This window comes from Streptomyces sp. SudanB5_2050 (assembly GCF_964272335.1).
GTDB classification, from domain to species: domain Bacteria; phylum Actinomycetota; class Actinomycetes; order Streptomycetales; family Streptomycetaceae; genus Streptomyces; species Streptomyces rochei.
Genome location: NZ_OZ186760.1, coordinates 4,250,652 through 4,308,322, shown reverse-complemented (window position 1 = coordinate 4,308,322; position 57,671 = coordinate 4,250,652). Strand labels below are relative to the sequence as shown.

The following is a 57,671-nucleotide window of genomic DNA, read 5'->3' as shown; positions in this document are numbered from 1 at the left end:
ACCGGATCTGGGTCGCCCACGGCTGGTCCTGGCTCCAGGACTGGGTGCGCGAGGGACGCTTCCGCCCCGAGTTCCTGGCCGGCGGCACCGTCACCGGGCGCTGGGTGACCAACGGCGGGGGCGGCCTCCAGATCCCCAAGGTGATCCGGCGGGCGGTCGTCGCCGATCCGGGCTGGGTCCTGGTCGTGGCCGACGCCGACCAGATGGAGCCGCGCGTGCTGGCGGCGATCTCCCGGGACCCCGGCCTGATGGAGGTGGCCGGCCGGGAGACCGACCTCTACCAGTCCGTCTCCGACCGTGCCTTCTCCGGTGACCGCGCCCAGGCCAAGCTCGCCGTGCTCGGCGCGGTGTACGGGCAGACCTCCGGCGACGGCCTGAAGAACCTCGCCGCGCTCAGACGCCGCTTCCCCCGAGCGGTGGCGTACGTCGACGACGCGGCCCGCGCCGGCGAGGAGGGACGGCTGGTGCGGACCTGGCTGGGGCGCACCTGTCCGCCGGCCGCCGGGGCGTCCGACGAGCCCGCCGAGGAGGCCGGCATCCCCCAGGAGGAGCTGCCGGACGCCCCCGGGTCGCAGTCGCAGTCGCGGTCGCAGGAGTGGGTGCCCGGATACGCCTCCACCAACGCCCGGGCCCGGGGCCGCTTCGCCCGCAACTTCGTGGTCCAGGGCAGCGCCGCCGACTGGGCCCTGCTGATGCTCGCCGCGCTGCGGCGGGCGTGCGCCGACAAGGCGGCGGAGCTGGTGTTCTTCCAGCACGACGAGGTGATCGTGCACTGCCCCCGGCAGGAGGCGGACGCCGTGGTCGCGGCGATCCGGGAGGCCGCGGAGCTGGCGGGGCGGCTCACGTTCGGCCCGACGCCGGTGCGGTTTCCGTTCACCACGGCGGTGGTGGAGTGCTACGCGGACGCCAAGTGAGCGAGCGGGGGGGACGGGAGGAGGAAGCGGGGTCAAGGGCTGCGGCGAGCGCGGGACGGGAGGAGGAAACGGGACCAAGGGCTGCAAGGAGCTGGGGGAAGGGCCCGGGAGACGGCCGGGGGCTCAGCTCCGCGGCGCCTCGGCCAGCAGTTCCCGCAGCTCCGCCACCACCGACCGCGCGTCCGTCCCGTCCAGCGCGGCCAGCGCCGACCGCCACCGTTCGTACGCCTCCCGGCCCTGCCCCCGCTCCCGCAGCAGCAGCCCCTGCTGGTGGCGGGCGAGGCCACCGGTGTAGCGGTCGGCGCGGGCGTCCGCCCGGCGCAGCAGTTCCTCGCACTCCTCCACGGCCCGTTCCACCCCGCCCAGCGTGCGCAGGGCCCGGACGAGGCCGAGCCGGCTCTGGGACTCGCCGTGCCAGTCGCCGTGACCGCCGAGGATGCGCAGGCTCTCCTCGAAGTGGCCCACGGCGGCCGCGGGTTCGCCGAGGGTGAGGTGCGCGTAGCCGATGTTGCAGTGCGCCGAGTGCCGCACGATCACGTCACCGATCTCGTCCCCGATGGCCAGCGAGCGCCGGTGCTGCTCGATGGCGGCGCGCGGGTCGGTGTGCTCGTAGAGGTTGCCGAGGTGCTGGTGGGTGATCGCCTCGCCCCAGGGGTCGTTCAGCTGCTGGGAGTAGGCGAGGCTCTGACGCAGCGCCTCGGCCGACTCCTCGAGCCTGCCGAGGTTCTCCAGGAGCAACCCGCGGTTGTTCAGGCAGCGGCGGATGCGGGGGACGGCGCCGAGCTTCCGCCAGACCGCGAGCGAACGGTCGTTGAGGGCCAGCGCCTCGCCCAGCCGGCGGAACATGAAGTGCCCGCCCGCCAGGTCGCCCAGCGCGTACGCCTCGGCGGCCGCGTCACCGTGCCGCTCCGCGAGGGCGAGGGCGGCCTTGCCCATCACCTCCATCTCGGCGACCCGGCCGCTGCGCTGGGCGTAGGGGAAGAGGAGACGGAGGAGGACGGCGAGGTGGCGGGTGCACCCCTCGTCGCCGGCGCAGTGGCGCTCGGTGAGCGCGATCACGTTCTCCAGTTCCAGGTCGCCCCAGGCGAAGGCGTCCTCGGGGCGTGTGAAGGGCGGGACGGAGGCGACCTCCGCGGCGTGCCCGGGCGGCTGCGCGGCGGTGGGGCGGCGGCGGTCGTCCTGGTCGATGCCGGGTTCGACGATCGCGGTGAGGACGCGCTCGGCGACGGCGGCGTACCAGCGCACGGCGGTCCGCGCCACGCCGTGCGCGTCGACGTCACCGCGCGCGATCTCCCGGGCGAACTCGCGCACCAGGTCGTGGGGGGCGTAGCGGCCGTACGCGGTCTCCTCCAGCAGGGCCACGTCCACGAGGCGGTCGAGGGCGGCCTCGGCGCGGCGCTCGTCGGTACCGAGCAGGCGGGCCAGGAGCGGGACGCCGTACGCGGGCAGGTCGAGGGCCCCGATGCGGCGCAGGGCGAGGGCCGCGTCCCGGTCGGCCTCGCGGTCGGAGGCGGCGAGAGCGTCGTGGGCGACGGCCAGCGGGCGGCGCACGCTCAGGTCGTCGTACTCGAGGTGGTTCAGCCGCCCCTCGGTGGCAGCCAGTTGACCGGCGAGCACATCGGGGGTGAGGGCACGGCGGGCGGCCAGCCGGGCGGCAACCACGCGCAGGGCCAGGGGCAGGCGGCCGGTCAGCTCGACGAGGGGGTGGTCGGCGTCCAGCCCGTCCAGACCGTCGGGGGCGCGGGAGGCACCCGGTGTGCCGGGGGCGCCGGTCGGGGCGGCGTGGCCGCTCGTGCCGTCGCGTCCGGAGGCCGCGCGCAGCAGTGCCGCGCTCTCCGCGCCGGTCAGCGGGGTGAGCGGGAAGCGGCGGGCCCCGTCGAGGGCGGCGAGCGGGGACCGGCTGGTGACGATCACCGCGCAGCCGGCACCGGCCGGCAGCAGCGGACGCACCTGCGCGGCGTTCTCCGCGTCGTCCAGGAGCAGCAGCGTGCGCGTCGGCGCGAGCAACGACCTCAGCAGCGCGGCCGCCGCGTCGGGCCGTTCGGGGATGAGACGCGGTTCGGCACCGACGTCGCGCAGCAGGGCGGTGAGTGCCTGTTCCGGGGTCAGCGGGGGCATGCCCGGGGTGGCGCCGTGCAGGTTGAGGTAGAGCTGGCCGTCGGGGAAACGTTCCTTCACCCGGTGTGCGACGTGGAGCGCGAGGGCGCTCTTGCCGACGCCCGCCATCCCGCTGACGACGGCGACACTCGGCTGCGGGCCGGGGGTGAGTGCCCGGGCCAGGGCGTCGCGCACGACGGTACGGCCGGTGAAGTAGGGCGGCGAGGGCGGAAGTTGGGCGGGACGGGGCGGCGCCACGGGGCGGACCGGCGTCGACTCCGGTCCCGATTCCGTTCCCGATTCCGGTTCCGACCCCGGTTCCGGCTCGGGGCGGGAGTCCGAGGCGGTCGCCGCCGGGAGGGCGCCGGTCTCCGGAGGGGTTCCGGTCTCCGGGTCGCGTCCGAGGGCGCCCCCGTTCTCCGGCTCCGGCGGGAGGCCGGTGACGTCACCGCGCCCGGCCGCGGCACCACGGGACGCCGCGTCGTCCTCACGTACGGCGTCGTCGACACCCACGGCTCCGCCGGCTGGGGCCGCCCGGTCCGCGGTCCCCCGCGAACCGCCCCGTTCGGGAGCGGCGGACGCCCCCGCTCCCCGCAACACCTCGACGTGCGCCTCCCGCACGGCGGGGCCCGGTTCGATGCCGAGTTCCTCGGCGAGGCGGGCGCGCAGGTCGCGGTGGACGGCCAGCGCCTCGGCCCGCCGCCCGGTGCGGTGCAGCGCCAGCATCAGCTGACGGTGGTACGCCTCCCGCAGCGGGTACTCGGCCGCCAGCGCCGCGAGTTCCGGTACGAGGCTCTCCACCCGTGCGCCGCCCAGCGCCAGTTCGGCGTCGTGGCACCACTCGGTGAGCAGCAGCCGCGTCTCCTCCAGCCGTTGGGCGAACGCGTACCCGCCCACCCCGTCCGGCAGCCCGGCCAGCGGCGCCCCACGCCACAGCGCCAGCCCGTCCGAGGCCGCGCCGACGACCCGGGCCCAGTCACCGGCGGCGTACGCGACACGCGCCGCGGCCGCCCGGGCCTCGAAGAGGTGCACGTCCACCTCGCCCTCCGCGACCCGCAGGAGGTACCCGGACGGCACGGTGCGCAGCCGGTCGGGCTCACCGATCAGCCGGCGCAGCCGGGTGACGTGATTGTGCAGCGAGGCCCGCGCGGACGGGGGCGGGGACCCGTCCCACAACGCGTCCCGCAAGGCACCGACGGAGACCGGCCGCCCCGCCTCCAGCAGCAGCGCGGCGAGCAGGGCGCGCGTCTTCGGACTCGCAACGGCAACGGCCTCGGACCGGGCGTCGTACAGAACCGGTGGTCCCAGCAACCCGAACCGCAGGCGGTCTCGCTCCACTCCGCCCAACCACCTTCCGCACGGCGGCCCTCCAACGGAAAACCGTTGGCCTCATGTTAGCGATCCGTTGGCCGGAGCTGATGTGATCACAACATCGGATCTGGCCCGGGGGTGCGCGCGTGCAACGCGTTGCTCGGGGGAGTGTCGCCGCCGCGGCCGGGTCCGGGGACGTGTGGAGCCCCGTTCGTCAGAGGTGAGCGAACGGGGCTCTCGTCCTGTCCGGGACCGCGTGCTCCCTCAGATGACGGGTGGCCGTCCCAGCCGCGTGAGCCGCCCCACCGTGCGCCAGCGCATCGGCCGCCGCTCCCCCGCCGGTCTGCGCACACCCTCCAGGAATCCGCCGAACCAGGCCCGCAGCCCGCCGAGCGAGCGGTTGCGCGCCAGCGTCAGCAGCACCCACACGCCCAGGTGGACGGGGATCAACGGCAGCGGCAGCCGGCGCCGGGCCAGCCAGACGCGGTTGCGGGCGTTGACCCGGAAGTAGACGGCGTGCCGGGCGGGCGAGGTCTTCGGGTGCTGGAGCAGCAGTTCGGGCGCGTAGAGGATGCGCCAGCCGGCGTCGGCCGCCCGCCAGGCCAGGTCGGTCTCCTCGTGGGCGAAGAAGAACTCCGCGGGCCAGTCGCCGACCTCGTCGAGCATCGCCGACCGCAGGGCGTGCCCGCCGCCGAGGAAGCCGGTGACGTACCCGCCCCGCAGGGGATCGGAGGCGCCGACCCGGGGGACGTGGCGTTGCTGGGTCTCGCCGTTCTCGTCGGCGATGCGGAAGCCGACGATGCCGAGCCGGTCGTCGGCCGCGAAGAGTTCACCGACGCGGCGCAGCACGTCGGTGTCCACGAGGAGGCCGTCGTCGTCCAGTTCCACCACCACATCGGTGTCGCCGAACTCCCGCAGCCGGGCGAGCGCCACGTTCCGGCCGCCGGGGCAGCCGAGGTTCTCGTCGGTCTCGACCGTGGTGACCTCGCCGGGCAGCGACAGCCGTTCGGCGAACTCGGGCAGCGGACAGCCGTTGCCGACGATCACGATGCGGGCGGGCGGCGCGTCCTGCCGGGCCACGGACGTCAGCAGGGCGTCGATCTCGGCGGGCCGGTTGCCCATGGTCACCACGGCGACCGCGATCCGCGGCACGGCACCGCCCGCGAGCCTCCCGGACCCCGCCGGGACGCCGGCCCCTTCCGCCGCGCTGTCGCCCATACCCTGCCCGTCCCTCCCGACCCGAGGCCCGACCCTGTGCCCGCGCGATGCTAGCCGTTCAGGTCCCGGACACCCGCGCTACGACGCACCGGCGCCCGGAGGAAGCGAACAAAAAGAACCGCAGATCAGAAACCTGACCTGCGGTTCATCGTGGAGCCGCCTTCGGGATTCGAACCCGAGACCTACGCATTACGAGTGCGTTGCTCTGGCCATCTGAGCTAAGGCGGCGTGCCGTGTGCACCATGGTGCGATCAGCGACGTCGGTAAGTCTACACAGTTTCCGGGGGTGCTTCGTACCGGCCCCACGGGCCCGGGTCCCGGGGCCGGTACGAGCGCTTCCGGGTGGTCAGGAGCAGCGTGTGCCGTCCTCGGGGGCCGTGCCCCGCAGCAGGTAGGTGTTGATCGCGGAGTCGATGCAGGCGCTGCCCCGGCCGTAGGCGGTGTGGCCGTCGCCCTCGTAGGTGAGGAGGCGGCCGGAGGAGAGCTGGCCGGCCAGGGCCTCGGCCCAGCGGTAGGGGGTGGCCGGGTCGCGGGTGGTGCCGACCACGACGATCGGGGTGGCCCCGGCGGCCTCGATGCGGTGCGGCTCGCCCGTGGGCTCCACCGGCCAGTAGGCGCAGTTCAGGGAGGACCAGGCCAGCCCCTCGCCGAAGACCGGGGACGCCTTCTCGAACTCGGGGAGCGCCTCGCGCACCTCGTCCGGGGTGGAGAAGGCGGCCGGGAGGTCGAGGCAGTTCACGGAGGCGTTGGCGAACATCAGGTTGCTGTAGACGCCGTCGGCCTCGCGCTCGTAGTAGCTGTCGGAGAGCACCAGCAGACCGGCGCCGTCCTTCTCCTTCATCGCCGAGGTCAGGGACTCGCGCAGCTGCTGCCAGGCGCCCTCGTCGTACATCGCGGCGATCACGCCGGTGGTGGCGAGGGATTCGGTGAGCCTGCGGCCGTCGGCGTCCCCGGTGGGGATCGGCTCGGCGTCCAGGTCGTCGAAGAACGCCTTGAGGTTCTTGCCGACCTGGTCGGGGGTGGTGTTCTTGTCGCCGAGGGGGCAGTCGGGCTGTTTCACGCAGTCCTTGGCGAAGGACTGGAAGGCCGTCTCGAAGCCGGCCGTCTGCTCCAGGTTCAGGCGGCGCGCGGGCAGGGAGGGGTCCATCGCGCCGTCCAGGACCAGGCGGCCCGCCCGGTCCGGGAACAGGCCGGCGTAGGTCGCCCCGAGGAACGTGCCGTACGAGGCGCCGACGTAGGTCAGCTTCTCGTCGCCGAGCACCGCCCGCAGGATGTCCATGTCCCGGGCCGCCTCGACGGTCGACACGTGCCGCAGCAGCTTCGGCGCGTCCGCCCCGCAGCCCTCGGCGAACTTCTGGTACGCCCCGACCAGCTCGTCCGTCTCGCCCTGGTCGTCCGGCGTGACGTCCGTCTGCGTGTACGCGTCCATCTCGCGGCCGTCGAGGCACTCGATGGGCTCACTGCGGGCGACACCCCGAGGGTCGACCGCCACCATGTCGTACCGGGCGCGGACCTCCTCCGGGTAGCCGATGCCCGCGTACTGCTGGAGGTAGCCGATCGCCGAGCCTCCCGGGCCGCCCGGGTTCACCAGCAGGGAGCCCAGCCGTTTGCCCGGGCCGGTGGCCTTCTTCCGGGCCACGGCGAGGCGGACGTCCCCCTCGGAGGGCTTCGCGTAGTCGAGCGGGGCCTTCATGGTGGCGCACTGGAAGCCCGGGACCCCGCAGTCGCGCCACTTCAGCTTCTGCTCGTAGTACGGCGTCAGCGCGGAAGGCGTGGCCTGCGGCAGCGCGGCCAGCGCGGTCCGCGCCGCCTTCGTCGCCCCCGCGGCCTCGGCCGCCGCCGGGCCGGCGGACGTCGACGCGCCACCGGCCGAGCAGGCGGTGGCGAGCAGCGCGGCGGCGAGCAGCGTGGCTCCGGTACGGGTCCTGCCGATGCGGGTCCTGCGGTGGGTGCGCCTAGTGTGCATTCAGCGAGCGTAACTCTCCGCGACCGCGTGGGCGCTCAGCGTGCTGGACGTGCCACGTACGAGTTACCTCGTCAACGGGCTCAGCCCGCTCGCAGCGCCATCGTCATGGCCTCCACCGCCAGCAGCGGCGGCACATTGCGGTCCAGGGCCTCGCCGCAGGCCGCGATCGCCTCGATGCGGCGGAGCGTGGCCTCCGGGGTGCCGGCTCGGGCGACGCGCTCCAGGGTGTCCTCGGCATCGGCGTTGGCGATCGCCACGCGGGAGCCGAGCTGGAGGGCGAGGACGTCGCGGTAGAAGGAGGTGAGGTCGCCGAGGGCGAGGTCGAGGCTGTCGCGCTGGGTGCGGGTGCGGCGGCGCTTCTGGTTGTCCTCCAGCTCCTTGACCACGCCCGCCGTGCCGCGTGGCAGCCGGCCGCCCTGGGCGGCGCCGAGGGCCGCCTTCAGCTCCTCGGTCTCCTTGGTGTCCATCTCCTCGGCGAGCTGCTTGGCGTCCGCTGCCGCGGCGTCCACCAGCTCCTGGGCCGCCTTGAGCGCGCCGCCGATGTCCTCGACCCGCAGCGGCAGCTTCAGCACGGCGGCCCGGCGCTCGCGGGCGGCGGGGTCGGTGGCCAGGCGCCGGGCGCGGTCGACGTGGCCCTGGGTGGCCCGGGCCGCCGCCGCGGCGACGGCCGGCTCGATGCCCTCCCGGCGTACGAGCATGTCGGCCACGGCTTCCACCGAGGGCGTGCGCAGATTGAGGTGGCGGCAGCGGGAGCGGATGGTGGGCAGCACGTCCTCGATGGACGGGGCGCACAGCAGCCACACCGTCCGGGGGGCGGGCTCCTCGACCGCCTTGAGGACGGCGTTGGCGGATTTCTCGTTCAGCCGCTCGGCGTCCTCGACGAGGATGATCTGCCAGCGGCCGTTCGCCGGTGAGGTGAAGGACTTGCGGACGGTGTCCCGCATGTCGCCGACGCGGATCTCCGCGCCCACGGCGGTCACCGTGCTGACGTCCGCGTGGGTGCCGACGAGGGCGGTGTGGCAACCGTCGCAGAAGCCGCAGCCGGGGGCCCCGCCGAGCGCCCGGTCCGGACTCACGCACTGGAGGGCGGCGGCGAAGGCCCGCGCGGTCTGCGTCACTCCGGAGCCGGGGGGCCCGGTGAACAGCCAGGCGTGCGTCATGCTCGACGCCTCGGGCAGCGGTCCGTCGGCCGCGGCGGCAGTGACGAAGGCGTCGGCGTCCCGGGCCGCGGCGGCGAGCTGCTCGCTCACCTTCTCCTGCCCGACGAGGTCGTCCCACACGGTCATGGGTCACGCCGTCCTTCCGTCACACTCCGCGGTCGTACCGCGCCGCACGCACGTCCCGCACGTCGCGGCGCGTCATCCATTGTGCGGGGCGGCACCGACAACGGGCGCCGGGCCGGACCGGACACCGTCGTCGGCCAGGCGCCGGACCGGACCGGACACCGTCGTCGGCCAGGCGCCGGACCGGACCGGACACCGTCGTCGGCGGGCGCCGGACCGGACCGGGCACCCTGTGGTCGGCGGGCGCCGGCCGGACCACGGCGGCTCAGCGCCGCCTTCGGCCGCTCCTGCCCCGGCGGCCCCCGTCGCCGTCCTGCCCGTCGTCCCCATCCGGCCCGCCCCGGCCGTCGTGGCCGCGGCCGCCCGCGTCGGGCTCGTCGCCCTCACGCGGGCCGAGCAGCTCGTCGGCCAGCGTCGGCAGGTCGTCCAGCGGGGTCTCCTCGGCCCAGTCGGAGCGCCGCCGGCGGGGCGGTGCCTGGTCCGGGTCGATCCGGGGCAGTTCCCGGGTGCGGTCCTGGGGCTCCGCGGACCGGTCGGAGCGGTCGGAGCGGGCGGCGGGCTCCTCCTTGCGGAAGTAGTCCGACGGCACCCGGTCGGCGGGGTCCTCCGCGCGCACGGGCGGCAGCACGGCCGTCTCGTCGGCGGCCCCGGGCGGGACGGGCGGCAGGACCGCCGTCTCGTCCTCGGCCGGCGGCTGCACCGCCGGGAGGACCGCCGTCTCGTCCGCCGCGCCGGCCGGGGCCGGCGGCCTGGGCAGCTCGGCCGTGATCTCGGACTCGGACTCCCCGCTGTCCCCGACCCCGGCGCCGGCACCGGCCTCGTCCCCGCCGGTGGTGCCCGGCCGGTCCTCCGTGTCCCGCACCGGGCGCAGTACCGCCGTGTCCTCCACCGGGCCACCGGACGCGTTCGTCGGGGTCACGATCGGGGTCGGGACGGTCGCCGCGTCCGAGGGGCGCGGTGCGGCCGGTGCCGGACGGGGCGCGTCCGCCGCGGCCGGCGCCGTAGGCTTCGGCCCGGTCGCCGCCGCTGCCGCCGCCTGCTCCGCCGCCCGGCGCGCCTCCTCCGCCCGCAGCAGGGCCTCCTCGGCCTTGCGCTGCTTCTCCAGGCGCCGGGCCTCGGCCTCGGCGCGCAGCCGCTCCTCCTCCTCGGCCTGCTTGCGCCGCCGCTCCTCCTCGGCCCGGCGACGCGCCTCCTCCTCGGCCCGCGCCTTCTCCTCGGCGAGGAGCCGGGCCCGCTCCTCCTCGGCCTTGCGGCGTGCTTCCTCGGCCCGCTGCCTGGCCTCCTCGGCCTGCCGCTCGGCCTCGCGCCGCTGGGCCTCCTCCAGCTCGCGCCGCTTGCGCTCCTCCTCCTCGGCGCGCAGCCGCTCCAACTGCTCGAGGCGCTCGCGCTCCAGGCGCTCCTCCTCGGCCTTGCGCGCGGCCTCCTCCTCGGCCCTGCGCCGCGCTTCCTCCTCGGCCTTGCGGCGCGCCTCCTCCCGGGCCTCGATCTCGGCCTCGGACAGCGGCAGCACCTGGTCGAGCCGGCGGCGTACGACGGTGGTGACGGCCTCGGGTTCCTGGCCGGCGTCCACGACGAGGTAGCGGCCGGGGTCGGCGGCGGCCAGCGCGAGGAACCCGGAGCGCACGCGCGCGTGGAACTCGGCGGGCTCCGACTCCAGACGGTCCGGCGCCTCGGTGAACCGCTCGCGCGCGGCCTCCGGCAGGACGTCCAGCAGGACGGTCAGGTGCGGCACCAGCCCGTTGGTCGCCCAGCGGTTGATACGGGCGATCTCGGTCGGCGACAGGTCGCGCCCGGCGCCCTGGTAGGCGACCGAGGAGTCGATGTAGCGGTCGGAGATGACCACGGCGCCGCGCTCCAGGGCGGGCCGGACCACGGTGTCGACGTGCTCCGCGCGGTCGGCCGCGTACAGCAGCGCCTCCGCGCGGTGCGACAGGCCCGCGCTCGACACGTCGAGCAGGATGGAGCGCAGGCGCTTGCCCACCGGGGTCGCCCCCGGCTCGCGGGTCAGCACGACCTCGTGCCCCTTGCCCCTGATCCACTCGGCGAGGGCCTCGGCCTGGGTGGACTTGCCGGCGCCGTCGCCGCCCTCCAGGGCGATGAAGAAGCCGTTCGCCGCGGGCGTCGGCACCGGGTCGTCGCCGCCGAGCAGCGCGTCCCTCAGGTCCTGCCGCAGCGGCACCCCGGAGCGGTCGTCGACCTTGGCCAGCACCAGCGCGGCCACCGGCAGCAGCAGCGCGCCGGCCAGCATCAGGGTGAAGGCGGCGCCGCCGTGCGCGAAGACGAACTTGCCGTTCTCCAGCCGGTGCGGCCCGATCGCCGCCGCGATCACCGGAGCGACGACCGCGCCGAGCGCCACGCACACCCGGACCACGGCGTGCAGATGCTCCGTGGTCCGCGCCCGGCGGCCGTCCTCGGTCTCGTGGTCGAGCAGCGTGTGCCCGGTGTTGGCGGCCACACCCGCGGCCACGCCGGTCAGCGTCAGGAGCAGCAGGACGGTGGTGTCGTCCGGGACGAGGCCGGCGGCCAGCAGGGCGAGGCCGGCGGAGGCGATCGCCAGCGCCAGCAGCCGCCTGCGTGACAGCGACGGCAGCAGCGCGGGGGCCGTGCGGATGCCGACGACGACGCCGCCGGTCAGCGCGCCGACCATCAGCCCGTACAGCACCGGGCCGCCGCCGAGGTCCTTGGCGTGCAGCACCGCCACGGCGACCGCGGCGGCCACCACCGCGGCGACCGCGGCGCAGGCGAGGACCAGCAGGGGCAGGGCGCCGGTGCGGCCCTTGTCGACGCCCGTGCCGCTCTTCGGGCGGCGCATGCCCTCCAGCGGCGACCGCGCGCGCGGGGTGCGCACCGACGGCAGCTCCAGGAAGGTCACCACGGACAGCGACGCGGCGAACAGCCCGGCCGCCACGTACGAGGCGAGCGCCGCCTGGTGCTCGGCGAACCAGTCCACGCCGGCGCCCAGCAGGTTGTTGAGCAGGCCCGCGATCACCAGGGCGGCGCCGGCGAGCGGGACCGCCACGAAGCCCGTGCGCAGCGACAGGCGGCGCAGCGTGTCCATGTGGTCCGGCAGCGGGCGTACCGTCGCGCCCTCCGGAGGCGGCGCGGGCAGCAGCGCGGGCGCCGCGCTCTCCCGGCACACCGTCCAGAAGCGCTCGGCGACCCCGGTGACGAAGACGGTCACCAGGAGGTAGGCGGGCGCGTCGTCCGGCGTCCAGTCGATCCACAGCGGCGCCACGATCAGCAGCGCCGTCCGCAGCCCGTCGGCGCCGACCATGGTCCAGCGCCGGTCGAGCGGACCGTCGGGTGAGGTGAGCGAGGTGAGGGGACCGAGCAGTACGGCGCCGAAGAGCAGCGTCGCGAGGATGCGCAGCCCGAAAACGGTCGCCACTGCGAACGCGACGCCCCGGTAACCGCCGCCGAAGGAGCCCGCGCCGATCGCGGCCTGCACCACGAGGAGGACCAGCACCAGGAGGGCGAGGATGTCGCCGACACCCCCCACGAGCTGTGCGCTCCACAACCGCCTCAACTGCGGACGGCGCAGCAGGGCGCGGACGGCGCGCTCGCGGGAGTCCGCGACGAGGGCGTCGTCCGGGGCGGGGTGAGGGGCCGTTGGCTGCTCGGCTCGCGTCATGCGTTCAGCCTATCGGTCGACGCGGACAGTCCGGAGTTCCCGGCCGAACGTACGCCCGCCCCGGCACCGAAGCGGTGCCGGGGCGGGCGCCCGGCGGACGACGGAAGCCGCCGCGCGGGACGTGCCGGGCGGGCTCAGTCCTCCGAACCCTTGGCGGCGGTCGCCTTCTTGGCGGCCGTCTTGGTGGCCGTCTTCTTCGCCGCGGTCTTGGCCGTGGTCTTCTTCGCGGCCGTCGTCTTGGCCGCCGCCGTCTTCTTGGCGGCGGTCTTCTTGGCGGGAGCCTTCTTGGCGGCCGTCTTCTTCGTGGCCTTCTTCGCCGTCTTCTTGGCGGGGCCCTTGGCCCGCTTCTCGGCGAGCAGCTCGTAGCCGCGCTCCGGCGTGATCTCCTCGACGCTGTCGCCGGAGCGCAGGGTCGCGTTGGTCTCGCCGTCGGTGACGTACGGTCCGAAGCGGCCGTCCTTGACCACGACGGGCTTCTCGCTGACCGGGTCGGTGCCCAGCTCCTTCAGCGGCGGCTTGGCCGCGGCCCGACCACGCTGCTTGGGCTGGGCGTAGATCGCCAGCGCCTCCTCCAGCGTGATCGTGAAGAGCTGCTCCTCGGAGGTGAGGGACCGCGAGTCCGTGCCCTTCTTCAGGTACGGGCCGTAGCGGCCGTTCTGGGCGGTGATCTCGACGCCCTCGGCGTCGGTGCCGACGACGCGCGGCAGCGACATGAGCTTCAGGGCGTCGTCGAGGGTCACCGTGTCCAGGGACATCGACTTGAACAGCGAGGCGGTGCGCGGCTTCACGGCGTTCTTGCCGGTCTTCGGGGTGCCCTCGGGCAGCACCTCGGTGACGTACGGGCCGTAGCGGCCGTCCTTGGCGACGATGGCGTGGCCGGTGGCCGGGTCGGTGCCCAGCTCGAAGTCGCCGCTCGGCTTGGCGAGCAGTTCCTCCGCCAGCTCGACGGACAGCTCGTCGGGCGCCAGGTCCTCGGGGACGTCGGCGCGCTGGTGGTTCTCGGCGTCCTTCTCGCCGCGCTCGACGTACGGGCCGTAGCGGCCGACGCGCAGCACGATGTCGTTGCCGACGGGGAAGGAGGACACCTCGCGGGCGTCGATCGCGCCGAGGTCGGTCACCAGTTCCTTGAGGCCGCCGAGGTGGTCCCCGTCGCCGTTGCCGGCGTCGGCGGCGCCGCCGGTGCCGGTGCCTTCACCGAAGTAGAACCGCTTCAGCCACGGCACGGCCTGCGCCTCGCCCCGCGCGATGCGGTCGAGGTCGTCCTCCATCTTGGCGGTGAAGTCGTAGTCGACGAGCCGCCCGAAGTGCTTCTCCAGGAGGTTGACCACGGCGAAGGAGAGGAAGGACGGGACGAGCGCCGTGCCCTTCTTGAAGACGTAGCCGCGGTCCAGGATGGTGCCGATGATCGACGCGTACGTCGACGGACGGCCGATCTCGCGCTCTTCCAGCTCCTTGACCAGCGACGCCTCGGTGTAGCGGGCCGGGGGCTTGGTGGCGTGGCCGTCGACCGTGATCTCCTCGGCCGTCAGCGCGTCGCCCTCGGCGACCTGCGGCAGCCGGCGCTCGCGGTCGTCCAGCTCGGCGTTCGGGTCGTCGGCGCCCTCGACGTACGCCTTGAGGAAGCCGTGGAAGGTGATGGTCTTGCCGGAGGCGCTGAACTCGACGTCCCGGCCGTCGGAGGCGGCGCCGCCGATCTTCACGGTGACGCTGTTGCCGGTCGCGTCCTTCATCTGGGAGGCAACGGTCCGCTTCCAGATCAGCTCGTACAGCTTGAACTGGTCGCCGGTCAGACCGGTCTCGGCGGGCGTGCGGAAGCGGTCGCCGGAGGGGCGGATCGCCTCGTGCGCCTCCTGCGCGTTCTTGACCTTGCCGGCGTACGTCCGCGGCTGGGCGGGCAGGTAGTCGGCGCCGTACAGCTGCGTGACCTGGGCGCGGGCGGCGGCGACCGCCGTGTCGCTCAGCGTCGTCGAGTCCGTACGCATGTAGGTGATGTAGCCGTTCTCGTACAGCTTCTGGGCGATCTGCATGGTCGCCTTGGCGCCGAAGCCGAGCTTGCGGCTCGCCTCCTGCTGCAGCGTCGTCGTACGGAACGGGGCGTACGGCGAGCGGCGGTACGGCTTGGACTCGACGGAGCGGACCGCGAAGCGCGTGTCCTCCAGGGCGGCGGCGAGCGCGCGGGCGTTCGCCTCGTCGAGGTGGAGGGTGTTCGCGCTCTTCAGCTGGCCCAGGGAGTCGAAGTCGCGGCCCTGCGCGACCCGGCGCCCGTCGACCGTCTGGAGGCGGGCGACCAGCGAGGACGGGTCGGAGGCGTCGCCCGCGCGGCCGGTGGCGAAGGTGCCGGTGAGGTCCCAGTACTCGGCGGAGCGGAACGCCATGCGCTCGCGCTCCCGCTCGACCACCAGGCGCGTCGCGACGGACTGGACGCGGCCGGCCGACAGGCGCGGCATGACCTTCTTCCACAGGACCGGCGAGACCTCGTAGCCGTAGAGGCGGTCGAGGATGCGGCGGGTCTCCTGGGCGTCGACGAGCTTCTGGTTGAGCTGGCGCGGGTTGGCGACGGCGGCCCGGATCGCGTCCTTGGTGATCTCGTGGAACACCATGCGCTTGACCGGGATCTTCGGCTTGAGGACTTCCTGGAGGTGCCACGCGATGGCCTCGCCCTCGCGGTCCTCATCGGTGGCGAGGAAGAGTTCGTCGGAGTCCTTCAGCAGGTCCTTGAGCTTCTTGACCTGGGCCTTCTTGTCGGCATTGACCACATAGATCGGCTGGAAGTCGTGTTCGACGTCCACACCGAGGCGACGGACCTCGCCGGTGTACTTCTCCGGCACCTCCGCCGCGCCGCTGGGAAGGTCGCGGATGTGCCCGACGCTCGCCTCGACGACGTAACCAGGGCCGAGATAGCCCTTGATCGTCTTCGCCTTGGCAGGCGACTCGACGATGACGAGTCGGCGGCCGCCGTTCGCGGTCTCGCTGGTCGGGGACAACTTCGCTCTTCTCTCCGGTCGACGCTGGGGCCTCCCCAGGCAGTGCTCCCGGGGTCGGGTCGTGCTGCGTTTCGGTCGTGACGCTGCGGAGTGTGACGGTACCTCCCGCCCCCGTGTCAAACGGGAAAAGCCCGCAACGGCCACTCGAACGGTAACCCGACGAACCCCGTTCCTGCCGCCCGGAGTGCTGACCGGCCCTGACGCGCGTATCCGGAGCGCGACCCCCCGGTTACCCGCGCGGGGGTGCGGCCGGGGTCCGGAACCGGCCCCTCACACGCGGGTCAGGCACCATGCCCCGAGGGCGAGCGCGACGACTCCGGCGAGGCTCGCGACGGCCGCCGATGCGACGGGGCTCACACCGAGCGCGACGGGCCGGCTGTGCCGCACCCGTGTCGCGGTCCACACCAGCAGACCGGCCCCGAACAGGGCGAACACCATTCCCGCGAAGATCGCCGGCCCGCTCTCCATGGTCCCCGTGCCCCTTTTCTCCAGCCCGCGCGTGTCCAGCCTCGGGGAGGCTGTCACGCACGGGCGGCGGGCAGGCGAACCCGAGGTGAACGCGGGGCCGACGAGTGAGGCGGCTCGCCGTCCGTGGCTCGTTTCCCCCGCCCGCCCCTCGGGAGGACGGGAGGGGGCCGCCCGGCCGTCGGCTACGCCGGTTCGATGAAGCCCTGCTCCACCAGCAGCCGGATCTGAGCGGGCGTGCGGTCGCGCAGCGCCACCGGGTCCTCGCCCACCAGCTGGGCGATGGCGTCCAGGATGCGGCCCGCGCTCATGGTGCCGTCGCAGACGCCCGCGAAGCCGGCGCCGACCGTGTCGACGCGGGTGGCGCGGCGCATGCCGCGGTTCTGGCGCAGCACCACGTGCTCGGGGTCCTCGGCGCCGGGCAGGCCGACCTGCTCCTGGACGACCTCGCCGGCCAGCGTGAAACTCGCCTCCAGGAGGGCCGCGTCGTCGTGGGCGCGCAGGTAGTCGACGCGGTCGAAGTGCGCGCGGACCGTCTCGCCCAGCGGCTGCTCGACGGGGTGCGGCCACTCCTCGACGGTGATCGAGGGCTCCGCGGCCGCGGTGCGGCGCAGGGTGATCCAGCCGAAGCCGACGGCCTTGACCTTGCGCGCCTCGAACTCGTCCAGCCACGCGTCGTACCGCGCCTGGTACTCGGCCGGGTCGGCGCGGTGGTCACCGGCGTCCCTGAGCCACAGCTCGGCGTACTGCGTGACGTCCTGCACCTCGCGCTGCACGATCCAGGCGTCGCAGCCGCGCGGCACCCAGGAGCGCAGCCGGTCGGTCCACTCCTCCCCCTCGACGTGCTGCCAGTTGGCGAGGAAGTGCGCGAACCCGCCCTCGTTCAGCCGCTCCCCCGTCTCCTGAACGAGCGACCGGCACAGATCGTCCCCGCTCATGCCTCCGTCGCGGTAGGTGAGCCGGGCGCCGGGGGAGATCACGAAGGGCGGGTTGGAGACGATCAGGTCGTACGTCTCGTCCTCGCGCACCGGCTCGTACAGGGAGCCCTCGCGCAGGTCGGCGGCCTGGGCTCCGGAGAGGGCGAGGGTGAGCGCGGTGATGTGCAGCGCGCGCGGGTTCACGTCCGTCGCCGTCACGCGGGTGGCGTGGCGGGAGGCGTGCAGGGCCTGGATGCCGGAGCCGGTGCCGAGGTCCAGGGCGGCGGAGACGGGCGTGCGGACGGTGAGGCCGGCCAGCGTCATGGAGGCGCCGCCGACGCCGAGGACGACGCCCTCGGCGTGGTTGCCGATGCCGCCGGCGCCGCCCACCGCGCAGCCGAGGTCGGAGACGATGAACCAGTCCTCGCCGCCGGGCCCCCCGTACGGCCGTACGTCCACGGTGGCGGCCACCTGGTCGTCGCCCGCGCGCACCAGCCAGCCGCTCTCCAGCAGGGCGTCGACGGGCAGGACGTCCGCCACGCGCGCGCGGGGCACGGGCTGCTGGAGCAGGAAGAGCCTGACGAGCCGTTCGAGCGGCGTGTCGCCGCGGGTGGCCCGCAGCGCGGGCACGGTCTCGCTGCGCGACAGCGCCGCGTAGGCGGGGGCGCCGAGCAGCTCCAGCAGTCCGTCGGCGGTGAAGGACGCGCCGAGCAGGGCGTCCCGCAGCCGTGCGGTGACGTCGGGGCGGTCGGCGGAGGGCAGGGGGGACAGGCCGGTGTTACTCACACCACCATTGTGGCCCGCGCCCCGCCCCACGCCTGCGCAGCGGACGTCAGCCGTTGGTCGCCGACGGCGTCACCGAGGCGGACTTGCAGCTGGCCTGCTTGGCCATCGCCTGGCCGACCTCGCCCTCCTCCAGCGTCTTCAGCGCGTCGCTGCCGCTCTTGCTGAGCTTGTTCAGCTCGGTGGCGATGTCCTTGAGGCCGTCGGCGAACTTCGCCTGGTCCTTGGTGTCCAGGGCCTCGACCTGCTTCTTCAGGGAGGCGTACGACGAGGCGAGGCCGTTGAGCTCGGTGACGGCGTCCTTCTGCTTCTTCTCACCGTCCTCGACGTCCGGGGCCCCGGCCTTCTGGACGGCGCTGCCCATGGCCTTGTAGGCGTCGGACATGTCCTGGAACGCCTGCGCGTCGGTCTTCTGGACCTCGGCGGGCGTGCTGTTGTCCGACGTCTCCTTCTGGATCGCGGCGTTGGCGGACTCGATCTTCGTGGCCTGCGGCTTCACCGCGTCGCAGACCTCCTTCGCCCAGCCGTCCAGCTTCTCGTTGTCGTCGCTGCTGCTGCATCCCGTCAGCGCCAGTACCAGTACCGCACCGCCGGACAGTGCGGCCGCGAGCTTCTTGTTCACCGGATTGGTCCCTTCCATGGCTCTCGGCCCCGGAACATACACGCCGGATGGAGGACACCCGCAGGACGAACATCCGTTATGAACGTATTGAAGCCATTTGCACCAAGAGAGAGAAGGCTCACGGTGAGCGATGCGCGGCCGCGCGGGACGGGGCGGACGAGGCGTCAACACGCGCCGTCCGCCCGCCCTTTGAGCTGCGGTTCCGCGGTGATCCGACGGCCGGGGCTACGAAACCACCGCCGGATCGGCCGACTTGGGATCGCGATCGGCGTCGTCCTCGTCACCCATGGCGATGCCGCGCCGTTTGGAGACGTAGACGGCGCCCGCGATGACGAGGAACGCGACGACGGCGATCAGCACCCGCACGACGATGCTCTCGTCGGCGCCGTAGGAGAACTTGATGACCGCGGGCGCGATGAGCAGCGCCACCAGGTTCATCACCTTCAGCAGCGGGTTGATCGCCGGGCCGGCGGTGTCCTTGAACGGGTCGCCGACCGTGTCGCCGATGACGGTGGCGGCGTGCGCCTCGCTGCCCTTGCCGCCGTGGTGGCCGTCCTCGACGAGCTTCTTGGCGTTGTCCCAGGCGCCACCGGAGTTGGCGAGGAAGACCGCCATCAGGGTGCCCGCGCCGATCGCGCCGGCCAGGAACGCGCCGAGCGCGCCCACGCCGAGCGTGAACCCGATGAAGATGGGTGCCATCACGGCGAGCAGTCCGGGCGTGGCGAGTTCCCGCAGGGCGTCCCGGGTGCAAATGTCGACGACCTTGCCGTACTCGGGTTTCTCGCTGTGGTCCATGATCCCGGGCCTCTCCCGGAACTGCCGCCGCACCTCGAAGACGACCGCGCCCGCCGACCGCGACACCGCGTTGATCGCCAGCCCCGAGAAGAGGAAGACGACCGCCGCGCCCGCGATGAGCCCGACGAGGTTGTTGGGCTGCGAGATGTCCATCATCAGACTCATCGGCGCGCCCTCGCCGCTGAGTTTCTCGCCCACGTCCGCGGCGCCGGTGGTGATGGCGTCGCGGTACGACCCGAAGAGGGCCGCCGCCGCGAGGACGGCCGTGGCGATGGCGATGCCCTTGGTGATGGCCTTGGTGGTGTTGCCGACCGCGTCCAGGTCGGTGAGGACCTGGGCGCCGGCGCCCTCGACGTCACCGGACATCTCGGCGATGCCCTGCGCGTTGTCGGAGACCGGCCCGAAGGTGTCCATCGCGACGATGACACCGACGGTGGTGAGCAGACCGGTACCGGCCAGCGCCACCGCGAAGAGCGCCAGCATGATGGACGTGCCGCCGAGCAGGAACGCCCCGTAGACGCCGAGGCCGATCAGCAGGGCGGTGTAGACGGCGGACTCGAGCCCGATCGAGATGCCGGCGAGGACGACGGTCGCGGGGCCCGTCAGCGAGGTCTTGCCGATGTCCCTGACGGGGCGTCGGGTGGTCTCGGTGAAGTAGCCGGTGAGCTGCTGGATCAGGGCCGCGAGCACGATGCCGACGGCCACCGCGACGAGCGCCAGGACGCGCGGGTCGCCGTCCCGGCCCGCGATCGCCGCGTCGGTGACGCCGTCCAGCTCCGAGTACTTCCCGGGCAGGTAGACGAAGACGGCCACCGCCACCAGCACCAGCGAGATCACGGCGGAGACGAAGAATCCCCGGTTGATCGCGCTCATGCCGCTGCGGTCGGACCGCCGGGGTGCCACCGCGAAGATGCCGATCATGGCGGTGATCACGCCGATCGCCGGCACCAGCAGCGGGAAGGCCAGGCCGGAGTCGCCGAAGGCCACCTTGCCGAGGATCAGCGCGGCGACCAGGGTCACGGCGTACGACTCGAAGAGGTCGGCCGCCATGCCCGCGCAGTCGCCGACGTTGTCGCCCACGTTGTCGGCGATGGTCGCGGCGTTGCGCGGGTCGTCCTCCGGGATGCCCTGCTCGACCTTGCCGACGAGGTCGGCGCCGACGTCGGCGGCCTTGGTGAAGATGCCGCCGCCGACCCGCATGAACATCGCGATCAGCGCGGCGCCGAGACCGAAGCCCTCCAGGACCTTCGGCGCGTCGGCCGCGTAGACCAGCACCACGCAGCAGGCGCCCAGCAGGCCGAGCCCCACCGTGAACATGCCGACCACGCCGCCCGTACGGAAAGCGATCTTCGTCGCCTTGTGCGAGACGTCGGTGAGATCCTTTTCCGGTTCACCCGGTGCCGGTGTCGCCTCCCGCGCCGCCGCGGCGACGCGCACATTGCTGCGCACCGCGAGCCACATGCCGATATAGCCGGTGGCCGCCGAGAACGCCGCGCCGATCAGGAAGAAGATCGATCGCCCGGCACGTTGATTCCAGTCGTCCGCGGGCAGCAGCATGAGAAGGAAGAACACGACGGCGGCGAATACGCCGAGCGTGCGCAACTGCCTGGCCAGATAGGCGTTGGCGCCTTCCTGGACGGCCGCCGCGATCTTCTTCATGCTGTCGGTTCCCTCGCCCGCCGCGAGCACCTGGCGCACCAGGATGCCCGCGAGCACCAGCGCGGCCAGTGCCACGACCGCGATGACCGCGACCAGGACGCGGTTTCCGTCGGTCAGCACGGCGGCCGCGAGGGGGAAGGGATCGCCCGACCGAAGAGGGGTGGAAAGCTCCGCCATTCGTCCTCCTTGACGCTTGGGCTGAGCTCAAGATGTGGACGGGATTGTAGGTACCGGAACCCGATCAAAACAGTGCACGACAAATAGAATTACCGTGTCAACCACACGGAGGCCGGAAGTAGTAATGCCCCTCCGGCATTATTGCGAGATCCGTCCCGTGATCCGTTCGCGACCGATTCCGGTGATCCATTTCGTGATCCATTCCGGTGATCCGATTCACGACCGTTTTCACGGCGTTGATCGTGAATGAATTCACGTGGATCCCGCACGGAACCAATCTATGCGCGCACACGACGAAGGGCCCCACCGGGTGGGGCCCTTCGGGTGAAACGGGGTGGGTCAGACCTGCGGCAGTACCGCCGGGGCCGTCGGCCAGGTCATGCGGATGAGTCCGCCGTCCTCGCCGGCCGTGACCTCCACGTCGTCGACGAGTCCGCTGATGACCGCGAGGCCCATCTCGTCCTCCTCGGCCTCCGCGTCGTCGACGGCGCTCCCCGGGGCCCCGGCCCCGGAAGGCGCGTGCGGCGCCTCGTCGCCGACCTCGATGGAGAACTGCTTCTCCTCCTCGATCAGCGACACCTTGACGGGCGCCGTGATGCCGACGTGCTGGTGCAGGCCCACAGCCCGGGTGCACGCCTCACCGACGGCCAGCCTGACCTCGTCGAGGACGGCCTCGTCCACTCCGGCCCTGCGTGCCACCGCGGCCGCCACCAGACGGGCGGTGCGGACATGCTCGGGCAGCGCGCTGAAGCGGAGTTCGACGGTGGCCATGCATCCCCCTTTGAACTACGGGCGTGCTGTCGGGGGTCCGGGCCGCCGACAGCCCGGACCTCCGTCGTTCTCTACTGCCGCCCCGGGCCCGAAGGCCCGGGACCGGTCGTCAGTCGGTGGCCGCCACCGCTTCCTCGACCGAGGTGTGAATGGGGAACACCTTGGTGAGGCCGGTGATACGGAAGATCTTGAGAATGCGCTCCTGGTTGCAGACCAGGCGCAGCGAGCCCTCGTGGGCACGCACACGCTTCAGGCCGCCGACCAGCACGCCGAGCCCGGTGGAGTCGAGGAAGTCCACGCCCTCCATGTCGACGACGAGGTGGAAACTCCCGTCGTTCACGAGCTCGACCAGCTGCTCACGCAGCTTGGGCGCGGTGTATACGTCAATTTCGCCACCGACCTCGACGACCGTACGATCGCCGACGGTACGGGTCGACAGGGACAGGTCCACGGATCCTCCAGCACCTTGCTATCGAGCGGTCGTCCCTCGGGACACCTCGGCTTGAAGCCCCCAGGACGGTTCGCCAGCCGCGATGGCATTCAATCACTTACCGGCAGGCGTGCACGACGCCTTGGTCCCATTGTCCGTCACGCCAGTGACAGACTCGGTGCCGATGGCCAACAATCACCGACCCGATCGACCCCCGGCGGAGCCCGGCTCCCGGCCGGAACCGGGCGCGGTCCTGCACCGGCTCGCCGCGGGACCGAGCCGGGCTGCGCGCATCACTCATACGGAGCACTTGCCCCCGCGTGCGGGTCGTCATGCCGTCTGGCCGGAGCGGATTCGCCCGGAGGTCGTCGCGGCCGTGCGCGCGGCGGGAATCGAACATCCCTGGGCCCACCAGGCACGCGCCGCCGAGCACGCCCTCGACGGCGACTCGGTGGTCGTCGCCACCGGCACCGCCTCCGGCAAGTCCCTGGCCTATCTGGTGCCGGTGCTCTCGACGCTGCTGGACGGCTCCGAGGCCCCGAACGGGCGCGGTGCCACCGCCCTGTACCTCGCTCCCACGAAGGCTCTGGCGGCCGATCAGTGCCGATCCGTGAAGGAACTTTCACAACCTCTCGGCACGTCCGTTCGAGCGGCGGTGTACGACGGCGACACGCCGTTCGAGGAGCGCGAGTGGATCCGCCAGTACGGCACCTACGTGCTGACCAACCCGGACATGCTGCACCGCGGCATCCTGCCCTCCCACCCCCGCTGGTCCTCCTTCCTGAAGGCGCTGAAATACGTCGTCGTCGACGAGTGCCACACCTATCGCGGGGTCTTCGGCTCCCACGTCGCCCAGGTGCTGCGAAGACTGCGCAGACTGTGCGCGCGCTACGGCGCGTCGCCGGTGTTCCTGCTCGCCTCCGCGACCGCCGCCGAGCCCGCGGTGGCCGCCCGCCGGCTCACCGGGCTGCCGGTGGTCGAGGTCGCCGACGACGCCTCGCCCCGCGGTGAACTGGTGTTCGCGCTCTGGGAGCCGCCGCTGACCGAACTGGAGGGCGAGAAGGGCGCGCCGGTCCGCCGCACGGCCACCGCCGAGGCCGCCGACCTGCTCACCGACCTCACCGTGCAGGGGATGCGCTCGATCACCTTCGTGCGCTCCCGGCGCGGCGCGGAGCTGATCTCGGTGATCGCGCAGGAACGGCTGGCCGAGGTCGACCGCTCGCTGGCCGGGCGGGTGGCGGCCTATCGCGGCGGCTACCTCCCCGAGGAGCGCCGCGCGCTGGAACGTGCCCTGCACTCGGGTGAACTCCTCGGCCTCGCCGCGACCAACGCCCTGGAACTCGGCCTCGACATCTCCGGTCTGGACGCCGTGGTGATCGCCGGCTATCCGGGCACCCGGGCGTCGCTGTGGCAGCAGGCGGGCCGGGCGGGACGGTCCGGGCAGGGGGCGCTGGCGGTGCTGGTCGCGCGCGACGACCCGCTGGACACCTTCCTGGTCCACCATCCGGAGGCCCTGTTCGACCAGCCCGTGGAGACCACGGTCCTCGATCCGGACAACCCGTACGTCCTCGCGCCCCACCTCTGCGCGGCGGCGGCCGAGCTTCCGCTGACCGAGGAGGACCTGCCCCTCTTCGGTCCCGCCTGCGAGGAACTGCTCCCCCAGTTGGAGGCGGCGAAGCTGCTGCGCCGCCGGACCCGGGCCTGGCACTGGACACGCCGGGAGCGGGCCGCCGACCTGACCGACATCCGCGGCGAGGGCGGACGGCCGGTGCAGGTCGTGGAGGCCGGGACGGGCCGGCTGCTGGGCACGGTGGACGCCGGCGCCGCGCACACGACGGTCCACGAGGGCGCGGTCCACCTCCACCAGGGCCGTACCTATCTCGTGCGTTCGCTGGACCTGGAGGACTCCGTCGCGCTGGTCGAGCAGGCGACGCCGACGTACTCGACGGTCGCCCGCGACACGACGGCGATCTCCGTCCTGGAGACCGACACCGAGATCCCCTGGGGCGACGGGCGCCTGTGCTACGGCTCGGTGGAGGTCACCAACCAAGTGGTCTCCTTCCTGCGCCGGCGTCTGATCACCGGCGAGGTCCTGGGCGAGACGAAGCTCGACCTGCCCCCGCGGACGCTGCGCACGCGGGCGGTGTGGTGGACGGTCACCGAGGACCAGCTGGACGCGGCCCGGATCAACCCGGAGATCCTCGGCGGGGCCCTGCACGCCGCCGAGCACGCCTCGATCGGCATGCTGCCCCTCTTCGCAACGTGCGACCGCTGGGACATCGGCGGCGTCTCCGTCCCCCTCCACCCCGACACGCTGCTGCCGACCGTCTTCGTGTACGACGGCCACCCCGGCGGGGCCGGCTTCGCCGAGCGCGCCTTCCACACGGCGCGCGCCTGGCTCACCGCCACCCGGGAGGCCATCGCCTCCTGCGAGTGCGACGCCGGCTGCCCGTCCTGCATCCAGTCCCCCAAGTGCGGCAACGGCAACGACCCGCTGCACAAACGGGGCGCCGTACGCCTGCTCACGGAGCTGCTGCGGGGAGCCCCGCAAGAGGACTCGGAGCGGGACCCAGCCGAGGGCTGGGAGGGGAGCGGCGCCGGGGCGGCCGGGGCAGCGCAGGAAGGGTCGCAGGGAAGAGCACAGCGGGGCTAGCCGAAGGGGGCTGGTCGAAGGGGGCTGGCCGAGGGAAGCACAGCCGGGGCAGCCGGGAGGGGACACCGCCGGTTCGCGGGCGGAACGACAGTCGTACGGAACGGCGGGCGGCCGGAACGGCGGGCAGCCGGTGGGCTCCGCCCGGGGCGCCGCCGACGGCCGCCGCACCGGGCGGAGCCCACCAAGGCCGAGCCCACCAAGGCGGAGCCCACCAAGGCCGAGCCCACCAAGGCCGAGCCCACCAAGGCAGCGTCCACCCGGGGAGCGCCCGCCGAGAGGGGAGAGCACCCGCTCAAGGCGCCCTCTTCGCAACGGCACCCTCCGCAGCAGCCCCTTCCGCAGCAGCACCCGCTCGAAGGACCCCCTCCGGGAGAGCCCCCGCGGAAGCGGCACCCTCCGGGACGGCCCCGGCGGAAGCGGCATCCTCCGGGACGGCCCGGCCGGATGCGGCACCCTCCGGGACGGCCCCCGCCGGAGGGCGCTCCGGCGCGGGTCCCGCCCTCGCCCTGACCTCCGCGGTGAAGGGCCCCCGACCGGAAGCCACCCTCACGTCGGAGACCTGGCCGGTGAGCGCGCATCTGACCAGCCGCGTCTCCTGGGCCGCCGCGATCCGCTCCGCCCGGGCGCAGGCGGCCGTAGCGCCCCGAGCCCAGTGCTCCGCCGCCGCGAGCGCCGCCAGATCCGCTCCGCCGGCCGCACGGTGCCGGGCCACGACCGCCTGGCCCAGGGCCAGCACGACACCGAACACCAGGCACAGAACGGCGACCGCGCCGACGCTCCAGACAGTGGCCGAGCCCTGGTCGGCGCCCGCCTTCCGGGCCCTCACGGCCCGCCTCCCGCCGCCCGCTCCACCGACGCCACGGCCTCCTCCCGCACCTCGAAGGGCAGGCCGCGCAGCACCGGCGGCTCGGCCACCACGACCACTCGGAACCTGTCGCCCTCCCGGCTGACCGAGACCCGTGCGCCGCGGGGTGCCGCCTCCCGGGCGGCCTCCACGACCGCGTCGGCGGGGTCGTGCCGGGCCGCCGCACGGGCGCCCGTCCGGGCCGCGTCCACGCACTGGATCTGCGCGGCCACCAGGAGGAGCCCCCACACCAGTGTCATGACGAACGCCACCAGCACGGGCAGCACCACGGCGGTCTCCGCCGTCACGAAGCCCCGGTCCGAACGACGGGACCGCACCGCCGGGCCCCACTCACATCCGCGCATCGAGGGCCCGCTTCACGATGCCCTGCAGTTCGGCGCTGACCGCCCCGCTCGTCACCACCTTGTACAGGACCACCGCGAACGCCACCGCCGCGACGATTCCCATCGCGTACTCGGACGTCACCATCCCCGAGTCCCGCCCCGCGGCCCGTCGGCGTCGTGCCGCACCCACCGCACGCATCAGGGCACTCAACCGTGCCCGCACCACCTGATACATCTCAACCCCCGTAAGGTTCGCTGTCGTTGTTCACCAGCGGTTCGTTCACCGCTGGTCGCTCACTCGTGGTCGTCCGTTCGTGTCGTTCGTTCGTGGGCGTCCGTTCGTCCGTCTCGCCCGTTCCCGGTGTCAGCCGCCGCCTCCTCCCCCGCCGCCCAGCACCCCGCCCGCGAGGCCGATCACCACGGGCAGTACGCCCACCGCGATGAACGCGGGCAGGAAGCACAAGCCCACCGGCGCGGTGACCAGGACGGCCGCACGGCGGGCCCGTGCCGTCGTGGTGCGGGCCCAGTCGGCGCGCGCCTGAGCGGCGAGGCGGGTGACCGGGCCGGCCGCGGGCAGACCGGACACGTCGGCCCGCTCCAGCAGCCGTGCGAGGGGTGCGGCACCGGGCAGTGCGGCCAGGCCGCGCCAGGCACCGTCCGGTTCGCCCCCGAGCCGCACCTCCGCGGCGCCGCGGCCCAACGCCTCCCCGACGGGCCCGCCGAGGGCGTCGCCCACCGCGCGGGCAGCGGCGACCGGCCCGGCGCCCGCCGCGACGCACGCCGCCAGCAGGTCAGCGACCAGCGGAAGTTGGCGAGCGGCCTCGGCGGCAGCGGCCTCCCGCGCGGCCGTGGCGGCGGCCCTGCGTCCGGCGTGCAGGCGCCAGAGCATCACCGCACCCGCCAGCCCCACCACCACACCGGCGGCACCTCCGACGAGGGCCCATCCGGCACCCACCACGGCCACCAGCGGCAGCCGTCGGCGAAGCGCGTCAGGGACTTCGGCGCGTCGTGGGGCCGTACGGGCGGTCGTCGGGGCCAGGAGGCCGGTGAGCCGTCTGCGCACCGTCCGCTCCCGCCCCAGGGCCACGCAGCCCCGCGCCAGCCATCCGGCGGCCAGCAGCGTCCCCAGCACCGCCCCCAGCCTGTGGACGAAGTCCCCGGTCACGACTCGGCCTCCGCCCCGCGCACGATCCGCGTCACCCACCACACGCCCAGCCCCTCCAGGACCCCACCCGCGAGCAGACACATCAGTCCGGCTCCGGTGTGCAGCAGGACCCGCAGCGGGTCGGCGCCGAGGGCGGCACCGAGGAGCAGGCCGAACACCGGCAGACCGGCGAGCATCACCGCCGTGGCACGCGCGCCCGCCAACTGGGCCCGCAGATCGGAACGCCGGTCCCGTTCCGCGCGCAGGGCGCCCTCCAGCCGGTCGAGTCCGGCCGCCAGGCCGGCGCCCTGGTCGACGGCGACCCGCCAGCACGCCGCCAGGCCGCGCAGCCCTTCGGCACCGGGCTGCCGCGCGGCCACCGCGAGCGCGTCCGGCACGTCCCCGCCGAAGCGGGCCGCCGCCAGTACGGCGGCCTGCCCGTCGCCGAGCCCGCCCGAGTCGTGCGCGGCGCACAGCAACGCCTCACCGGGTTGCCGTCCCGCGCGCACCTCACCGGCGAGCGCCCCGCACAGGGCGATCACCGCGTCCTGCCGGCGCCCCCGGTGCCGCCGCGCCCGGGCGGCCCGGCGCGTCCGCCGCAGCAGCGGCACCCCCGCCGCCCCCGCGACGACCGGCAGCACCGAGCCGCCCAGTACCGCGAGCACCAGCCCGGCCGCCAACGCCGACCACTCGGGCCTCACCCGGCCGCGCACGCACCGCAGTCCGTCCGCCAGGCGCCGCCCCGGCGGTGGTCCCGTGCCGGCCGTCCCACCGCCGGCGAGCACCGTCCGCGCGCGCCTCAGCGCGGCCTGCCGCCCGCTCACCGCCAGCCATGACGCCGCCCCGAGGAACCCCAGGGCGACCCCCGTCGACACCTCATCCATCAGCGTCACCCGTACGCCCCCTCACCGCGTCCTCGCGTCCGAGCCCGTCGGCGCGCAGCAGCCCGCGCAGCCGCTCCCAACCGCGCTCGGCGGCGAACGCCTCCGCCTCCCACCGCAGCGCGGGCACGGTCCGCACCAGCCCCGACGGATCGCGTTCCAGCACGTGCACCTCGGCGATCCGGCGTCTGCCCGTCCGGTCCCGGACCAGGTGGAGGACGACGGAGAGGGCGGCGGCGAGCTGGCTGTGCAGCGCCGCGCGGTCCAGGCCGGCGGCCGTGCCGAGGGCCTCCAGCCGGGCCGGTACGTCGGCGGCGGCGTTGGCGTGCACCGTCCCGCAGCCGCTGTGACCGGTGTTCAGCGCGGCCAGCAGATGGGTCACCTCGGGGCCGCGCACCTCGCCGACCACCAGCCGGTCGGGCCGCATGCGCAGTGCCTGCCGCACCAGGTCCTCCAGGGTGACCAGGCCGGCCGCCTCCTGGTTGGCGGGTCTGGTCTCCAGGCGGACGACGTGCGGATGGTCGGGCCGAAGCTCCGCCGAGTCCTCGGCGAGCACGATGCGCTCGTCCGGGCGGACCAGCCCGAGCAGCGCGCTCAGCAACGTCGTCTTGCCACTGCCCGTGCCTCCGCTGACGAGGAACGACAGGCGGGCCCGCAGCAGCGCGCGCAGCACGCGGTCGCCGCCGGGCGGGACGGTACCCGCGGCCGCCAGTTCGTCGAGGGTGAACGCCCGCGGGCGCACCACCCGCAGCGACAGGCAGGTGCAGCCGACGGCGACCGGCGGCAGCACCGCGTGCAGCCGGGTGCCGTCGGGCAGCCGGGCGTCCACCCAGGGCCGGGCGTCGTCCAGCCGACGCCCGGCGACCGTGGCGAGGCGCTGTGCCAGCCGCCGCACGGCGCCCGCGTCCGGGAAGGACACGGACGTCAGCTCCAGGCCGCCGCCCCGGTCCACCCAGACCCGGTCCGGGGCGGAGACCAGTACGTCGGTGACCGAGGGGTCGGCGAGCAGCGGCTCCAGCGGTCCGCTGCCGACCAGCTCCGACCTCAGCTGATCGGCGGCCGCCAGGATCTCGGCGTCCCCGAGCACCCGTCCCTGCTCCCGCAGGGCCTGCGCCACCCGCGCGGGCGTGGGCTCCGCCCCGCTCGCGGCGAGCCGTCGCCGCACCCCGTCGAGCATCCCGGACACCGGCCCGGCACCGGCGGGAGGCCCCGCGTCCGACGCCCCGTCGAAGGCGGTGCCCGGCGACCGTCCCGGGCCGAGCCGCTGAGCCGGCCCTTGCGTACCCCTCCCGGCCCAGCCGGGAACGGTCACCCGGGCGGCCGGCCGCCCGGCCGCCCCCGCGATCCCCACCGGTGCCTCCACGGCCCGCACCGGCGTCTCCTCGTACCCCACCGACGCCCTCACGCGGCCCCGCCCCCCGTCTCCACCAGCGCCCGGTCCCAGAACTCCCGGCAGAACCGCGCCAGCGGTCCGCGGGCGGGCGCGCCCGGCGGACGCCTGCCGTCGGTGGCGCGCAGGAGGCCGGCCTCGACGGGCACCTCGCCGGCCAGCGGCAGCCCGAGCAGCCGGGCGACCTCGCGGTCGTCGAGGCCGGAGTCGTACGGACCGCGTGCCACGACACGCAGGTCGCGCAGGACCATGCCGACCGCGGCCGCCACCCGGCCGGACGCCGCGACGGCCCGCAGCTCGGCCGGGACGACGAGGAGTCCGAGGTCGAGCTGGGCCAGTACCTCGGCGGTCCCGTCGTCGATGCGGCGCGGCAGGTCGACGACGACCGTGCCGCCCCCGCGCCGGGCCGCGGCGAGCACCGCGCGGACGGCCTGGGGCGGGACGGCGACACGGTCACCGCGGTCCCAGCTGAGGACCCGCAGCCCGTGCAGCTCGGGCAGTGACTCCTCCAGGGCGCCCCCGCCGACCCTGCCGCGCGAGGCCGCGAACGCGGGCCACCTCAGTCCCTCGGCGGTCTCTCCCCCGAGCAGGACGTCGAGGCCGCCGCCCAGCGGATCGGCGTCCACCAGGAGGCTGCGCAGCCCCTCGCGCGCGGCGGTGACGGCGAGCGCGCAGGCCAGGGTGGAGGCCCCGGCGCCGCCCCGGCCGCCGATGACGCCGACGGTGAGAGCGGGCCGGCCGACGCCCTCGGCGACGTCGGCGATGCGGTCGACGAGCCACTGCTCGCCGTCGGGCAGGACCAGGACGTGGTCGGCGCCGATCTCGACGGCCCGCTGCCAGACTCCCGGATCATCCTGATCGCGGCTCACCAGCACCACTCCCCGCCTGCGCGCGGCGCCGCGCACGCGTCGTGCGGCGTCGTCGCCGACGAGGACGAGCGGCGCGGCCTCCCAGCCGCCCGGGGCCGTCCCGGGCCCCGGTGGCGGCGCTGGTGGCCGGGACGTCAGCGGTGAGGGGGGTGCCGGGCGCGTCGTCGGCACCGAGTGGTGCACTTCGGGTGTCGCGCCGGCCGCCGCGCACAGGCGCAGCAGGTCGTCGAGGAGTTCGGTGTCCTCGGTGACGATGAGCGGCCCGCCGCGTCGCGCCGCGGCGGTGTGCGTCGGTTCGTGGTCGATGGTCCCGGTCATGGCTGCGTCCCCCTTCGCCGCGACTGTCGTGTCGCGGTCGGTGTCGCGGTCGGTGTCCCGTGTCTCGCGCGGCCCTTCCGGTGCCGCCTTTCGGCCGTCCGAGGACCGGCCGGCCCTACGCGTCCGGCAAAGGGAACCGGCGTCGGAACTCGGCGCGGCCCGGACGTCTGGGAATCACGGTGCGGCGTTCCGGGAAATCGTGTGGATCTTGGTCCAAAACTGTGGACAACCCGACGGCTGTGAATATCGCCGTCACCCGAACCGGTGAGCCCCGCACCGTTCCCGGACACCCCCGATCCGCCCCGCGCGCGACACCCGGAGAGCAGCCCGACGATTACCCTATGTCACTAGTCATGAACATGACATCAAGGGCGGCCGACCTCACCGCTGAACGGTCCACAGGGCGGCCGGAGAGCGGAAAACCCGTCCGGACATGCGACGACCCCCGCCGGGGGGGAGAGCGGGGGTCGTCTCCACGGCCGACTCGGGGGGGGAGGAGTCGGACCGGGTTAGCACGGTCGCGAACGATCCGTGACTTCCATGGTGTACCCGAGAGCCTTCTCAGGCAAACCCACGCGCCCCACCTTACGCCGAATGGGCTGCGCCTATGCTCGGGGGCGTGGAAAACCACTCCTCGCCCCACTCCAAGGCGCACTCCCGGCCCCGCACGGCGGCCTTCTTCGACCTGGACAAGACGGTCATCGCGAAGTCGAGCACGCTCACCTTCAGCAAGTCGTTCTACCAAGGCGGACTGATCAACCGCAGGGCCGTCCTGCGTACGGCATATGCCCAGTTCGTCTTCCTCGCGGGCGGAGCCGACCACGACCAGATGGAGCGGATGCGCAAGTACCTCTCCGCCCTGTGCCGCGGCTGGGACGTCCAGTTGGTCAAGGAACTCGTCGCCGAGACACTGCACGACCTGATCGACCCGATCATCTACGACGAGGCCGCCTCGCTGATCGAGGAGCACCACACCGCCGGCCGTGACGTCGTGATCGTCTCCACGTCGGGCGCCGAGGTCGTCGAGCCCATCGGCGAGTTGCTCGGCGCGGACCGGGTGGTGGCCACGCGCATGGTCGTGGGCGAGGACGGCCGCTTCACCGGGGAGGTGGAGTACTACGCCTACGGCCCCACCAAGGCGGAGGCCGTCCGGGAGCTGGCCGAGTCCGAGGGGTACGACCTGAGCCGCTGCTACGCCTACAGCGACTCGGCGACGGACCTGCCCATGCTCGAGTCCGTCGGCCACCCCCACGCGGTCAACCCGGACCGGGCCCTGCGCCGAGAGGCCCTCGCCCGCGAGTGGCCGATCCTCGATTTCCACCGTCCGGTACGGCTGAAGCAGCGGATCAGGGGAATCTCCGTGCCGCCGCGGCCGGCGCTCGTCGCCGCCGCCGCCCTGGGAGCCGCGGCGGCCACCGCGGGGCTCGTCTGGTTCGCGAGCCGCCGCCGCTCCTCGGCCACGGCCGCGGCCTGACCCCGGCGCGTCCCCGGACACCGCGACGCGTCGGCGCCCCGTCATCGGCCCGCCGCGCCCTTTTATGGGCGTATGAGCGTGAAAGTAAAGAAGTGCGGTGCGCACTTCCGCTTGTTGCGACCCAGGAGTACAAAGGAGTCAACGGCCCGCGAGACCAAGGACATCCGAAAGGATCACCTTAAAACGCATTTGGCCCCACGGACCGAAGCATGAACATCGGGCACCCACGCGACGTCGACCCGTCGATTACGGGCCAGCCGCACCAGGTGACGGGCAAAGTACCCGACCTGATGGGCAACATATCGAGGACGCTTGGTAACCCGGTGGTCATGCCAGCGGCGGTACGGATTCCCGTACCGCCGCATCTCTTTGTCCCACGGGCGGGCGCCCGTAGCGTCACGCCGCCCCGCGCTGCAGTGCCTCGCACACCGCCGTCGACTCGCGTGCGCCCAGCTCGACCGCGCGCCCGCAGTGGGCGATCCACGCGGCCATCCCCTCCGGGGTGCCGGACACGTACCCGTCGAGGGCCGCGAGATAGGCCGCCCGGCCCAGCTCCGCGTGGCCGACCTCGGCGGCGCAGACCGACTTCGGGTCGAGGCCGCTGCCGACCAGCACGATGCGTTCGGCCGCCCGCGCGACCAGGCCGTTGTGCGAGGTGAAGGGCCGCAGCGCCAGCAGCTCGCCGTGCACGACGGCCGCCGTCACCAGCGCCGGCGCGGAACCGCCCGCCATGACCAGACCGGCCAGGCCGTCCAGCCGGCCGTGCGCCTCCTCGGCGCCGGGCAGGGGCAGCTCGACGAGCGGCTCGTCCACCCGCTCACCCGCCTGGCGGGGCCGCCCCACCTGGTCGGCCTTGTCCGCCGCCGCCACCAGGTGCAGCCGGGCCAGCACCCGCAGCGGGGACTGCCGCCAGATGGACAGCAGCTGACCGGCCTCGGCGGTCAGCCGCAGCGCCGCGCCCACCACGCGCGCCTCGTCGTCGCCGCTGAAGTCGGTCCGCCTGCGCACCTCCTCCAGGGCCCAGTCCGCCCCGGACAGCGCCGCCGAGCCCCGCGCGCCGCGCAGTGCGGCCTCGGAGGTGATCTCGTTGCTGCGGCGCCGCATGATCCGGTGGCCGTAGACGCGGTCCACGGCCTTGCGTACGGACTCCACGGACTCGGCCACGCCGGGCAGTTCGCCCAGGGCCGCGAGCGGATCGGCGGTCGCGCCTGTCGTACTCATGAGTACGACCCTACGCACCCCGGCGCCGCGCCCCACGAATGAGTGGTCTTCTTCACGCGCCCGAGGACTCGCGCGCCACGCACAGGCAGCGCCCCACTACGCTTCGTGAACATGAAAATTGCTTTCGTCGGGAAGGGCGGCAGCGGCAAGACCACCCTGTCCTCCCTGTTCGTCCGCCACCTCGCCGCCACCGGGGCGCCCGTCGTCGCCATCGACGCCGACATCAACCAGCACCTGGGGGCCGCGCTGGGCCTCGACGAGGCGGAGGCGGCGGGGCTGCCCGCGATGGGCGAGCACCTGCCCCTGATCAAGGACCACCTGCGCGGGACCAATCCGCGCATCGCCTCCGCCGCGGAAATGATCAAGACGACCCCGCCCGGCGAGGGTTCGCGCCTGCTGCGGGTACGCGAGGACAACCCGGTCTACGACGCCTGCGCCCGGCCGGTGCGGCTCGACCCGGGTGCCGTCCGCCTGATGGTCACCGGGCGCTTCACGGAGGACGACCTCGGCGTCGCCTGCTACCACTCCAAGACGGGAGCGGTGGAGCTGTGCCTGAACCACCTGGTCGACGGACGCGACGAGTACGTCGTGGTCGACATGACCGCGGGCTCGGACTCGTTCGCCTCCGGCATGTTCACCCGCTTCGACGTCACCTTCCTCGTCGCCGAGCCGACCCGGAAGGGGGTGTCGGTCTACCGGCAGTACAAGGAGTACGCCCGCGACTTCGGCGTCACCCTGAAGGTCGTCGGGAACAAGGTGCAGGGGCCGGACGACCTCGACTTCCTCCGCGACGAAGTGGGGGACGACCTCCTGACGACCGTCGGCCACTCGGACTGGGTGCGCGCCATGGAGAAGGGCCGCCCGCCCCGGTTCGAGCTTCTGGAGGAGGCCAACCGCGAGGCGCTGCGCACCCTGACGGCGGCCGCCGACGCCGCGTACGGGGCACGGGACTGGGCGCGCTACACGCGCCAGATGGTCCACTTCCACCTCAAGAACGCCCGCAGCTGGGGCAACGAGCGCACCGGGGCCGACCTGGCGGCGCAGGTCGACCCCGGATTCGTGCTCGGCGAGACGGTCGCCGCCCCGGCGTGAGGCCGGCGTCCGCGCCGGACGCTACCCCTTGGCGGCCGGGGCCCCGGGCACTCCCTTCGGCGCCGGTGCGGGGTCGGCCGACAGGAGGGAGGCCCAGCCCTTCTTCGGCGCCTCACCGACGCCCAGGGTGCGCAGCTTCTTCAGGACCTTCGGGTCCTGGGCGTCCAGCCAGTCCACCAGCTGCCGGAAGGAGACGCAGCGCACCTCCTCCTTGGTGCACACCGTCTCGATGACCTCCTCGACCGCGCGCATGTAGGTGCCGCCGTTCCAGGACTCGAAGTGGTTGCCGATGATCAGCGGCGCCCGGTTGCCGTCGTAGGCGCGCTGGAAGCCCTGGAGCAGGCCGTCGCGCATCTGGTCGCCCCAGAACTCGTGCTTGGCCGGGTCGCCCTGGGTGGTGGTGCCCGACTGGTTGACCATGAAGTTGTAGTCCATGGTGAGCTGTTCGAAGGTGTGCCCCGGGAAGGGGACGAGCTGCATCGACAGGTCCCACAGGCCGCCCTCCTTCTTCTTCGGCCAGACCTGGTTGTTCACGCCGCTGCTGTCGTAGCGGAAGCCCATGTCAGTGGCGGCCTTGACGAAGTTCTCCTGCCCTTCGAGGCAGGGGGTGCGGGCGCCGATCAGCTCCTTGTCGTAGTCGAAGGGCAGCGGCGCCGCGTTCTTCGACCCGGTGTTGGACTTCCAGGTCTTCACGAACTGCTTGGCCTGCCGGATCTCGTTCTTCCACTCCTCGACGGACCACTCGCCGACCCCGCCGCCGGGGCCGCAGAAGTGCCCGTTGAAGTGGGTGCCGATCTCGTTGCCCTCCTGCCAGGCCAGCCGCAGCTGCTCGACGGTATCGGCGATGCCCTGCTCGTCGTTGAAGCCGATGTCGGAGCGGCCCGGTGAGTGCTGCGGCGGCCGGTACAGGTCCCGCTTCTCCTCGGGCAGCATGTACACGCCGCTCAGGAAGTACGTCATCGTGGCGTTGTTCTCCTTGGCCACCTCACGGAAGTGGGAGAACAGCTTCTGGCTGTCCTCGCCCGCCCCGTCCCAGGAGAACACCACGAACTGCGGGGGCTTCTGACCGGGCTTGAGGCGCTCGGGCCGGGGCAGGTGCGGCTGGGCCCCGGTGTAGGCGGTGGAGCCGTCGCCGATCAGCCGGACCGCGTTCCTGGGGGCCGGCGCCGCCTTCCCCTTCTCCTTCTCCTTCGAGCCCTGGGGCCCGTCACCGGAACCGGTACCACTGCCGAGCGCGCAACCGGCGAGCGACGCGGCGCAGAGCGCGGCCGCGACCACGGTGCGCGTGGCGATCCTGCGGGTGGCGGCCATGTTCCGCCCACCTTCTTCCTTCTCTCGGGCCAACGCCGACGAGGGCGATGTCGGGTGCATCGGGTGCTGCGCCGGGGGTGTCGACGTCAGCGCCGTCAAGGTGGCACGTACGCGAGAGGGAATTAGTACGACAAGCCGATGAAATTCATTGATTCACCCACTTGAGCAGTGCATTACTCCATTTGCGCGAAAAGTCTATGCCTCGTCTTTACTCTGAATTACGATCCGTTTACTGAGCGCGACCGCGAGAGCGTTCACCAGCGCTCATCTCGTACGTACCGAGCGCCCGCCGGGTGCTCGGGTCCCGCCGCTGTAGGAGACGGGAAATGTCAGCCTGCGTCCCCGCCCACGCCGATTCGGCCCGGACCGAGCACATCCACCCACCCCACAGTCCGCCGCCCGGCGGACCCCGGCGCTTCCGCCTCGCGGGCGCCGACGTATCCGCCTCGATCGCGGTCTTCCTGATCGCCCTGCCCCTCTCCCTGGGCATCGCCCTCGCCACCGGCGCCCCCCTCCAGGCCGGCCTCGTCGCCGCCGCGGTGGGCGGCATCGTCGTCGGACGGCTCGGCGGCTGCCCCCTCCAGGTGAGCGGACCCGCCGCCGGCCTCACCGTGGTCACCGCCGACCTCATCCAGCAGTACGGCTGGCGCACGACCTGCGCCATCACCGTGCTCGCCGGGATCGCCCAACTGGGCCTCGGCTGCCTGCGCGTGGCCCGCTCCGCGCTCGCCGTCAGCCCCGCCATCGTGCACGGCATGCTCGCCGGCATCGGCGTCACCATCGCCGTCGCCCAGCTGCACATCGTCCTCGGCGGCACCCCGCAGAGCTCCGTGCCGGACAACCTGCTGGCGTTGCCGGCCCAGTTGGCGAACCTGCGCCCGGCCGACGTGGCCGCGAGCGTGCTGACCCTGACCCTGCTGCTGCTCTGGCCGCGTGTCCCCGGCCGGGTCGGTCGCGTGCTGGGCAAGCTCCCCGCCGCCCTCATCGCCGTCGCCGGGGCCACCGCGGTCGCGGCCCTCGCCGGACTGCGCCTGCCCAAAGTGGACCTGCCCTCCTGGAGCAGCCACGCCCTGGCGGCGCTGCCCGACGGGCCGGTGCTCGGCCTCGTCGCCGCCGTACTCACCACCACGCTGGTGTGCAGCGTGCAGTCGCTGCTCGGCGCGGTCGCCGTGGACAAGCTGGTCTCCGCCCGGCCGGGCCTGACCGGCCGGGTCAAGCGGTCCGACCTCGACCGGGAACTGCTCGGCCAGGGCGCGGGCAACATCGTCTCCGGCGCCCTCGGCGGACTGCCCATCGCCGGTGTGGCCGTGCGCAGCACCGCCAACGTGTCCGCCGGTGCCGTCAGCCGGAACTCCACGATGCTGCACGGCCTTCTCGTGCTGGTCGCCACCCTGCTGCTGGTCCCGGCCCTGGAGCTGATCCCGCTCGCCTCGCTCGCCGCCCTGGTCATGGCCGTCGGCCTGAAGATGGTCTCGCTGAACCACATCCGCACGGTGACCCGCCACCGCGAGGTGCTCGTCTACGCCGTCACCACCGGCGGCGTGGTGTTCTTCGGCGTCCTGGAGGGCGTCGCGCTGGGCATCGCCGTGGCCGTCGGTGTCGCCCTGCACCGCCTGACCCGCACCCGGATCACCCACGAGGAGACGGGAGGGGTCCACCACGTCCACGTGAGGGGCCAGTTGACCTTCCTCGCGGTGCCGCGCCTCAGCCGGGTCCTGCACCAGGTGCCCCCGGGTGCGGACACCGTCGTGGAGCTGGACGGGTCGTTCATGGACCACGCGGCGTACGAGACGCTGCAGGACTGGCAGAAGACCCACACCACACAAGGGGGCCGGGTCGACGTCACCGGGCGCCGCCCCGGCACCCGTATCTCCGAGCCGGCCGACACGGAGGGCTGCCGCTGCCGTCCCTGGACCCCCTGGCGCAACCACCAGTGCGAGCCCGCGCAGCCGACGCCCCCGCCCGCCGGCGACCGGCGGGACGGGCCCGGTGCGGACGCGGCCACGGCGACCGGGCCCGGCGATCCGGGCACACCGGGCGGACCGGAGGGGCCGGGCGGACCCGGCGGACCGGGCCGCTTCGGCAAGGCGACCGGCACGGGTGCCATGGGCACCCCCGGCGGACCCAGCGGACGGGAACTGGCGCGCGGCATCAGCGCCTTCCAGCGCAACACCGCCCCCTTGGTCCGCGGCGAGCTGGCCCGGCTGGCCCGTGAGGGGCAACAGCCCTCCCAGCTCTTCCTCACCTGCGCCGACTCGCGCGTGGTCACCTCGATGATCACCTCCAGCGGCCCCGGCGACCTCTTCGTCGTGCGCAACGTGGGCAACCTCGTCCCGCTGCCCGGCGAGGAGAGCGGCGACGACTCGGTGGCCGCCGCCATCGAGTACGCCGTGGACGTGCTGAAGGTGCGGTCCATCACCGTGTGCGGGCACTCCGGGTGCGGTGCCATGCAGGCGCTGCTCAGCGCCGAGCCCGGCGGCGCCCAGACGCCACTGAAGCGGTGGCTGCGGCACGGGCTGCCGAGCCTGGAACGCCTGCTCCGTGACCCGGCGGACCCGTCCGCCGACGCCGGGGGCCGGCCCCTGCTGGCCGGACGCCCGCCCGCCGACGCCGCCGAGCGGCTCTGCCTGGCCAACGTGGTCCAGCAACTGGAGCACCTGCGCGCCCACGACGCGGTCGCCCGCGCCCTGCGGGCCGGGGACCTGGAGCTGCACGGCATGTACTTCCACGTGGGCGAGGCCCAGGCGTACCTGCTCTCCCCCGACACGGGCGACGCCGGGGACGGCGTGTTCGAGCTGGTCCTGGAGACCGACCTGACCGCCTGAGCGGCACAGGGGCCGAGGCGCGGGGATGTGAGCGTCGTTACAGACGCTGAACCCCGCGCCGTCGGCGTCCGTGGGTACTGATGACCACTGGCCACCAGGACGGCTGACCGCCACATAGGTCTAAACCAGTTGCCCGTCGACCCTTGTCATCGCCCCCCCGGGTCTGATGAGCTGTGGCCTGGGACACAACGGACAACCCTGAGAATGGGAGATGTCGTGAGCAACGAATCCTTGGCCAACCTGCTCAAGGAAGAGCGCAGGTTCGCGCCCCCCGCCGACCTGGCCGCGAACGCCAACGTCACGGCGGAGGCGTACGAAAGGGCCAAGGCCGACCGGCTCGGCTTCTGGGCCGAGCAGGCCCGCCGGCTGACCTGGGCCGAGGAGCCGACCGAGACCCTCGACTGGTCGAACCCCCCGTTCGCCAAGTGGTTCAAGGACGGCAAGCTCAACGTCGCCTACAACTGCGTCGACCGCCATGTGGAGGCCGGCAACGGCGACCGCGTCGCCATCCACTTCGAGGGCGAGCCCGGCGACAGCCGCTCCCTCACCTACGCCCAGCTCAAGGACGAGGTCTCCAAGGCCGCCAACGCCCTGCTGGAGCTGGGCGTGCAGAAGGGCGACCGGGTCGCCGTCTACATGCCGATGATCCCGGAGACGGCGATCGCGATGCTGGCCTGCGCCCGGATCGGCGCGGCCCACTCGGTGGTCTTCGGCGGCTTCTCCTCCGACGCGCTCGCGACCCGCATCCAGGACGCCGACGCCAAGGTCGTCATCACCTCCGACGGCGGCTACCGGCGCGGCAAGCCGTCCGCCCTCAAGCCCGCCGTCGACGAGGCGGTCGAGCGCGCCGGCACCGTGGAGCACGTCCTCGTCGTCCGCCGCACCGGCCAGGAGGTGGCCTGGGACGACTCCCGCGACAAGTGGTGGCACGAGACCGTCGACCGGCAGTCCGCCGAGCACACGCCGGAGGCGTTCGACGCCGAGCACCCGCTGTTCATCCTGTACACGTCCGGCACGACGGGCAAGCCCAAGGGCATCCTGCACACCTCCGGCGGCTACCTCACGCAGACCGCCTACACGCACTGGGCCGTCTTCGACCTCAAGCCGGAGACCGACGTCTACTGGTGCACCGCCGACGTCGGCTGGGTCACCGGCCACTCCTACATCGTCTACGGCCCGCTCGCCAACGGCGCGACGCAGGTCATGTACGAGGGCACCCCGGACACCCCGCACCAGGGCCGCTTCTGGGAGATCGTGCAGAAGTACAAGGTCTCCATCCTCTACACCGCGCCCACCGCGATCCGGACGTTCATGAAGTGGGGCGACGACATCCCCGCCAAGTTCGACCTGTCCTCGCTGCGGGTCCTCGGGTCGGTCGGCGAGCCGATCAACCCCGAGGCGTGGATCTGGTACCGCAAGAACATCGGCGCGGACGCCACCCCGGTCGTCGACACCTGGTGGCAGACCGAGACCGGCGCGATGATGATCACGCCGCTGCCGGGCGTCACCCACGCCAAGCCGGGCTCCGCCCAGCGCCCGCTGCCCGGCATCTCCGCCACCGTGGTGGACGACGAGGCCAACGAGGTGCCCGACGGCGGGGGCGGCTACCTGGTCCTCACCGAGCCGTGGCCGTCGATGCTGCGCACCATCTGGGGCGACGACCAGCGCTTCATCGACACGTACTGGTCGCGTTTCGAGGGCAAGTACTTCGCCGGCGACGGCGCCAAGAAGGACCAGGACGGCGACATCTGGCTGCTGGGCCGCGTCGACGACGTGATGCTGGTCTCCGGCCACAACATCTCCACCACCGAGGTCGAGTCGGCCCTCGTCTCGCACCCGTCGGTCGCCGAGGCGGCCGTGGTCGGCGCGGCGGACGAGACGACCGGGCAGGCCATCGTGGCCTTCGTGATCCTGCGCGGTGCGGCGGCGGAGTCCGAGGACCTCGTCACCGAGCTGCGCAACCACGTCGGTGCCACGCTCGGCCCGATCGCCAAGCCCAAGCGGATCCTGCCGGTGGCCGAGCTGCCCAAGACCCGCTCCGGCAAGATCATGCGCCGCCTGCTGCGCGACGTGGCGGAGAACCGGCAGGTCGGCGACGTCACGACGCTGGCGGACTCCACGGTCATGGACCTCATCCAGTCCAAGCTCCCCGCGGCACCCAGCGAGGACTGAGACGCCCACACGAAGGGCACCCGGTGCGAGACCCGCCGGGTGCCCTTTTCGTGCGCTACCGCCAGTTACGTACCGTCACGAAGGTCACTCGGCAGCACCACGGCAGTTTAGGTAGGCTAAGGAAAGCGTAAAAGAGTCAACAAGATCCTCATGGTGTGCCGGGAAGTCTGGTCGGCAAGCGTTCCGTGCTGCCCATCCACCGGAGGACTCCCCTCGTGACCGCGCCCCGCACCCCCCGCAAAGTCTTCGGACGGCTCTCGCTCCCCGAGCGGAACTACGTCGCCGAAGCGCTGCGCACCGAGACCGTCGGCGGCGTGCTGCTGCTCCTCGCCGCGATCGCCGCACTGGCGTGGGCGAACATACCGGCGTTCGGCGACAGCTACGAGAGCGTCAGCCACTTCCACTTCGGCCCCGAGGCCCTCGGACTGAACCTGTCGGTCGCGCACTGGGCCGCCGACGGCCTGCTCGCGATCTTCTTCTTCGTCGCCGGCATCGAGCTGAAGCGCGAACTGGTCGCCGGGGACCTGAAGGACCCCAAGGCCGCCGCGCTCCCGGTCGTGGCGGCCCTGTGCGGCATGGCCGTACCGGCGCTCGTGTACACGGTCACCAACACCGCCGGCGGCGGTTCCCTGGCCGGCTGGGCGGTACCCACCGCCACCGACATCGCCTTCGCGCTCGCCGTGCTCGCCGTCATCGGCACCTCCCTGCCGAGCGCCCTGCGCGCCTTCCTGCTGACGCTCGCCGTCGTCGACGACCTCTTCGCGATCCTGATCATCGCGGTCTTCTTCACCGACAGCCTGAACTTCGCCGCGCTCGGCGGCGCCGTCGTCGGCCTCGTCGTCTTCTGGCTGCTGCTGCGCCAGGGGGTGCGCGGCTGGTACGTGTACGTCCCGCTCGGCCTCGTGATCTGGGGGCTGATGTACAACAGCGGCGTCCACGCCACCATCGCCGGTGTCGCGATGGGCCTGATGCTGCGCTGCCACACCCGTGAGGGTGAGGAGCACTCCCCGGGCCAGCACATCGAACACCTCGTCCGCCCCTTGTCGGCGGGCCTGGCCGTGCCCCTGTTCGCGCTGTTCAGCGCGGGTGTGTCGATCTCCGGCGGGGCGCTGGCCGACGTGTTCACCAAGCCGGAGACCCTGGGCGTGGTCCTCGGGCTCGTCGTCGGCAAGACGTTCGGCATCTTCGGCGGCACCTGGCTGACCGCGCGCTTCACCCGGGCCTCGCTCAGCGACGACCTGGAGTGGGCCGACGTGTTCGCGGTGGCGACGCTGGCCGGCATCGGCTTCACCGTGTCGCTGCTCATCGGGGAGCTGGCCTTCGAGGGTGACGCCGCGATGACCGACGAGGTCAAGGCCGCCGTCCTGACCGGCTCGGTCGTCGCGGCGCTGCTGGCCACCGTGCTGCTGAAGATCCGGAACGCCAAGTACCGCAAGCTGACCGAGGCCGAGGAGCGCGACGAGGACCTCAGCGGCGTACCGGACGTCTACGAGGAGGACGACCCCGCGTACCACCTGCGGGTGGCCGCGATCTACGAGAAGAAGGCCGCCGAGCACCGCCGGATCGCCGAGGAGATGGAGGCGGCGTGGCTTGCCGAAGTGCCGGGCGGGGCAGGCGACGAGGGCGACGGTCCGGCATGATCTGACGAGACGGTACAAAAGACGGACCGTACGCCGTCGTCCCGCAGCAGACAGGCGGGCACCCGACAGCCACGGAACCGTACGCAGATCAGCCAGCAGAAGAGGGAGAGACGCGATGAGCGCACCCGACGGCAGCCCGGTCGGCACCGAACGCAGCATCGGCCAGCTGTTCGCCTCGGCGACCACCGAATTGTCGGCGCTCGTGCACGACGAGATCGCCCTGGCCAAGGCGCAGCTGAGGCAGGACGTCAAGCGCGGGGCGACGAGCGGCGGCGCGTTCTCGCTGGCGGGCCTGCTGCTGGTGTTCTCGCTGCCGATGCTGAGCTTCGCGCTCGCCTACGGCATCCGGACCTGGAGCGGCTGGAACATGGCCGTCTGCTTCCTGCTGTCCTTCGCGGCGAACGTCCTGGTCGCGGGCGTGCTCGCGCTGATCGGCGTCGTCTTCGCCAAGAAGGCCAAGAAGGGCAAGGGCCCGCAGAAGGTCGCCGCCTCGGTGAAGCAGTCGGCGGGCGTGCTGCAGAACGCCAAGCCGCACCCGCGTCCCGAGCTGCCCGCGGACCGGTCCCCCGAAGCCATCGAGGCTGTGGCACGCTCGTCCTCATGACGGATCCCGCCACCCCGATGGGGCAACCCCCGTCGGCGCAGAACCCCGCCTCGGTCGTACGCCTCGGCATCCCCGGCGGACGCGAGGTGACCCACCGGGACGTCGCGGCCAACGGCGCCCGCTTCCACATCGCGGAGCTGGGCGACGGGCCGCTGGTGCTGCTGCTGCACGGCTTCCCGCAGTTCTGGTGGACCTGGCGGCACCAGCTGACGGCGCTCGCGGACGCCGGTTTCCGCGCCGTCGCCATGGACCTGCGCGGTGTCGGCGGCAGCGACCGCACCCCGCGCGGCTACGACCCGGCCGGTCTCGCCCTCGACGTCACCGGAGTGATCCGCTCGCTCGGCGAGCCGGACGCCGCGCTGGTCGGCCACGACCTCGGCGGCTACCTGGCCTGGACGGCCGCCGCGATGCGGCCCAAGCTCGTACGCCGGCTCGCGGTCTCCTCGATGCCGCACCCGAGGCGCTGGCGCTCGGCCATGCTCGGGGACGTCCGCCAGAGCAGGGCGGGCTCCTACATCTGGGGCTTCCAGCGCCCCTGGATCCCGGAGCGCCAACTGACGGCCGACGACGGCGCGCTGGTCGGCCGGCTGCTCGACGACTGGTCCGGCCCCCGGCAGCTCGACGAGGAGGCGGTGACGGCCTACCGCCGTGCCATGTGCATCCCCTCCACGGCGCACTGCTCCGTCGAGCCGTACCGCTGGCTGGTGCGCTCGCTCGCCCGTCCGGACGGCATCCAGTTCTACCGCCGCATGAAACGGCCGGTGCGGGTGCCGACGCTGCACCTGCACGGCTCGCTGGACCCGGTGCTGCGCACCCGGAGCGCGGCCGGTTCCGGGCAGTACGTCGAAGCGCCCTACCGCTGGCGGCTGTTCGACGGGCTGGGACACTTCCCGCACGAAGAGGACCCGGTCACTTTTTCCACCGAACTGATCAATTGGCTGAAAGACCCCGAACCCGACCGGTGACCGAGTGAGCGCGCCCGGTATCCGAACCCGAACACTTGTCATATGAACGGCCACTTGCCCGGCGCATAGGCCAATTGGACGCCCTCGGAACGGTTATCGACCTTGGGGCGGGGGCACACGTCGGGGTATGGGCTGGACGCACGACTACAGTGACGTAGCACGCGACGGCCGCTCCACGAGCGGCGTGAGCAGCACCCACCGGCGAGGAGGCACCCCGCAACTCGCGGCGGCCGACCTCCGGGTGGGCATTCCGCACATCCTGCGCCGCCGGGCCCGCTGGGTCTCCGTACGCCTGCGCCATCCACGCGGCGAGGGCTGACCCCGCCCGAGGAGCGCGACACCCACGACCTCCGCACGGGCCCTTCCACGACAGGGCCTAGAGCGCGCAGCTGTCGCTGTCCACCTGCTGGGCGGCGGTGCGGCCCTCGGCGATGTCCTCCCGGATCTCGTCCGCGGTGAGCGCGTAACCGGTCTGGGCGTCGTCCAGGGACTTGGCGAAGACCACCCCGTAGACCTCGCCCTCCGGCGTCAGGAGCGGTCCGCCGGAGTTGCCCTGACGGACGGTCGCGTACAGCGAGTACACGTCGCGGCCGACGGTGTCGCGGTGGTAGATGTCCGGGCCGTTGGCCGTGATGCGCCCCCGCACGCGCGCGGCGCGGACGTCGTACGCCCCGTTCTCCGGGAAGCCGGCCACGATCGCGTCGTCGTCGCGGGCCGCGTCGTCCTCGCTGAACCGCAGCGCGGGCGCCTCCAGTTCCGGCACGTCCAGTACGGCGATGTCGCGCCGCCAGTCGTAGAGGACGACCGTGGCGTCGTACTTCCTGCCCTCGCCGCCGATCTGCACCGTCGGCTCGTCGACGCCGCCCACCACATGGGCGTTGGTCATGACGCGGCGCTCGGCGAAGACGAAGCCGGTGCCCTCCAGGACCTTGCCGCAGTCCGGGGCGGTGCCCATGACCTTGACGATGGAGCGCTTGGCGCGGGTGGCGACCGGGCTGTTCACCAGCGCCGGGTCGGGCGGCTGGACCTCGGTGATCGGCTCGTTGGCGAACGGGCTGAAGACCTGCGGGAAGCCGTTGCGCGCGAGGACGGAGGTGAAGTCGTCGAACCAGGTGTCGGCCTTCCTCGGCAGCACCTCCTGCACGCCCAGCAGCACCTGGGACTGCCGGACCTCCTTGCCTATGGTCGGCATGGTCGTCTGGGCGAGGGCGGAGCCGATCAGCCAGGCGACCAGCAGCATCGCCACCACGTTGACCAGCGCGCCGCCGGTGGCGTCCAGGGCGCGGGCCGGGGACCAGGTGATGTAGCGGCGCAGCTTGTTGCCCAGGTGCGTGGTCAGGGCCTGGCCGACGGAGGCGCAGACGATGACGACGACGACCGCGACGACGGCGGCGGTCGTGCTCACCTCCGCGTTGTCCGTCAGGGCGTCCCAGATCACCGGCAGCAGATAGACGGCGACGAGACCGCCGCCGAGGAAGCCGATCACGGACAGGATGCCGACGACGAAGCCTGGCGGAAGCCGACGATCGCGAACCAGACGGCGGCCAGCAGCAAGAGGATGTCCAGCACGTTCACCGATTCAGGCCCCGCCTCGTCGTCCTACGCTCACACCGGTCACCCTGTCATGACCGCCAGTCCAGCGGGACCTGCTTGTCCCTGTCCCAGGGCCGCTCCCAGCCCGCGAAGTGCAGCAACCGGTCGATGATGCCGGCCGTGAAGCCCCATACGAGCGCCGATTCGACCAGGAATGCCGGGCCTTTGTGGCCGCTGGGGTGGAGGGTGGTGACCCGGTTGGCGGGGTCCGTGAGATCGGCCACGGGGACGGTGAAGACCCGCGCCGTCTCGTTGGGATCGACCACGCCCACGGGGGTGGGCTCGCGCCACCAGGCGAGGACCGGGGTGACGACGAACCCGCTGACCGGGATGTAGAGCTTGGGCAGGACGCCGAAGAGCTGCACGCCCGACGGGTCGAGGCCGGTCTCCTCCTCGGCCTCGCGCAGCGCGGCCCGCAGCGGCCCCTCGCCCTGCGGGTCGCCGTCCTCCGGATCGAGGGCTCCGCCGGGGAAGGCGGGCTGCCCGGCGTGCGAGCGCAGGGTGCCGGCCCGCTCCATCAGCAGCAGCTCCGGGCCCCGCCCGGCCTCGCCCTCCCCGAACAGGATCAGCACGGCGGACTGGCGTCCGGCGCCGTCCGCCGGGGGCAGGAAACGGCTCAGCTGGGTGGGCCGCACCGTCGCGACGGCCCGCACCACCGGGTCCAGCCAGTCGGGCAGGCCCTCCGTGCTCAGCAGCGCGCCGCGCGTGTCTCCCTGCGTGTCGCTCGCCCTCGTCATCGCCACCCCCGTCCTGCCGTTTCCAACGCCCTGCGCCCCCGGGATCGTTCCGTCATCCGGCCCCCAGCGGCGGCGCCGGCTTCCCGCCGGCGTCCAGGTAGGCCCGCGGCGGATTCAGCCGCTGGCCCGGGAAGCCGCCCTTCTCGTACTTCAGGAGCTTCTTCGCCTTCTCGGGGTCCGTCTCGCCCTCGCCGTACGCCGGGCAGAGCGGGGCGATGGGGCAGGCGCCGCAGGCGGGCTTGCGGGCGTGGCAGATCCGGCGGCCGTGCCAGATCACGTGGTGGGAGAGGTCGGTCCAGTCGCTCTTGGGGAAGAGCGCGCCGACGGCGGCCTCGATCTTGTCCGGGTCGGTCTCCGCGGTCCACTGCCAGCGGCGCACCAGGCGCTGGAAGTGCGTGTCCACGGTGATGCCGGGGCGGCCGAAGGCGTTGCCCAGCACGACGAAGGCGGTCTTGCGGCCCACCCCGGGCAGCTTGACGAGGTCTTCCAGGCGGCCGGGGACCTCACCGCCGAAGTCCTCCACCAGCGCCTTGGACAGCCCTATGACCGACTTGGTCTTGGCCCGGAAGAAGCCGGTGGGGCGCAGGATCTCCTCGACCTCCTCGGGGACGGCCGCGGCCAGGTCCTCGGGGGTCGGGTACTTCGCGAAGAGCGCGGGCGTCGTCTGGTTGACGCGCAGGTCGGTGGTCTGGGCGGAGAGCACGGTGGCCACCACCAGCTGGAACGGGTTCTCGAAGTCCAGCTCCGGGTGGGCGTACGGGTAGACCTCGGCCAGCTCGCGGTTGATGCGCCGGGCGCGGCGGACCAGCGCGGTGCGGGACTCCTCGCGCACCGGCTTCGCGGCGACCGTCTTCGCCGGGCCGACGCCCTTGACGGCGGCGGCGGCCTTCCCGGGGACCACGGCGGGCTTCTTGGCGGGCGCCTGCTTCTTGACGGCCGCCTGCTTCTTCACGCTCTTCTCGGCGGACTTCTTCACGGCACCCTTCTTCGCGGTCACCCTCTTGGCAGGTGCCGCCCCTTTTGTCGCTTTCGCCGTTTTCCTACCGCCATCGGGGCCCTGTTCGCCCACAGCGGAATCGCGACGTACACCCACCCGCGCAGCCCCCTCGGCCTGTGCTCTCACCGGCGATTTGGACACCCGGCCAGCCTACGACCCGGCACCGACATCCGCCCCGGACCCCGAAGATCGGCGCCCAATTGGACCCCTGCCGCGTACCCCGGGACACCAGTGCGGCATCCTTGTGACAGATCACACTGTTTGGACTGTCCGGCAAAATGGGCACCACGGACCCCTGGTACACCGGGGGAACAAGATCCTCTGAGCCGGTCGACAAGGAGAGAACTCGTGGACGACGTTCTGCGGCGCAACCCGCTCTTCGCGGCGCTCGACGACGAGCAATCCGCGGAGCTCCGCGCCTCCATGAGTGAGGTGACCCTCGCCCGGGGCGACTCGCTGTTCCACGAGGGCGACCCCGGAGACCGCCTCTACGTGGTCACGGAAGGCAAGGTCAAGCTCCACCGCACGTCCCCCGACGGCCGCGAGAACATGCTGGCCGTGGTCGGCCCCAGCGAGCTGATCGGCGAGCTGTCGCTCTTCGACCCGGGCCCGCGCACCGCGACCGCCACCGCGCTGACCGAGGTCAAGTTGCTCGCCCTCGGCCACGGTGACCTCCAGCCCTGGCTGAACGTCCGGCCCGAGGTGGCCACCGCCCTGCTGCGCGCCGTCGCGCGCCGCCTGCGCAAGACCAACGACGCCATGTCGGACCTGGTCTTCTCGGACGTCCCCGGCCGTGTCGCCCGCGCCCTGCTGGACCTCTCGCGCCGCTTCGGCGTGCAGTCCGAGGAGGGCATCCACGTCGTGCACGACCTCACGCAGGAGGAGCTGGCCCAGCTGGTCGGCGCGTCCCGCGAGACGGTCAACAAGGCGCTGGCGGACTTCGCCCAGCGCGGCTGGCTCCGCCTGGAGGCCCGTGCGGTGATCCTCCTGGACGTGGAGCGGCTCGCCAAGCGCTCCCGCTGAGCGCGAGCACCCGGCCCCTGCGCGGGCAGCCGTCCAGCCGTCCCCACTCGGGCGACCGTCCCTACTCGGGCAGCCGTCCCTACTCGGGCAGCCGTCCCTACTCGGGCAGCTGTCCCTGCTCGGGCAGCTGGACGATGCCGTGCTCGCCCAGGTAGTCCAGCTGCGCCCGCACCGACAGCTCCGCCGCGGGCCACAGTGAGCGGTCGACGTCCGCGTACACGTGGGCGACGACCTCCTCGGGCGTCCGACAGCCGTCCTCCACCGCCGTCTCGACCTGGGCGAGGCGGTGGGCGCGATGGGCGAGGTAGAACTCGACGGCGCCCTGCGCGTCGTCCAGGACCGGCCCGTGCCCCGGAAGCACCGTGTGGACCCCGTCGTCGGTCGTGAGCGACCTGAGCCTGCGCAGGGAGTCCAGGTAGTCGCCGAGCCGCCCGTCGGGATGGGCCACCACCGTCGTGCCGCGCCCCAGTACGGTGTCGCCGGTCAGGACCGCCCGGTCGGCAGGGATGTGGAAGCACAGGGAGTCGGCCGTGTGCCCGGGGGTCGGTACGACCCTCAGTTCCAGGCCGCCCACCCCGACCACGTCACCGGCGCCCAGACCCTCGTCGCCCAGCCGCAGCGCCGGGTCCAGGGCCCGCACGTTCGTCCGCGTCAGCTCGGCGAAGCGCGCGGCGCCCTCCGCGTGGTCCGGGTGACCGTGCGTCAGCAGGGTCAGGGCGACGCGCTTGCCCGCCCGCTCGGCCGTGTCGATCACGCGCCGGAGGTGGGTCTCGTCCAACGGGCCCGGGTCCACCACCACGGCCAGGTCGGAGTCGGGCTCGGCGAGGATCCAGGTGTTCGTGCCGTCCAGGGTCATCGCGGAGGCGTTGGGCGCCAGGACGTTCACCGCGCGCGCGGTGGCGGGCCCCGACAGGACACCGCCCCTCGGCCGGCCCGGCAGTGCTGCTGCGTCCGTCATGCGGGGGCTCCCGGGGTCGGGTCGGAGGGTGTCGCCGGCGACACCGGTGCCGTGTGCGGCGCTGTGCTCGGTGTCGCGTTCGAGGCGGTGTGCGGGACGTGCTTGGTGAACTCGTCGTGCCCCGGCCAGGAGAGCACAATCTCCTCGCCGTCCAGCCGCGCCCGCGCCAGGACCGGCGTCATGTCGCGGCCCGGGGCCGAGGCGAGCGCCCCGGCCGCCGTGGCGCACTCCGCCAGGCCGCGCAGGGTCGCGATGGTCGGCGGCATCATCAGCAGCTCGCCCCGGTCGTACCCGGCCGCCGCGTCGGCCGGGGTGATCCAGACGGTGCGGTCGGCCTCCGTGGAGGCGTTGCGGGTGCGCTGGCCCTCGGGCAGGGCGGCCACGAAGAACCACGTGTCGTAGCGGCGGGACTCGAACTCCGGGGTGATCCACCGGGCCCAGGCGCCCAGCAGGTCGGAGCGCAGGACGAGGCCCCGGCGGTCCAGGAATTCCGCGAAGGACAGCTCACGGGCGACCAGGGCGGCCCGGTCCGCCTCCCAGTCGGCGCCGGTCGTGTCGCCGACCACCGAGTCGCCGGTCGGGCCGGCCAGCAGCACGCCGGCCTCCTCGAAGGTCTCCCGCACGGCCGCGCAGACGATCGCCTGGGCGCCCGCCTCGTCGACGCCGAGCCGGTCCGCCCACCACGCGCGCGCGGGGCCCGCCCAGCCGATGTCACGGTCGTCGTCGCGCGGGTCGACACCGCCGCCCGGATAGGCGTACGCGCCCCCGGCGAACGCCATGGAGGTGCGGCGGCGCAGCATGTGGACGGCCGGACCGGTGGCGGTGTCCTTCAGGAGCATCACCGTGGCCGCGCGCTTGGGGGCGACCGGCGTGAGGGTGCCGGCCGCCAGCGCGCGGATGCGGTCCGGCCACTCCGGTGGATACCACTGGCCGTTCGCCTGCTCGTTCGCCTGACCGTTCGCCATGGGCGGAGGCTATCCGGTGACGGGCGGATGTTCGAGTGGTCCCCGGGGCGGGGCGGGCGTCAGCCGGGAAGGCCGACCAGCCACTCGGTGAGCAGCCGGTTCGTCTCCTCGGGCCGCTCCTGCTGGAGCCAGTGGCCGCAGCCGTCGAGGAGGTGCGAGGCGGACAGGCCGGGGAGGGTGTCGGGGTACGCCTCGATCGCGTCGGAGAGCCAGGTGGTGGAGGCGTCCATGCCGCCGCCCAGGAAGAGGGACGGCTGGGTGATCGGGGCGCCCCGGTGAGCGGCCAGGTCGGCCCAGTCGCGGTCCATGTTGCGGTAGCGGTTGAGGGCGCCGGTCAGACCGGTGCGCTCGAACTCCCCCGCGTACACGTCCAGCTCCTCCTCGCTCAGCCAGGAGGGCAGCCGCCCGTGGGCCGGGAACCGGTCGCGCAGCGTGCCGCCGGGGGCGACGAAGTGCGGGTCGGGCGCCTCGGGGCCGGGCATCGTGTCGGCGGACAGGGCGGAGTAGAAACCGGCGAGCCAGCCGCGTACGTCCGGCTCGATCTCCGCCTCGGCCCGGCCGGGCTCCTGGAAGTAGGAGACGTAGAACTCCTGCCCGGCGAACGGCCCGGCGGGGTCGCTCATCCCGGCGAAGACCTCGCTCGGCCGCGGACCGCCCGGCGGGGTGTACGGCACGCTGAGCAGGCCCACCGCGCGGAACACGTCGGGCCGCAGCAGCGCGGAGTGCGCGGCGACGGTCGCGCCCCAGTCGTGGCCGACGACCACCGCGGACCGCTCCCCCAGGGCCTCGACCACGGCGACGTTGTCCGCCACCAGGTCGAGCATCCGGTACGCCTCGACCGCCTGCGGCCGGGAGGAACGCCCGTAGCCGCGTACGTCGACGGCGACCGCGCGGTATCCGGCGGCGGCGAGCGCGGGGAGCTGGCGGCGCCAGGAGTACCAGGACTCCGGGAAGCCGTGGACGAGCAGGACGAGCGGCCCGCTGCCCTGTTCCACCAGGTGGATCCGGCCGGCCGGGGACGGCACCAGACGGTGGACGGGACGGTGACGGTCGGTCGCGGACGTCTGCGGCATGGTTCCTCCTGGCGCGTGCGGTCGGTCGGCGCCGGGCGGGGACGGGACCCGCGTCGGGCCGGTCCCGGCACCGCCCGGCACCGGCACCGATCCTGCGGCGCCGCGCGCGGGGAAGGCGAGGTTTGTTGCCGGGCCGGCAAAGCGCCGACGACCGCGCCGGTGCGCCGTACCGAGGGACGGCCCGCAGCCGCAGCCCCGGGCCCTGCGCCCTGCGCCTCCGGCAGCCCACCGATCACCGACGCGGTGGTGCCCTACGCCTCGGTCAGCTCGACCTGGACCTCGACCTCGACCGGCGCGTCCAGCGGCAGGACCGCCACGCCGACCGCGCTGCGGGCGTGGACGCCCTTGTCGCCCAGGACCTCGCCGAGCAGCTCGCTGGCGCCGTTGATCACGCCGGGCTGGCCGGTGAAGTCGCTCGCGGAGGCGACGAAGCCGACGACCTTCACGACACGCGCGACGCGGTCCAGGTCGCCGGCGACGGACTTGACGGCGGCCAGGGCGTTCAGCGCGCAGGTGCGGGCCAGCTCCTTGGCCTCCTCCGGCGTGACCTCGCCGCCCACCTTGCCGGTGACCGCGAGCTTGCCGTCGATCATCGGGAGCTGGCCGGAGGTGTAGACGTACGGCCCGGACCGCACGGCCGGCTGGTAGGCGGCCAGCGGCGGGACCACCTCGGGCAGCGTCAGACCCAGCTCGGCCAGCTTGGCCTCGACGGCGCTCACGCCTGCTTCTCCCGCTTCAGGTAGGCCACGAGCTGCTCGGGGTTGTTCGGCCCGGGCACGACCTGGACGAGCTCCCAGCCGTCCTCGCCCCAGGTGTCCAGAATCTGCTTCGTGGCATGGACGAGCAGCGGCACGGTTGCGTATTCCCACTTGGTCATGTGGCCGACTCTAGCCGTTGCCCGGCCGCCCTCCGGCACCGCTGCGGCGGCCGGCCGGCGCCCCGGAGGACGTCGATCCGCACGAGATCCGTACGACGTTGTCCACAGCCTCCGGCGTACTCGGCGCGCGGACTGGTTACGCTCGAATACGTGAGCAGGCTCCAGGTCGTCAGTGGCAAGGGCGGAACCGGCAAGACCACGGTGGCCGCGGCCCTCGCGCTGGCCCTGGCCACCGAGGGGAAGCGCGCGCTTCTCGTCGAGGTCGAGGGTCGCCAGGGCATCGCGCAGCTCTTCGAAACGGAGGCGCTGCCTTACGAGGAGCGGAAGATCGCCGTCGCTCCCGGGGGCGGGGAGGTGTACGCCCTCGCCATCGACCCCGAACTGGCCCTGCTGGACTACCTCCAGATGTTCTACAAGCTGGGCAGCGCCGGCCGGGCCCTGAAGAAGCTCGGCGCCATCGACTTCGCGACCACCATCGCGCCCGGGGTCCGGGACGTCCTGCTGACCGGCAAGGCGTGCGAGGCGGTGCGGCGCAAGGACAGGAGCGGACGCTTCGTCTACGACTACGTCGTCATGGACGCCCCGCCCACCGGACGCATCACCCGCTTCCTCAACGTCAACGACGAGGTGGCCGGGCTCGCGAAGGTGGGCCCGATACACAATCAGGCGCAGGCGGTGATGCGGGTGCTGAAGTCGCGGGAGACCGCCGTGCACCTGGTGACGCTGCTGGAGGAGATGCCGGTCCAGGAGACCGCGGACGGCATCGCCGAGCTGCGGGCGGCGCAGCTCCCGGTGGGGCGGGTCATCGTCAACATGGTCCGGCCGGCGGTGCTGGACGCCGCCGACCTGGACCTCGTACGCGACACACCGCGGGCGGCACTGGCCCGTTCCCTGTCCGGTGCCGGGCTCGGCGGGGCGCGGCGCGGCGGGCACGCCGAGCGGCTGGTGGACCCGCTGCTGGCGCAGGCCGAGGAGTACGCCGAGCGGTACGCGCTGGAGGAGGAGCAGCGGGCCGTCCTGACCGATCTCGGCCTGCCGCTGCACGAACTGCCGTTGCTCGCCGAGGGCATGGACCTGGCGGGCCTGTACGAACTGGCCACCGAGCTGCGGAAGCAGGGGATCGCATGAGCCCGAGCCCGGACCCGGCCGCGCGCCACCAGGAGGGCGCGCGGCATCTGTCCCCCGCGCGGGTGCTCGACGTCGACCCGCTGCTGGAGGATCCGAAGACCCGCATCGTGGTGTGCTGCGGCTCCGGCGGGGTCGGCAAGACGACCACGGCGGCGGCCCTGGGCCTGCGCGCGGCCGAGCGCGGTCGCAAGGTGGTCGTCCTCACCATCGACCCGGCCCGGCGGCTCGCCCAGTCGATGGGCATCGACTCGCTGGACAACACCCCGCGCCGGGTCAAGGGCGTCGACGACTCGGCGGGCGGCGAGCTGCACGCCATGATGCTCGACATGAAGCGCACCTTCGACGAGATCGTCGAGGCGCACGCGGATCCCGACCGGGCGGCGGCGATCCTGGGCAACCCCTTCTACCAGTCGCTCTCGGCGGGCTTCGCGGGCACGCAGGAGTACATGGCGATGGAGAAGCTGGGGCAGCTGCGGGCCCGGGACGACTGGGACCTCATCGTCGTGGACACCCCGCCGTCCCGTTCGGCGCTGGACTTCCTGGACGCCCCCAAGCGTCTCGGTTCCTTCCTGGACGGCAAGCTGATCCGCGTCCTGCTGGCCCCGGCGAAGGTCGGCGGGCGCGCCGGCATGAAGTTCCTGAACGTCGGGATGTCGATGATGACCGGCGTCCTGGGGAAGGTGCTGGGCGGGCAGTTCCTGAAGGACGTGCAGACCTTCGTGGCCGCGATGGACTCGATGTTCGGCGGCTTCCGCACCCGCGCGGACGCCACGTACAAGCTGCTCCAGGCGCCCGGGACGGCGTTCCTGGTGGTCGCGGCCCCGGAGCGGGACGCCCTGCGCGAGGCCGCGTACTTCGTGGAGCGGCTGGCCGCCGAGGACATGCCGCTCGCGGGTCTGGTGCTCAACCGGGTCCACGGCAGCGGCGCCGACCGGCTGTCGGCCGAGCGGGCGCTCGCCGCCGCGGAAAATCTTGAGGATCCCCGCATTGTGGATCAGGACGACGGGAAAGCTGGACTTCGTAACTCCCCCGACACACAAGACAGTTCAGGCTCTCCCGAGTCCGCTCCCGAGGAACCCGAGGCTTCCCGGCCCACCGAGACGTCCCAGCGCACCGAGGCTCCCGGCACCGCGGAGGACACGCCGGAGCGGTCCGCCGACCGGCTCGCCGCGGGTCTGCTGCGGCTGCACGCGGAGCGCATGCACCTGCTCGCCCGCGAGCAGCGCACGCGGGACCGCTTCACCGCGCGTCATCCCGAGGTGGCGGTCACCGAAGTGGCCGCGCTCCCCGGCGACGTGCACGACCTCGCGGGGCTACGGGACATCGGGGCCCGTCTCGCGGCGGGCCGTCCGGAGCTGCCCGAGCCGGGCGCCTGATCCGAGCGCCCGAGCCGAGGGCCTGAGCCGGCCTGGGCACCCGCGGCCGAGGGGGCGTCCTGCCCCGCTCAGCCCACGGCCGCGTAGTTCTCGTAGACCTCTTCGTCGTCGAGGGGCACGATGCCGGCCCCTCGCTCGTACTCCGTCCGCGCCGTCTCCAGGAGCCGGCGCCAGGAGGTCACGGTGGGCCGCCGGCGCAGCAGTGCGCGGCGCTCCCTCTCCGTCATGCCTCCCCACACGCCGAACTCCACGCGGTTGTCGAGCGCGTCGGCCAGGCACTCGGTCCGCACCGGACATCCGGTGCACACCGCCTTGGCCCTGTTCTGCGCTGCTCCTTGAACGAACAGTTCGTCCGGATCGGTAGTGCGGCAGGCGGCCTGCGCACTCCAGTCGGTTACCCAGCCCATACCGGCGCCGTCCTCTCCCGAATCGAGGCTCCCCCACGGCGGCAGCGGCATATTCACCGCCGCCAGTTGAGGACGTTACGGAAGGTGGGCACAGCGCAACACCCCCTTCGGGCCCAATCTTGAATGGCCCGAACGGACTATGGGTAAGCGGCAGATCACCCGGGGGAGTGAGCTGGCGACATGCGTGATTATCCCGGCATACGGGTCATTCTTGCTGCGTCACAACGGACACCGATTGACACACGAGGCGGATTCGGACACGCACCCCCCACGCCGTGACGCACGCCGGTACACACCAACGCGCCCCCCAGCGGGGCCCCTCGGAAGAAAGTCGAGCGGATCCGGAACGATTCGGGGTCGCCGGACGTATTGATACGTGGCCTCACTGCTGTGACAGTTGAGTGCAGCTTAGGCCAAGGCATATACGCGTGTCCGGCGAATGAGAACGTAGGCTGCCTCCATGCCAAAGAAGCGCTCGGGCGGTGGTCTGTCTCCCACGCAGCAGGCCGCCAAGTTCCTCGGTGTCAGTGTCCTCGCGGGAGCCGTGCTGGCCGGCATCGCGTTGCCCGCGGTGGGCGCGCTGGGGCTGGCGGCCAAGGGGTCGGTGGAGAGCTTCGACGCCCTCCCGGCCAACCTGAAGACTCCCCCGCTCAGCCAGCGCACCTCCATCCTCGACGCCGAGGGCGGCACGATCGCCACGGTGTACTCGCGCGACCGCACGGTGGTCCCCCTCAAGGAGATCTCGCCGTACATGCAGAAGGCGATCGTCGCGATCGAGGATTCCCGCTTCTACGAGCACGGCGCGGTCGACCTGAAGGGCGTCCTGCGCGCGCTCAACAAGAACGCGCGCAGCGGCGAGGTGTCCGAGGGCGCGTCCACGCTCACGCAGCAGTACGTGAAGAACGTCTTCGTGGAGGAGGCCGGCGACGACCCGACGAAGGTCGCCCAGGCCACCCAGCAGACCATCGGCCGCAAGATCCGCGAGCTGAAGCTGGCGATCCAGGTCGAGGAGGAGCTGGGCAAGAAGAAGATCCTCGAGAACTACCTGAACATCACGTTCTTCGGCCAGCAGGCGTACGGCGTCGAGGCCGCCTCCCAGCGCTACTTCTCGAAGTCCGCCAAGGACCTCAACGTGCAGGAGGCCGCGCTCCTGGCCGGCATCGTCCAGTCGCCCAGCCGGTACGACCCGGTCAACGACGAGGCCGAGGCCACCAAGCGGCGCAACGTCGTCCTGGAGCGCATGGCCCAGGTCGGCGACATCTCCCAGGCGGAGGCCGACAAGGCGCAGGCCGCGCCGCTCGGGCTGAAGGTCAGCCGTCCCAAGAACGGCTGCATCACGGCCGTCAAGGGCGCCGGCTTCTTCTGCGACTACGTGCGCGAGGTCTTCCTGAGCGACCCGGTCTTCGGCAAGACCAAGGAGGACCGGGCCAAGATCTGGAACCAGGGCGGCCTGACGATCCGCACCACCCTCGACCCGCAGGCCCAGGAGTCGGCGCAGCAGTCGATCAAGGACCACGTCTACACGAGCGACGACGTGGCGACCGCGGCCACCATCGTCGAGCCCGGCACCGGGAAGATCGTGGCGATGGGCCAGTCGCGCCCCTACGGCGTCGACATCAAGCAGGGCGAGACGACGCTCAACCTGTCGGTCAACAACGACATGGGCGGAGGCGCCGGCTACCAGCCCGGCTCGACCTTCAAGCCGATCGTGGCCGCCGCCGCGCTCGAGGGCGGCATGCCCGCGACGAAGTCGTACTCCTCGCCGTACGAGATGGAGTACCCGAGCCCGGTCGCGGCCTGCGGCGGCAAGAACTGGGTGAACAACGAGGGCGCGAAGCTCGCCAACGAGAACGAGACCGAGGTCGGCCCGTACGACATGAAGGAGGCGACCGCCCTCTCGGTCAACACCTACTACGTGCAGCTGATCAGCGACATCGGCATCTGCCCGGTGACGCAGATGGCGGACAAGATGGGCGTCGAGCGCGCCAACGGCAACAAGCTGGAGCAGACCCCGTCCATCGCCCTCGGCGTCACCGAGGTCTCCCCGCTGACCATGGCGAGCGCCTACGCGGCCTTCGCCTCGCGCGGCATGTACTGCACGCCGATCGCCATCGAGTCGATCAGCCAGCGGATCGGCAACAAGAGCAAGTCGCTCGAGGTCCCGAAGTCCACCTGCTCGCGGGCCATGTCCGAGACCACGGCCGACACCATCAACACGCTCCTGCGGGGCGTCGTCGAGGACGGCACGGGTACCCAGGCCGGCCTGGACAGCCGGGACAGCGCGGGCAAGACCGGTACGACCGACGAGCGCTACGCGGCATGGTTCGTGGGCTACACGCCGAACCTGGCGGGCGCCGTGTGGGTCGGTGACCCGAAGCACGAGCGGAAGATGGTCAACATCACCATCGGCGGCGTCCCGCACGACAAGGTCTTCGGTGGCGCGGTCCCCGGCCCGATCTGGCGGGACATGATGTCGGGCGCCCTGGAGGGCAAGCCCGCCGACGACTTCAACCTCGTCGACATCCCGGACGCGGCCGACAAGGACAAGGGCCGGGACCGGGACAACGGCCGGGGGAACGACGGCGGCGGCCGGGACGACGGGGGCAACGGCGACGACGCCGGCGGCGTCATCGGCGGCCTGATCGACGGCGGCACGGGCAACGGCGGCAACGACGGCGGCTGGGGCAACTTCATCCAGGGCCAGGGCAACGGCGGGAACGGGCCCGGCGGACGGCGCGACTGAGGTCGTACGCGCGACCGGTACCGC

At 73.0% G+C, this 57,671-nt stretch carries 43 protein-coding genes, 1 tRNA gene and 1 pseudogene (1 of these 45 only partly in view); 14 read left to right on the top strand and 31 right to left on the bottom strand.

Features of this window, described 5'->3' with window-relative positions; genetic code table 11:
* Window positions 1–914 carry the 3' portion of a bifunctional 3'-5' exonuclease/DNA polymerase gene (locus ACFZP7_RS19170; RefSeq protein ID WP_385634943.1) on the top strand. Its footprint begins 796 nt before the window's first position, so the window shows 914 of its 1,710 coding nt (coding positions 797–1,710); the start codon falls outside the window, past its left edge; it ends in the stop codon at window positions 912–914.
* 123 nt (window positions 915–1,037) lie between these two features.
* Here the strand turns inward: ACFZP7_RS19170 and ACFZP7_RS19165 are convergent, their stop codons facing one another.
* The 13 genes from ACFZP7_RS19165 to bldG all read right to left on the bottom strand — a co-directional run bounded on the left by ACFZP7_RS19165 (window position 1,038) and on the right by bldG (window position 22,044).
* Window positions 1,038–4,358, bottom strand: coding sequence for a BTAD domain-containing putative transcriptional regulator (locus ACFZP7_RS19165; protein ID WP_385634941.1), 3,321 nt, complete (start codon window positions 4,356–4,358; stop codon window positions 1,038–1,040).
* 228 nt (window positions 4,359–4,586) lie between these two features.
* Window positions 4,587–5,540: a glycosyltransferase family 2 protein gene (locus ACFZP7_RS19160; RefSeq protein WP_267486485.1), complete on the bottom strand. Its 954-nt coding sequence runs from the start codon at window positions 5,538–5,540 to the stop codon at window positions 4,587–4,589.
* Window positions 5,541–5,691: 151 nt separating this feature from the next.
* Window positions 5,692–5,768: transfer RNA gene (locus tag ACFZP7_RS19155), tRNA-Thr, on the bottom strand.
* A 118-nt stretch (window positions 5,769–5,886) separates the two neighbouring features.
* Window positions 5,887–7,506: an alpha/beta hydrolase gene (locus tag ACFZP7_RS19150; protein WP_385634939.1), complete on the bottom strand. Its 1,620-nt coding sequence runs from the start codon at window positions 7,504–7,506 to the stop codon at window positions 5,887–5,889.
* 80 nt (window positions 7,507–7,586) lie between these two features.
* Window positions 7,587–8,792: a DNA polymerase III subunit delta' gene (locus tag ACFZP7_RS19145; RefSeq protein ID WP_031019097.1), complete on the bottom strand. Its 1,206-nt coding sequence runs from the start codon at window positions 8,790–8,792 to the stop codon at window positions 7,587–7,589.
* Between the two features lie 262 nt (window positions 8,793–9,054).
* Complete coding sequence (gene tmk, locus ACFZP7_RS19140; protein ID WP_385634938.1) at window positions 9,055–12,420, bottom strand: dTMP kinase; 3,366 nt, start codon at window positions 12,418–12,420, stop codon at window positions 9,055–9,057.
* A 134-nt stretch (window positions 12,421–12,554) separates the two neighbouring features.
* Complete coding sequence (topA, locus tag ACFZP7_RS19135; protein WP_019329839.1) at window positions 12,555–15,404, bottom strand: type I DNA topoisomerase; 2,850 nt, start codon at window positions 15,402–15,404, stop codon at window positions 12,555–12,557.
* A gap of 270 nt (window positions 15,405–15,674) precedes the next feature.
* The gene (locus ACFZP7_RS19130) at window positions 15,675–15,872 is read right to left on the bottom strand and encodes a hypothetical protein (RefSeq protein WP_385634936.1); all 198 of its coding nucleotides are present in this window, start codon (window positions 15,870–15,872) and stop codon (window positions 15,675–15,677) included.
* Window positions 15,873–16,054: 182 nt separating this feature from the next.
* Window positions 16,055–17,572, bottom strand: a complete 1,518-nt coding sequence (locus tag ACFZP7_RS19125) for a methyltransferase (protein ID WP_019329837.1) — start codon at window positions 17,570–17,572, stop codon at window positions 16,055–16,057.
* Window positions 17,573–17,618: 46 nt separating this feature from the next.
* Complete coding sequence (locus tag ACFZP7_RS19120) at window positions 17,619–18,209, bottom strand: hypothetical protein (protein WP_029394322.1); 591 nt, start codon at window positions 18,207–18,209, stop codon at window positions 17,619–17,621.
* A 207-nt stretch (window positions 18,210–18,416) separates the two neighbouring features.
* Window positions 18,417–20,822, bottom strand: coding sequence for a sodium-translocating pyrophosphatase (locus ACFZP7_RS19115; protein ID WP_385634934.1), 2,406 nt, complete (start codon window positions 20,820–20,822; stop codon window positions 18,417–18,419).
* A gap of 339 nt (window positions 20,823–21,161) precedes the next feature.
* Complete coding sequence (locus ACFZP7_RS19110; protein ID WP_019329834.1) at window positions 21,162–21,593, bottom strand: ATP-binding protein; 432 nt, start codon at window positions 21,591–21,593, stop codon at window positions 21,162–21,164.
* Window positions 21,594–21,702: 109 nt separating this feature from the next.
* Window positions 21,703–22,044 (bottom strand): anti-sigma factor antagonist BldG, encoded by a 342-nt coding sequence (gene bldG, locus ACFZP7_RS19105; protein WP_003975386.1) that lies wholly within the window; start codon window positions 22,042–22,044, stop codon window positions 21,703–21,705.
* Between the two features lie 82 nt (window positions 22,045–22,126).
* Here bldG and ACFZP7_RS19100 point away from each other — a divergent pair, with 82 nt between their 5' ends.
* Window positions 22,127–24,676 carry a DEAD/DEAH box helicase gene (locus tag ACFZP7_RS19100; protein WP_385634933.1) on the top strand — a complete coding sequence of 850 codons (2,550 nt, stop codon included), beginning with the start codon at window positions 22,127–22,129 and terminating at the stop codon, window positions 24,674–24,676.
* A gap of 292 nt (window positions 24,677–24,968) precedes the next feature.
* Here ACFZP7_RS19100 and ACFZP7_RS19095 read toward each other — a convergent pair whose 3' ends face one another.
* The 7 genes from ACFZP7_RS19095 to ssd all read right to left on the bottom strand — a co-directional run bounded on the left by ACFZP7_RS19095 (window position 24,969) and on the right by ssd (window position 30,466).
* Window positions 24,969–25,424, bottom strand: coding sequence for an Rv3654c family TadE-like protein (locus tag ACFZP7_RS19095; RefSeq protein WP_385638483.1), 456 nt, complete (start codon window positions 25,422–25,424; stop codon window positions 24,969–24,971).
* A 74-nt stretch (window positions 25,425–25,498) separates the two neighbouring features.
* Complete coding sequence (locus tag ACFZP7_RS19090) at window positions 25,499–25,885, bottom strand: TadE family type IV pilus minor pilin (protein WP_385634931.1); 387 nt, start codon at window positions 25,883–25,885, stop codon at window positions 25,499–25,501.
* Complete coding sequence (locus tag ACFZP7_RS19085; protein WP_030972968.1) at window positions 25,872–26,099, bottom strand: DUF4244 domain-containing protein; 228 nt, start codon at window positions 26,097–26,099, stop codon at window positions 25,872–25,874. Before ACFZP7_RS19085 ends, ACFZP7_RS19090 begins: the two co-directional genes overlap by 14 nt.
* Before the next feature lie 129 nt (window positions 26,100–26,228).
* Window positions 26,229–27,029, bottom strand: a complete 801-nt coding sequence (locus tag ACFZP7_RS19080) for a type II secretion system F family protein (protein ID WP_385634929.1) — start codon at window positions 27,027–27,029, stop codon at window positions 26,229–26,231.
* Window positions 27,026–27,892 (bottom strand): type II secretion system F family protein, encoded by an 867-nt coding sequence (locus ACFZP7_RS19075; RefSeq protein ID WP_385638480.1) that lies wholly within the window; start codon window positions 27,890–27,892, stop codon window positions 27,026–27,028. The genes ACFZP7_RS19080 and ACFZP7_RS19075 overlap by 4 nt, the downstream gene beginning before the upstream one ends.
* Window positions 27,885–29,066: a TadA family conjugal transfer-associated ATPase gene (locus ACFZP7_RS19070; RefSeq protein ID WP_037900122.1), complete on the bottom strand. Its 1,182-nt coding sequence runs from the start codon at window positions 29,064–29,066 to the stop codon at window positions 27,885–27,887. The genes ACFZP7_RS19075 and ACFZP7_RS19070 overlap by 8 nt, the downstream gene beginning before the upstream one ends.
* A 224-nt stretch (window positions 29,067–29,290) precedes the next feature.
* Entirely contained in the window at window positions 29,291–30,466 is a 1,176-nt protein-coding gene (gene ssd, locus ACFZP7_RS19065; RefSeq protein WP_385634927.1) for a septum site-determining protein Ssd, read from the bottom strand.
* 607 nt (window positions 30,467–31,073) lie between these two features.
* On the opposite strand from ssd, the gene ACFZP7_RS19060 reads away from it, so the two are divergent.
* Window positions 31,074–31,940: an HAD family phosphatase gene (locus tag ACFZP7_RS19060; RefSeq protein ID WP_019329825.1), complete on the top strand. Its 867-nt coding sequence runs from the start codon at window positions 31,074–31,076 to the stop codon at window positions 31,938–31,940.
* A gap of 396 nt (window positions 31,941–32,336) precedes the next feature.
* Here ACFZP7_RS19060 and ACFZP7_RS19055 read toward each other — a convergent pair whose 3' ends face one another.
* Window positions 32,337–33,161 (bottom strand): hypothetical protein, encoded by an 825-nt coding sequence (locus ACFZP7_RS19055; protein ID WP_019329824.1) that lies wholly within the window; start codon window positions 33,159–33,161, stop codon window positions 32,337–32,339.
* Between the two features lie 111 nt (window positions 33,162–33,272).
* On the opposite strand from ACFZP7_RS19055, the gene ACFZP7_RS19050 reads away from it, so the two are divergent.
* Window positions 33,273–34,253, top strand: coding sequence for an ATP-binding protein (locus ACFZP7_RS19050; RefSeq protein WP_031019065.1), 981 nt, complete (start codon window positions 33,273–33,275; stop codon window positions 34,251–34,253).
* A 21-nt stretch (window positions 34,254–34,274) separates the two neighbouring features.
* Here the strand turns inward: ACFZP7_RS19050 and ACFZP7_RS19045 are convergent, their stop codons facing one another.
* Complete coding sequence (locus ACFZP7_RS19045) at window positions 34,275–35,564, bottom strand: hypothetical protein (protein ID WP_019329822.1); 1,290 nt, start codon at window positions 35,562–35,564, stop codon at window positions 34,275–34,277.
* Between the two features lie 326 nt (window positions 35,565–35,890).
* Between ACFZP7_RS19045 and ACFZP7_RS19040 the strand changes: the two genes are divergently transcribed.
* From ACFZP7_RS19040 to ACFZP7_RS19015, 6 genes are all read left to right on the top strand, one after another.
* Window positions 35,891–38,389, top strand: a complete 2,499-nt coding sequence (locus ACFZP7_RS19040) for a SulP family inorganic anion transporter (protein WP_385634925.1) — start codon at window positions 35,891–35,893, stop codon at window positions 38,387–38,389.
* A 216-nt stretch (window positions 38,390–38,605) separates the two neighbouring features.
* Window positions 38,606–40,561, top strand: coding sequence for an acetate--CoA ligase (acs, locus tag ACFZP7_RS19035; protein WP_029394316.1), 1,956 nt, complete (start codon window positions 38,606–38,608; stop codon window positions 40,559–40,561).
* 215 nt (window positions 40,562–40,776) lie between these two features.
* Window positions 40,777–42,201: a Na+/H+ antiporter NhaA gene (nhaA, locus tag ACFZP7_RS19030; RefSeq protein WP_385634923.1), complete on the top strand. Its 1,425-nt coding sequence runs from the start codon at window positions 40,777–40,779 to the stop codon at window positions 42,199–42,201.
* 115 nt (window positions 42,202–42,316) lie between these two features.
* Complete coding sequence (locus ACFZP7_RS19025) at window positions 42,317–42,805, top strand: phage holin family protein (protein ID WP_019329818.1); 489 nt, start codon at window positions 42,317–42,319, stop codon at window positions 42,803–42,805.
* Window positions 42,802–43,770 (top strand): alpha/beta fold hydrolase, encoded by a 969-nt coding sequence (locus tag ACFZP7_RS19020; protein WP_030972953.1) that lies wholly within the window; start codon window positions 42,802–42,804, stop codon window positions 43,768–43,770. Before ACFZP7_RS19025 ends, ACFZP7_RS19020 begins: the two co-directional genes overlap by 4 nt.
* 127 nt (window positions 43,771–43,897) lie before the next feature.
* Window positions 43,898–44,089, top strand: a complete 192-nt coding sequence (locus ACFZP7_RS19015; RefSeq protein WP_078495154.1) for a hypothetical protein — start codon at window positions 43,898–43,900, stop codon at window positions 44,087–44,089.
* Between the two features lie 57 nt (window positions 44,090–44,146).
* Here ACFZP7_RS19015 and ACFZP7_RS19010 read toward each other — a convergent pair.
* From ACFZP7_RS19010 to nth, 3 genes and pseudogenes are all read right to left on the bottom strand, one after another.
* Window positions 44,147–45,345, bottom strand: a pseudogene (locus ACFZP7_RS19010) (MarP family serine protease).
* A 47-nt stretch (window positions 45,346–45,392) separates the two neighbouring features.
* A complete protein-coding gene (locus ACFZP7_RS19005) occupies window positions 45,393–46,100 on the bottom strand; it encodes a CoA pyrophosphatase (protein WP_125537959.1) in 708 nt (235 codons plus the stop codon).
* Between the two features lie 52 nt (window positions 46,101–46,152).
* Entirely contained in the window at window positions 46,153–47,076 is a 924-nt protein-coding gene (gene nth, locus ACFZP7_RS19000; RefSeq protein ID WP_373303515.1) for an endonuclease III, read from the bottom strand.
* 369 nt (window positions 47,077–47,445) lie between these two features.
* Between nth and ACFZP7_RS18995 the strand changes: the two genes are divergently transcribed.
* Window positions 47,446–48,120: a Crp/Fnr family transcriptional regulator gene (locus ACFZP7_RS18995; protein WP_019329813.1), complete on the top strand. Its 675-nt coding sequence runs from the start codon at window positions 47,446–47,448 to the stop codon at window positions 48,118–48,120.
* A gap of 97 nt (window positions 48,121–48,217) precedes the next feature.
* On the opposite strand, the gene ACFZP7_RS18990 is transcribed toward ACFZP7_RS18995, so the two are convergent.
* The 5 genes from ACFZP7_RS18990 to ACFZP7_RS18970 form a co-directional block, all read right to left on the bottom strand.
* On the bottom strand, window positions 48,218–49,078 hold the full coding sequence (locus ACFZP7_RS18990) for an MBL fold metallo-hydrolase (RefSeq protein ID WP_210903954.1): 861 nt from the start codon (window positions 49,076–49,078) through the stop codon (window positions 48,218–48,220).
* Window positions 49,075–50,043: an NUDIX hydrolase gene (locus ACFZP7_RS18985; RefSeq protein ID WP_385634921.1), complete on the bottom strand. Its 969-nt coding sequence runs from the start codon at window positions 50,041–50,043 to the stop codon at window positions 49,075–49,077. Before ACFZP7_RS18985 ends, ACFZP7_RS18990 begins: the two co-directional genes overlap by 4 nt.
* Before the next feature lie 59 nt (window positions 50,044–50,102).
* The gene (locus ACFZP7_RS18980; protein WP_385634920.1) at window positions 50,103–51,116 is read right to left on the bottom strand and encodes an alpha/beta fold hydrolase; all 1,014 of its coding nucleotides are present in this window, start codon (window positions 51,114–51,116) and stop codon (window positions 50,103–50,105) included.
* Window positions 51,117–51,367: 251 nt separating this feature from the next.
* Window positions 51,368–51,835, bottom strand: a complete 468-nt coding sequence (locus ACFZP7_RS18975; RefSeq protein ID WP_019329809.1) for a RidA family protein — start codon at window positions 51,833–51,835, stop codon at window positions 51,368–51,370.
* A complete protein-coding gene (locus ACFZP7_RS18970) occupies window positions 51,832–51,993 on the bottom strand; it encodes a DUF4177 domain-containing protein (RefSeq protein WP_003975360.1) in 162 nt (53 codons plus the stop codon). The genes ACFZP7_RS18975 and ACFZP7_RS18970 overlap by 4 nt, the downstream gene beginning before the upstream one ends.
* A 150-nt stretch (window positions 51,994–52,143) precedes the next feature.
* Between ACFZP7_RS18970 and ACFZP7_RS18965 the strand changes: the two genes are divergently transcribed.
* Together ACFZP7_RS18965 and ACFZP7_RS18960 are read left to right on the top strand one after the other, a co-directional pair.
* Window positions 52,144–53,121 (top strand): ArsA-related P-loop ATPase, encoded by a 978-nt coding sequence (locus ACFZP7_RS18965; protein WP_385634918.1) that lies wholly within the window; start codon window positions 52,144–52,146, stop codon window positions 53,119–53,121.
* Entirely contained in the window at window positions 53,118–54,497 is a 1,380-nt protein-coding gene (locus ACFZP7_RS18960; protein WP_046249372.1) for an ArsA family ATPase, read from the top strand. Before ACFZP7_RS18965 ends, ACFZP7_RS18960 begins: the two co-directional genes overlap by 4 nt.
* A gap of 68 nt (window positions 54,498–54,565) precedes the next feature.
* Here the strand turns inward: ACFZP7_RS18960 and wblA are convergent, their stop codons facing one another.
* Complete coding sequence (gene wblA, locus ACFZP7_RS18955) at window positions 54,566–54,904, bottom strand: transcriptional regulator WblA (protein WP_019329806.1); 339 nt, start codon at window positions 54,902–54,904, stop codon at window positions 54,566–54,568.
* Window positions 54,905–55,364: 460 nt separating this feature from the next.
* Here wblA and ACFZP7_RS18950 point away from each other — a divergent pair, with 460 nt between their 5' ends.
* On the top strand, window positions 55,365–57,647 hold the full coding sequence (locus tag ACFZP7_RS18950) for a transglycosylase domain-containing protein (protein WP_086876052.1): 2,283 nt from the start codon (window positions 55,365–55,367) through the stop codon (window positions 57,645–57,647).
* The last annotated feature ends 24 nt before the right edge of the window (window positions 57,648–57,671 follow it).

Coding starts and splice junctions, on each gene's coding strand:
- ACFZP7_RS18970 (WP_003975360.1), bottom strand. CDS start 51,993: ATGACCAAGTGGGAATACGCAACCGTGCCGCTGCTCGTCCATGCCACG.
- ACFZP7_RS18960 (WP_046249372.1), top strand. CDS start 53,118: ATGAGCCCGAGCCCGGACCCGGCCGCGCGCCACCAGGAGGGCGCGCGG.
- ACFZP7_RS19070 (WP_037900122.1), bottom strand. CDS start 29,066: ATGCTCGACGGGGTGCGGCGACGGCTCGCCGCGAGCGGGGCGGAGCCC.
- ssd (WP_385634927.1), bottom strand. CDS start 30,466: ATGACCGGGACCATCGACCACGAACCGACGCACACCGCCGCGGCGCGA.
- ACFZP7_RS19005 (WP_125537959.1), bottom strand. CDS start 46,100: ATGACGAGGGCGAGCGACACGCAGGGAGACACGCGCGGCGCGCTGCTG.
- ACFZP7_RS19055 (WP_019329824.1), bottom strand. CDS start 33,161: ATGAGTACGACAGGCGCGACCGCCGATCCGCTCGCGGCCCTGGGCGAA.
- ACFZP7_RS19130 (WP_385634936.1), bottom strand. CDS start 15,872: ATGGAGAGCGGGCCGGCGATCTTCGCGGGAATGGTGTTCGCCCTGTTC.
- ACFZP7_RS19050 (WP_031019065.1), top strand. CDS start 33,273: ATGAAAATTGCTTTCGTCGGGAAGGGCGGCAGCGGCAAGACCACCCTG.
- ACFZP7_RS19160 (WP_267486485.1), bottom strand. CDS start 5,540: ATGGGCGACAGCGCGGCGGAAGGGGCCGGCGTCCCGGCGGGGTCCGGG.
- ACFZP7_RS19015 (WP_078495154.1), top strand. CDS start 43,898: ATGGGCTGGACGCACGACTACAGTGACGTAGCACGCGACGGCCGCTCC.
- ACFZP7_RS19060 (WP_019329825.1), top strand. CDS start 31,074: ATGCTCGGGGGCGTGGAAAACCACTCCTCGCCCCACTCCAAGGCGCAC.
- ACFZP7_RS19100 (WP_385634933.1), top strand. CDS start 22,127: ATGGCATTCAATCACTTACCGGCAGGCGTGCACGACGCCTTGGTCCCA.
- ACFZP7_RS19025 (WP_019329818.1), top strand. CDS start 42,317: ATGAGCGCACCCGACGGCAGCCCGGTCGGCACCGAACGCAGCATCGGC.
- ACFZP7_RS19150 (WP_385634939.1), bottom strand. CDS start 7,506: ATGCACACTAGGCGCACCCACCGCAGGACCCGCATCGGCAGGACCCGT.
- ACFZP7_RS19120 (WP_029394322.1), bottom strand. CDS start 18,209: ATGGAAGGGACCAATCCGGTGAACAAGAAGCTCGCGGCCGCACTGTCC.
- ACFZP7_RS19145 (WP_031019097.1), bottom strand. CDS start 8,792: ATGACCGTGTGGGACGACCTCGTCGGGCAGGAGAAGGTGAGCGAGCAG.
- ACFZP7_RS19110 (WP_019329834.1), bottom strand. CDS start 21,593: ATGGCCACCGTCGAACTCCGCTTCAGCGCGCTGCCCGAGCATGTCCGC.
- ACFZP7_RS18985 (WP_385634921.1), bottom strand. CDS start 50,043: ATGGCGAACGGTCAGGCGAACGAGCAGGCGAACGGCCAGTGGTATCCA.
- ACFZP7_RS18980 (WP_385634920.1), bottom strand. CDS start 51,116: ATGCCGCAGACGTCCGCGACCGACCGTCACCGTCCCGTCCACCGTCTG.
- ACFZP7_RS19040 (WP_385634925.1), top strand. CDS start 35,891: ATGTCAGCCTGCGTCCCCGCCCACGCCGATTCGGCCCGGACCGAGCAC.
- ACFZP7_RS19085 (WP_030972968.1), bottom strand. CDS start 26,099: ATGTATCAGGTGGTGCGGGCACGGTTGAGTGCCCTGATGCGTGCGGTG.
- wblA (WP_019329806.1), bottom strand. CDS start 54,904: ATGGGCTGGGTAACCGACTGGAGTGCGCAGGCCGCCTGCCGCACTACC.
- ACFZP7_RS19020 (WP_030972953.1), top strand. CDS start 42,802: ATGACGGATCCCGCCACCCCGATGGGGCAACCCCCGTCGGCGCAGAAC.
- ACFZP7_RS19090 (WP_385634931.1), bottom strand. CDS start 25,885: ATGCGCGGATGTGAGTGGGGCCCGGCGGTGCGGTCCCGTCGTTCGGAC.
- ACFZP7_RS19115 (WP_385634934.1), bottom strand. CDS start 20,822: ATGGCGGAGCTTTCCACCCCTCTTCGGTCGGGCGATCCCTTCCCCCTC.
- ACFZP7_RS19075 (WP_385638480.1), bottom strand. CDS start 27,892: ATGGATGAGGTGTCGACGGGGGTCGCCCTGGGGTTCCTCGGGGCGGCG.
- ACFZP7_RS19045 (WP_019329822.1), bottom strand. CDS start 35,564: ATGGCCGCCACCCGCAGGATCGCCACGCGCACCGTGGTCGCGGCCGCG.
- ACFZP7_RS18950 (WP_086876052.1), top strand. CDS start 55,365: ATGCCAAAGAAGCGCTCGGGCGGTGGTCTGTCTCCCACGCAGCAGGCC.
- ACFZP7_RS18990 (WP_210903954.1), bottom strand. CDS start 49,078: ATGACGGACGCAGCAGCACTGCCGGGCCGGCCGAGGGGCGGTGTCCTG.
- tmk (WP_385634938.1), bottom strand. CDS start 12,420: ATGACGCGAGCCGAGCAGCCAACGGCCCCTCACCCCGCCCCGGACGAC.